The following is a 57,671-nucleotide window of genomic DNA, read 5'->3' as shown; positions in this document are numbered from 1 at the left end:
CATGAGAAGCAACTAAGTAATAATGCTAAAACCGATATTTTTAGTATTCTTTTCATATTATAGCGGTATTAATTTACATCTTTTAGATATGTGAAACCTATTGGGGAAGCACTTATTTTTTCATCTAATATGGTGCTAGTTTGTTTAGCTTATTTTAGTCTAAATATTTAAAATCTTTATTTCAAAAAATTGCCTGGGTTTCCCCAGGCAATTAAAAAAAACTAACACAACACAATGTAAATAAATTGGTATTAAACACTCTTATAGAGCATTTCTATTACCAAGGTTTTGCAACGCCTTGTACAATCCATGGTCTAGCATATGGACTATCATTAGGATCTGTTGTACTGTAAGCAGTTCCTTCTAATGAAGCTGCTCCGGCGCTGTTATTTGTACTATTATTGTTAATCTCATCATCTGGATAAATAAAACGTAATGGCATAACATCTTCTCTTGCAAAAGGACCTGCGTTAAGGTCAGGTAAACCAGTTCTTCTCCAATCTAAATAAGCCTCGTCACCATTAAACATATTTGCAATCCACTTTTGTTGCATAACTTTATCTAATGTGCCATCGAATGCAACATCTGGGTTTGCAACATAAGTAGCATAGTCATCTGAAACACCCCAAACATCGAAAGAAGCTTGTATACCTGCCAAATAGTTTCCTTCGGCATCTGTACCCCAACCTCTAACAGCGGCTTCAGCTTTTAAGAATGATAATTCAGCAAAAGAAAATAAACGTGCTTTTAATAGGTTACCCCCGTCATCTTTTTGGTTAAATACTTCATTAATACGAGATACATAAGCATTTGTACCACCTCTTGAACCTTCAGCATTTAAGTTATATTCATAGGGGTCCACTGCACTAACTGCTACAGGTAAACCAACATAAACACTACTTGTATCCACTAGCTTATTACCTGCTTCTAATTCAGCAGCATACGTATCTTGTGAATAGATGGCAAGATTATTTGCAGCCATAGTCTCTGCATTAATATAGCGAACACCATCTTCTTCAGCCATGTCTCCACCACCTGGAACTTCAGCAGCTGGAACAACTTTTGTAGGCACAACTACTGGTGCAAACCAAACAGCAATTCTAGGATCTTCTAACTCTTTTAATTTATCAGTCATGGTAGTACATGGCTTTACTCTATAAAAATCAGAAGCGGATCCAAACTGACCGCTACTTGGCCAAGATTGAGAGTCAATTCCACCTATATAACTTAATACAAGCTCGTCATCAATTTCACTAATTAGAGGTTTTGCTAATGTAGCTGTTACACCTGTTTGCGAATAAGAAGGTAATTTTTCAGACAAACGCATGTAATAACGTAAGGCTAAAGAATTGGCTAATTTTTGCCATTTTGAAGCATCTCCACCATAAAAAACATCTTGACTTGCAATAACACCTTCATAATTTGAACCTCCCAAAAGACTTGACGCCAATTCTAAATCTGCTATAATACCCTTGTAAACTGTTTCTTGAGTATCATAAGAAGGACGTTCTCCAGCTAAATCACCACTTCCATTTAAAGCTTGAGAATAAGGAATGTCTCCATAGTAGTCAGTTAAATTACCAAACAACATAGATTTTAATATTAAAGTAACTCCCTCATGAAATGTTAAACCCAGTTCTACTGCTCTTTCATAGGCAACTTTATTAGTTCGCAATAAACCATAATTTGAATTCCAAATAGAACCAGTTTCCCAATCGTAACGATTGTTAGACCATGAATCTTTCTGAATAAATTGTGACGCAGCTCCCGTGTCACCAGAGTAACCTCTAGAGGTTGTGCTTGTTGCTAAGCCAGTCATAACTGAGCTTATTAACAAATTTGGATCAGCCAAACTGGGTTCTATCCCATTTGGGTTCTCATTTATTTCTACTAGACCATCATCGCAAGAAACTATAATTAACAATGGAACAAAAAGAAATAGAATTGCTATGTTTTTAACTAATTTCATATTCTTATTTTTTTAATTTTATTTAGAAACTTGCGTTTAATTTAATCCCTACTGGTATTGCCCATGGTTGAATATTATATCGTTCAACACCTTGTGATAAATTACCATTTGAGTATTGAAAAGCAGATTCTGGATCAATATTTATGCCAGCCTTAGTCCATAATATAATATTACGACTGAATAGTGATAGTGATAAATTACGCATAGCTATTTTCTCGGCAATCTTATTAGAGAAAGTATACCCTATAGATATTTGTCTAAGTTTTACATAATCTGCATCAAAAGTAGAAGCTCTTGTAAAATCCCAAGCGTAGTTATCACCATAAGTGTGGTATTGTGTTCCAGGACCTCCTATATTTTCTTGAGTGGCTGTAAAGTTACCGGCATCATCATAAGTTCCTATTACACCTGGTAAAAACACACCATCGTTTAAATCATCAACTGGAAAACCACCATCTGCTGCAGTTGGCCCACCAACAAGAGGATAAAATTCGCCATCTGGAGATAAGAATGTATCAGCATTTTCCTTTATATAAGTTGGAATATCACCAACATCACTTAAGTTATATACTTTGTCTAACCATCTTGTAGTTTGTAAATCAGATTCTCCATAACGGTGTGTTTGAGAAACAAACTGACCACCTTTTCTCCAATCAAAATTCATGGATAAATTCCAATTTTTGTATTGTATAGAGGTCTGCATACCTACCTTAAAATCTGGATTGTAATTACCAATTACGGCAGCAGCTCTATTACCATCTTCGTCAGATAGTGTACTATCGCTGTTTTCCCATCCTTCATCATCTAATAATGGCCATCCAAAATAAGGAGAGTTTTCATCTTCAACACGAACAAAATTTCTATCTACAATTTGTCCAACTTCTTCACCAACCCAAGTATATGCTCCACCTTTTGCTTGACTCCAAAAACGAACATAATCCGTACCTTCTGCTAATTCAGTAATAATTGTTTTGTTAGTGGTATATGTAAAGTTCATATTCCAACGTAAATCTTCACTATCAATTAAAACACCACCTAAACTAGCTTCGAAACCTGTACTGTTTAGGTTACCTGCATTAAACAGTTTACTTGTAGCTCCTGATGATACAGGCAATGTTTTATTAAAAATCTGATTTTTATTATCTGATTCATAATATGTAAAATCCATTGATAAGCGATTTTGGAAAAGTGATAAATCCACACCGTATTCAGTAGAGGTATTTAATTCTGCTTCAATCTCGCTATTCTTCAAGGCGGATTGTACCGCTAATTGAGAAGCTGCGCCCCAGTCACCTGCGTTATTTAAAATAGCATACAAGTTATGAGGGCTTGTATCGTTACCAGCTTGAGCCCAACCAACACGTAATTTGAATAAAGACACGTTATTACCCATATCGAAAATGTTGTTTACCAAAATACTAGATGATACTGAAGGATATAAGAAACTATTGTTGTTTTCAGGTAAGGTGCTAGACCAGTCATTTCTAACCGTTGCATCAACATACACCATGTCTTTATAACTAATATTACCTAAGGCATATAAACTATTAACACGTTCGCTAGATAGTATTTCGTCATACTCAACATTATCAGCAGCAATATTTGATAATAGAAATAAGTTTGGAATAATAAGACCTGAACCACCATTTTTAGTTCTAGTATAATTACTGTAAGTATTTACATTTCTAACATTACCACCACCTGATAAACCGAAATCGAAATTCTCATTTATCTTATCTCTGTATGATAGTAGAAAATCAGCATTGGTTTCAAGGCCACCTACATTAGCAAGACCATAATAACCGTTGGGTTCTCTACTAAAGCCACTAGATATAGTGGTTTCTCTAACCTCTTGAGAATCATTATATGCATAACGGCCCATTAAAGAAACTTTGTCCGATAGTTTGTAATCAAACTGAATATTTCCCATTAGTCTTTTGCGTTCAAAACCGTTGTTTATTTCATAAGCCATGAAATAAGGGTTATTGTATTCAAATTCTGATGGGTCATCACCAAAGTTGTATGGTGTATTTTGACTCTGGCCTTCAACTAACCAATAATCTTCCATATCTCGAATATCAATATGTGGATTAATATCATATAATGCTTGTAAAGGATTTGCATTTCTTTCTGTTGTCGACGGACGGTTGTCAGCTCCTGAAATAGTATATTTTATACTTGAAGTTATTTTTAACTTGTCAGTAACATCAAAAGCACTATTGACACCAAAATTATGTCGGTGTAAATCTGAATTTGGAATAAAACCCTCGTGTTGCATATTCGTATAAGACATACGATAATTCATGCGTTCCGAATTATTTTCTACTGCGATAGTATTGGTTGAAGTAAATGCTGACTCGAAGAAATTCTTAGCATTGTCCGCACCTCTAGAAGTTAGCGGTGTAGCAACACCAACTCCACTTGCTATTTCTGCGTCTGTATAAGGCCATTGAATAGCACTTAAACCTTTATCTAATTCTGGACCTATCCACCCAGATGAAGTTTCGTCAATTTGAGTAGTAGTTGGGTCTGGTCGACTGCCATTTGCAAAACGCGTACTTTTTTCGATAAACTTATATGGAGTTTCATATACATTACTAGAACTAAAAGAAACACCTAAGCCTTTACCTTTTTTACCCGATTTTGTGGTAATCATTATAACACCGTTTGCACCTCTAGAACCATAGAGTGCAGCTGCACTTGGGCCTTTCAGTACAGATACATTGGCAATGTCATCTGGGTTAATATCGCCAATGCCTCCACCATAATCAACCGCAATACCGCTACCAGCACTACCTATGTTGGTAAGACCACTGGAAAGTGGCACTCCATCTATAACATATAATGGTTGGTTATCGGTAGTTAATGAAGAAGCACCACGAAGTATTACACTTACAGTAGAACCTGCACCACCAGTAGAATTAATTTGTACCCCTGAAACTCTACCATTTAGGGCGTTTAATGCATTTTCTTGTGTTACAGTGGTAATGTCATCGCCTTCAACTTCGGCAACTGAATAACCTAAAGATTTCTTTTCTCTAGAAATACCAAGTGCGGTAACTACGACCTCATCTAGTTTTTCAGAAGATTCTTCTAAGGTTACATCAATTGTAGATTGACTGCCTACTGTTATTTCTTGTGTTGACATACCTAAGTATGAAAAAACAAGTACAGATGTATTGTCTGGCACTGTTATATTGTAGTTACCATCAAAATCTGAAGTTACCCCCGTAACTGTTCCTTTTACAATGACTGAAACACCCGGCAATAATTCTCCGTATGCGTCAGTAACAACTCCTTTTACATCTTGTTGGGCATAAATGTTTGCCATGAACAGACTAAATAAAAAGAAGGTTAAAAAATTTAGATTTCTTTTTTTCATAGTGTGATTTAGTTTTATGAAATATTTGTTTGATAGGTTAGTTGCTGACAAATCTATTCTAAAGTTTTTGTTAAAACTTAATGTATATTGTTAGTTATCTATAATATTTTACCCCAAATTTTCTATTTGTTATTTAATAATCATTTTAAGGTTAAAATAATGTTAGTTTTTAGCAAAAAGCTTTAATCAGAAAGAAAGGATCATGTCTTAATTGACCATTTTTATTGGTCTTGAGATGGTGAAGTCAATATTTCATTAGATTTTTGATTTATGACGTAATAGGGTTTAAGCTTCACCAGTATAATTATAGGTTAGGGATATTAGATATGTCGGATACATAAAGTATAGGTTAATGTTCAATTTTATTAGACATAGTGAGATGTGATTCACCTACAAACCATAAATTTTAACCTATAAAGTATCAAAAAGGATATAAAAACTTATAGATGGGTTTATATATCACGTAAAGCCAATAAGATTTAATAAAACATTTAAGTGCTATTAAACTTAATTTGTAAATCAATTATAATCATAAGAGATGTTAGCAGGAATCGATTATTTTATTGTAATAGCCTATATCGTTGGTATGTTATTACTGGGCCTTTATTTTAAAAAGTTCGTTAGTAGTTCGGAAGATTACTTTCTTGGTGGTAGAAGCTTGCCATTCTGGGCAATTGGTATGTCAATTGTAGTTTCCGATATTGGTGCGTTAGACTTTGTAGGAGTATCAGGTCAAGCATATAGATATGGTATTTCAGTAGGTAATTTTGATTGGGTAGGTTCAGTACCTGCAATGTTATTGGCGGCATTTATATTTATACCTTATTTCTGGCGCGGGGGTATGTATACTATTCCAGAATATTTAGGAAGACGTTATAATAAGTCGGTTCGTACAATTGCATCTGCGACTTGGATTTTATTCTTCGCTTTAGATTTAGGAGTATTGTTTTGGGCAAGTGCTGTTCTTCTTAATGTATTAATGGGTTGGCCAATTTGGATTTCTATAATGTCTACTGCTGGCGTTGTAGGTTTATACACTTATTTTGGAGGTATCACGGCAGTGATAATGACAGATGTAGTACAAATGGTCATCATGTTTATTGGTGGTTTTGCTTTAGTGTTTCTTAGTCTTGATGCTGTTGGTGGTTGGGAAAACATGGTTGAAAAGATAAGTACTATGGGTCCTGAGTATAGAAGTCATTTTGATATTATTCAACCAGTTGATACCAAGTCGCCCTTCCCCTGGACAGGAATATTATTCGGACTTACGTTTGTAATGTCAAATGCATATATGATTGGCAACCAATCTATTGTTCAACGTTGTTTAACAGCAAAGAATGAATGGCATGCAAAAGCTAGTATGGTTTTTGGTTCTGCCTTAAAAATGTTTATTCCGATTTTGGTTTTGTTTCCAGGCTTAATGGCTGTTGTTGTTCATCCAGATTTAGCTGATGGTGATCAAGCATTGCCAATGATGATAAAAAGTATATTGCCACCAGGTTTGGTTGGCTTAATGTTTGCAGCCTTTTTTGCTGGATTAATGTCTAGTGTAGATTCACTCTTAAATTCAACAGCTACATTATTTACTAAAGATATATATGAACCTTTTATTAAAAAGGATGCTGATGACAAGCATTATTTAAAAGTGGGTCAAATAACAACTTTAGTTTTGTTGGTATTGGGAGTTGCAACTGCACCTATAAGCAGTGATTTCCCAGGTATTTATGTCGCAATACAAACGTTTATGTCTTATTTTCAAGGCCCAATATTTTCAATTTTATTATTGGGTATATTTTGGAAACGTACGACACAGTGGGGCGGGCTTTCAGCGCTGGTTATTGGTATTGGATTTGCCGTTTTTCTCAATGTTTTCAAAGCAGATTTCTTTACGATTGAGGATCCGTTTTTATACATTTCTTGGTGGTCATTCCTATTAGGTTTTATAATTAATGTTACAGTTAGTTTATTGACCAAGAAACACTCAGATGATGAATTGAAAGGTTTGGTTTTCAGTTCAAAAATTATAACTAAAAATAAAAGCTAAGACTATGTTGAATTTTGATTGGCTTTCCGGAGTTTCAGCAGAAACTGCAAAAATGATATTTTTTGGCCTCTATATACTAATCGGAATTTTGGTATTAATGCTACCAAACGATTATATATATGAAGGAATTAAAAAAGAAGACCGACACTGGTGGAACAATCTAAAAATTTGGTCCGTAGCAGTGCTAAGTATTTTGGCAACTGTATATTATCAATTTTAAGGATATTACTAGAATTACGATACAAAATAGTGAAGTAAAAGCATAGAAATTATGAATGAAATTGAACGTCTATCGATAGTGAAATCGGCACAAATAAACCAAGCGCTAGGTGTGTTTATATTCATTTTTGGAATAATTGTAACATTTGCTATGGTGTTTACTGAAACTTTTGTTCAGCAAATGACTGATTTGGTTGCAGGTTTAGTTTTAATGGGAATTGGTGGTGGAATGATGTGGAGAGCTAAAACTATTTTAAAGAAACACCAATCCAAAGAAGTTAATTAGTTGTATGAAGAAGCGATTTAATTTGTGTTTGTCCGAAAACTGGAGAATACAATCATCAAATAATATTATTGAAAAAGGTGCTGTTATTTCTACCGATAGCCACGATAAAATTACCTGGATTCCAACAAAGGTGCCCATTACTGTACTTGGTGCATTGGTCGAAAATGACATCATTGAAGATCCTTATTTTGGAGAGAATCTAAAATCGATTTCAAAAGAAACTTTTGAAGTTCCTTGGTGGTATGCCACTCAATTTACCTTGGATGAAAATGCAGCAGAAAATTTCGCAACTTTAGTTTTTGATGGAATAAATTACAAAGCAAATGTTTGGTTAAATGGAAACCAAATTGCAAATATTGAGGAGATTAATGGTGCTTATAGAAGAACATCTTTTGATGTTAGTGAAACTGTAGTTGCAGGAATTAATACTTTGGCTGTAGAAGTTATTCCGCCGGTAAATGGTGACTTCAGTGTGGGTTTTGTCGACTGGAATCCTTCTCCACCAGATGGTAATATGGGTATTTTTAGACCTGTAACTTTAGAATTGTATCAAGGAGTTTTAATTGAAAATCCTTTTGTACAAACTAAAGTAGATTTAAAAACATTGGCTTCTGCAGAACTTACAGTATCCGCAGAATTAAAGAACGATACAGCACATTCAATAAAGGGTATTCTTAAAGGTACTATTGAGAATTGCATTGTAGAAAAAGAAATAACCATTCCTTCAAAAAGCAAGATTCGTTTTGAGTTTTTGACAGCAGAATTTGAACAGCTAAAGTTTGAAAATCCGAGATTATGGTGGCCTATTCATATGGGTGATCCAGAATTGTATGAATTGGAATTAAAGTTTATTGTAGATGGTCAAATTTCCAGTTGTACCACAACAAGCTTCGGAATTCGTGAAGTAGAAGATTATTGGTTAAATGAAATTCATCGAGGGTTTAAAGTAAACGGGAAAAAAGTTTTGATTAAAGGAGCGGGTTGGACGGACGATCTTTTCTTAATGGATACTGACGAAAACATAGAAGCACAAGTGCACTATGTAAAACAAATGAACCTAAACTGCATTCGATTGGAAGGCTTTTGGGGGAAAGATCATAAAATTTATGACCTCTGCGATGCGCATGGAATATTGCTTATGGTGGGTTGGAGTTGCCATTGGGAACATGAAATTCATATGGGTGTTCCAGTTGATGAACGTTTTGGCGGGGTCTATAAGACAGAGCATATAGAACATGTTGCTCAAGCTTGGGAAGAACAAGTAATTTGGTTGCGTAATCACCCAAGTATTTTTGTTTGGACAGTAGCTAGTGATAAAGTTCCTATTACTGCCTTGGAGCAACGATATATAGAAACTTTTGCAGAATACGACCCAACACGTCCATATTTGAATTCTACTGGTGGTGTTGGTAGTGATCAACATGTTATCGGTAGTGAAGATGTTATTAGTGAAATTAGTGGATCATCGGGGGTTAAAATGTTAGGTCCTTATGCCTATACTGCTCCAGTGTATTGGTTTACAGACACCAATTTTGGCGGTGCGTATGGTTTTAATACCGAGACAGGCCCTGGTGCTCAAATACCACAATTAAGCAGCTTAAAAAAGTTCATTCCTGAAGATAAATTGTGGCCTATAAACGAGACATGGGATTATCACTGTGGACGTTATGAGTTTGCAGATTTAAGTCGGTTTACTGAAGCTATCAATCAACGTTATGGTACCCCAGCTTCAATTGAAGAATTTGATAAAAAGGCGCAAGCCATGAATTATGAATTAATGCGACCGATGTTTGAGGCATTTCAAGTTCATAAAGATAGATCAACAGGTCTTGTACAATGGATGCTAAATGCAGCCTGGCCTAAAATGTATTGGCAGTTGTATGATTATTATTTAAATCCTACTGGTGCTTTTTATGCAACTCAAAAAGCTTGTTTGCCATTACATTTAATTTATAATTATGGTGATCATCAGATATATGCGATTAATGATTATTTGCATCAAATAAATAATTTAACGGCACAACTTCGTATTTATAATATTAATTCTGAATTAGTTTTAATAGAACAAATAACTTTTGATGCTTTGCCTGATAGTGCTAATTCTATTTTCGACATACAGAAAATAGAAAATTTGTCAACAACATATTTTGTTGATCTGCGCTTATTGGATGATAATAATAATGAAGTGAGTTCTAATTTCTATTGGCTTTCTACACAAGAAGAAGTTTTGGATTACGAGGCTGACTTGGGTGAATTTGCTTATCATACACCGAGCAAAGAATATGCTGATCTTACATTGCTTAATTCGTTGCCTAAAGTTGAGCTTACTGTTGATTGCAACTACGAAAAAAAAGGTGTAAAAAACACCACTATAGTAACTTTAGAAAATACAGGAGATTCAATTGCATTTCTAATCAACCTTAATATAGTTGAAAAAGAAACAGAGGAAATTGTATTACCTGTTTTTTGGGAAGACAATTTTATAAGCTTATTGCCAGGTGAAATAAAAACGATTCAGGCAACTTATGAATGTGATGTTCAGACAGAATTAACAGTCGAAGGCTGGAATTTAAATAAAATATATTATGCAGAAATTAGCGATACAAGGCGGGAAGCCCTGTCGTGATACCGATATAAACCCATGGCCAAAATGGCCAGTTTGGGGCAAAGAAGAAGAGCACGCATTAATTGAAGTTTTAAATAGTGGTGTGTGGTCATATAATGGCCCGAAAGAAGTAGAATTTAATAAATTATTTGCAGAATTTACGGGCACCAAATATTCAATTTGTACAGTAAACGGTACTATTACGATGCAACTTGCCTTAGAAGCTTTGGGTATAGGAGTAGGAGATGAGGTAATTGTACCAGGTCTTACATGGCAGGCCACTGCAGCCACCGTAATTGATGTAAATGCAACTCCTGTTTTGGTCGATATTCTAGAAGATACCTGGTGTATTGATCCAGCTGCAATTGAAAAAGCGATTACGCCTAAAACCAAAGCTATTATTCCAGTTCATTTATATGGAGCATTTGCTGATATGGATGCCATAATGGACATTGCAAAAAAACATAATCTTTATGTAATTGAAGATTGCGCACATAAACATGGTGGCGAATGGAAAGGTAAAAAAGCCGGTAGTATTGGTGATGTGGGTAGCTTTAGTTATCAATTGTCAAAACATTTAACAGCTGGTGAAGGTGGATCTATGACAACGGATAATGCAGATTTAGCAGAAAAACTAGATGCCTTAAGAAATGTAGGTCGAAGACCAGAAGGTGATTCTTTGATTGGTGCTGATAAAGGAATTGGAGATTACGGCGATGATGGTAATTTCATTCAGTCTGGAAACTTCCGAATTACTGAATTTCAAGCAGCTATTTTGATTGAAGGTTTAAAAAGATTGCCAGCACAAAATGCAACAAGAGATGTAAATGGAGCATATCTAAATGAAATTTTAAAAGAAATTCCCGGTGTAACTCCGTTAAAAAGAGATGAAAGAGAAACGAAAAAAGCATATTTCAATTTTGCTTTTCGTTACGATAAAAGTGAATTTAAAGAATTACCTATTGAGAAATTCAGAACTGCTTTAGAAGCTGAGTTAGGTATTGTGGTCGATGCATGTTATGAACCTTTAAATAATTGTGATTTATATGTGCCACATACGAAACCTTCGCGTCATAAACTTAATGAGGAGTATTGGCATTCGATAGATCCTACACGATTTTCACTTCCAGTTTGTGAGCGTATTTTTAAAGAAGAGTCCGTTTGTTTACATCATAAAATTCTTATGGGTTCGCAAGAAGACATGGATTTGATAGCAACTGCTATTCGAAAAATATTCGACCAAGCAGAAGAATTAATGGCATAGAAAACATGACAAGTAAGATGCTATTTCTTAGGAGTTTTTCAATTTTAACTTCGCTTCTTTTTTTTAGCGTTTCTCTTTTGGCGCAATCAATTGATTTACCAACAAAAGGTATTTGTGCGCATAGAGGTGCCATGGAAAATCATCCAGAAAATACTATTGCAGCCTTTAAAGAAGCAATTCGTTTGGGCGCGCAAATGATTGAGTTTGATGTACGACTTACAAAAGATAAAAGGCTTGTAGTTATTCATGATGATACTTTAGGAAGAACGACTAATGGCATCGGAAAGGTTAAAAAGACAAACTTTAATCAAATTCGAAAATTAGATGCCGGTTCTTGGAAATCAGAAGAATTTTCTAGTGAAAAAGTTCCTACCTTAAAAGAAGTTCTTCGAATAATGCCATCAACTATTTGGCTCAATATACATTTAAAAGGTAATAAAGAACTAGGAATTAAAACTGCGAAAATGGTGGTTGCTGAAAATAGAATTCAACAAGCTATAATAGCTTGCTCAAAGAAACCTTTGAAAGGCGTGAAAGAGGTCAGTTCAGAGATTAAGATATGTAACATGCAACGATTGTCTTCTCGTTCAAGATATATTGATAGAACAATAGCAAAGGATTTTTCATTTCTTCAGATTAAAAGTAGTAGAGATGATGAACAATTAATATCAGATGTGCAGCGGCTTAAAGTAAATGGAGTTGGTATTAATTATTATCATGCAGAAGAAGAAAGTCAGGTTAAGGAATTGTTGGATGCAGGCGTTGATTTTATCCTTACAAATCATTTAGCATCTATGTTAGATGCTTTTGAAAATTATAATACTACCGAAAAATGAAAATAATAAAAATCGCATTAATTGGCGCCGGATATATTTCTGATTATCACGCACTTGGTTTACAATTAATTCCAGATGTCGAAATTACTGCTGTTGTAGCTCGTACTATAGAGAGTGCAGAAAAGTTTGCGAAGAAATACGCAATACCGAATGCTTACACAGACATACAAAAAGTAATCGATGATAAAGAGATAGACGGAGTTGTAATTTCTACACCAAACCAATTTCATGCACCCTATGCAATTGAATTTTTAAAAAGTGACAAGGCCGTTTTTTTAGAAAAACCGATGGCCATGGATGGCGCGGAAGGAAAACAAATTGATGTAGTTGCCAAAGAAAATAACCAACTGGTTATGGTTGGTCACATGTGGCGTTTTGATACAGATACTAATTATATTAAGGATACTATTGCCTCTGGTAAGTTGGGGAAAGTATTTAAAACAAAAGGCTATGGTGTTCATGAAAATTGGGGGCCTTCAGGATGGTTTACTAAAAAAGAATTGGCCGGAGGTGGTGCATTAGCAGATATGGGTGTTCATGCAATTGACTCTATTCGATACCTTTTAGGTGATCCAAAACCTGTAAAAGTGTATGCTAGAGTTGCTACTAATTTCGGGGATTACGATGTTGATGATTCTGCGATAATTGTTATTACTTGGGATAACGGTACAGAAAGTATTATTGAAAGTGGTTGGTGGCATCCGCACATGGATGGACCCGAAGCAGCAGCAGGAATTTTTGGAACTAAAGGTTATGCAAGCTTGTTTCCAACCTTTTTAAAAATGACTACGGGAGAAGAGACATTTGAAAAAATAATCCCTGAGCTTCCTGTTAGAGAAGACCATTGTGATCAAGTTATTTATTCACGACAGATGGAACATTTTGTTACGTCCATTAGAAATAATGAAACACCAGTACCTGGAATATTAGAAGGTCAAATTGTATTAGATATTGTTGACGCTGCTTATAAATCATCGGAAACTGGGGAGGTAGTTAATCTGTAAAAATGCGCTAATGATAACAACTATTATTTTTGATATGAATGGGGTTATCACAGATGACGAAGATTGTCATGAACTAGCTACAAAAAAAGCGTTTCAATTGGTAGGTGTGATCATTACGCCTGAAATCTATAGAAAGTTTTGTTTGGGTCGACCAGATACGATTGCTTTTAAAGAATTAATCGCGTCGTTTAATGTAAGGTCTAGTGATGCTGAAAATCTAATTGCTATTAAAACACAGTTTTATTTAGAGATTATAAAAGATGATTTAAAAATATATCCCGATGTTGTTGAGCTACTATTTGAACTTCATCAAAAATATACTTTAGCCCTAACCACGAGTTCAACTTTTGAAGAGATGCAAACTGTTGTAAATAAACTGGAAATTGCCGACCTCTTTGAAGTTATAGTTTGTTCGCGCGACGTTGAAAAAGGCAAACCAGACCCTGAACCCTATTTGTTAACAGCTGAAAGATTAGGTGTTCATTGCAATACATGTTTGGTTATTGAAGACTCAGAAAATGGTGTACGATCTGCAAAAGCTGCTGGTATGAAATGTGTGGCAATTACCAATACCGAAAAAGAAATTAATCTTCAATTGGCCGATGTTATTATCTCAGAATACTCGGAAATTACAAATCAGTTAATTCGGAGTATTTAAGTTATTCTAAATCTTCAATTATCTCAGTCAAAATATTTACATAAAATGGTCAAGTTTTGATTCATTTTTTCTTAAAACGATGATGCATTTATTTTGCTACGAACCTTTATTTTATTAAGTCCTTTATATCTTTTTCTATTTGTTTTGAAAACCCAAAGTACTCTTTTATTAGTATTCCATTTTTATCAACCAAAAAGTATCTTGGCCAACTATTGACATTAAAAGTTTTCTTTAATTCCTCATTTCCAATTAAGTTTTGGTAGGTAGTTTTCTTTAGTTTAACCAGTTCTTTTGCTTTTTCAATATCTTCTGTTACAATACCTTTTACTTTAAGTTGGCTTGGGTATTTATTCTTTAAGTTTTCAACTTCAGGAAACGCAATAATACAATAGCCACACCAAACCTCCCAAAAGTCGATTAGTGTTAGACCATCAAGCGGTAAGTTTATGGTTTCATTGGAATTAAATAAATCGGGTAAATTTATTTTCGGAAGCGCTTTATTTAAAAGAGGTGTTGCTTGCCTTTCTTCCTTTTCGGGTTGAACTAATTTAAAGTCCTTAAACTCGTTTTTATAATCTTCAATAGAAGTATTGGTCTCTTCATTTATTTTGATATTGCTCAATGTCCTCTGACTAAAAGCGCTATTTCCAATCATTTTATAAGTATGAGTAATATTAACTGGGAAAAAGTTGTCTTTAGTTAAAGCAACACTTAGTAATCGATTAGTGATATTAAAAGCCGAGTCATTTTTATATTTATATTTTAAAATATAATTTTCATCCGTTTCATCTAATGAAACAGATTCGTAATAAATTGTGTCAAGATGAAAAATTTTTTCTACAACCGTCTCACCACCTTTACGTCTTAAAGCAACATCGTTGGTTCTATTCTCTGCTTCATAGGTTTTATCAGCTTTTGATATTAAATATCTAATCCCCTTATCGAAAACATACGTTGTCGGGTTGTCGACTATTTTACTATAAAATGAATGCCCTAAAGTAGTGTCATTACTGTTTCTATCTATAAAGGAAAATCCAGTTTTAATAGTAACGTCATCGGAATTAGCAAAGGAATCTATTAACTGTATATTGTATGATACTTTTTCCCTTTTATAAGCGTATTCTTTGAACTTGTTGGTTACATATTCAACGTCGACTTTTTGTTCTTTTTTGCAATTAAGTAGCACTAAGACGGTAATTAATAATAGTACAGTTTTCTTCATTTTAATATGTTTCAAAAGCGCTATTGATTAATTCAAATCTTCTAGTACCTCAACCAAAGATTTATAAATAAAAGGCCCGGTTTCTGGCCCAAGAGAATTTCCTTCGCCATAAGTGTCACCATGATCATGGTATAGATAAGGTTTTTCTACATCCCATTCACTTTTAGGAATAATGTAGCCAATTTCATCGTTGGAAAGCCCTAAATAGAATTTATATTTATCTTTTATGAGTTCTTGTATTGGTGGAGTCTCAATAGGCTCTATTTCAAAATCTCGGCCCTTAGGCGCTTCTACACCGCCAAAAACAATCTCAGGATAAATCTCTCCGGGAATGCTTAAAAATAGCGCTGGACCTATTCGGATAGCTCCTACTTCGGTTCTTTTATTAAAGTATTCAGGCATTCCCATTTTTATTAAGCCTATACCACTTGCTATTTTAAAAGTAGTATTGTCCAAATCAGCATATATAGTTTTTGCACGAACCGAAATATTGGATGTGTCAATTGTATCTCCTTCTTTTTTAAGCGCTGCCAAGGACATTAATGCAATTTGATCTCCTAGTGCTTTTGTTTTTTCATAAGTAGGTTCGGCGTACTCAATTCCAGTAAATGGATCTGCAATGGAAATTGAAGGGTGTGGGGCCATTAAACCACCAATAACTCCTGTGAAATATATGGCAACTCCGCCCAAACCTTCTTCCATTTTTTCCGTACCATTAAAAACACCTTTTTCAATGGCCTCTCGAACATAATGGGGAAAATCGGAACTAATTAATAAATTCTGACTCCATAATGTTTCTGGATGATTGGACCAATTAATTAGAGACCCTAATGTCTTGTTATTTTCAGCATCTAAAACTTGCATTACATGAATACCGGTCGCTTTTACAATTGGTTTTCGAGTGTCTTTAATTAGTGTTGAATCATTACCAGATAGGTCTTCAGCAAAAACTAACTTCGCAGGTCGTATTTTTTTAGCAGCTTCAATTACTGCAGCTACCGTTTGTTGTTTTACATATTCCATCATTTCATCATTCACCCCTGAATTGAACATGTTCTCTCCCCAAATTCCTACTAAATCATTACTTTCATGAGTATGTGTCGATGAAAGTAAGGTGTAATCGATACCCAATTCTTCAGGTATGCGATTTCTAATATCGATAACATCACCATGTAAAAAACCAATGGCATCCATAGAAATCATAGCAATTCTACTTTTTCCATCATCTAGAACCATCACGCGAGACCATACATCGTCATGTACACCTTGTGCAGGTTTGGCATTGCTCATGCCAGCAATCCAATAGGCATCGAATTCACCATTATTGTTGTCGTCATTGTACGAGTCACCATCATCTTCATTGTATTTATTATCACCATTAGCATCGTTCCAAGTATCAACTATGGTTGGTGTAATAGGTTTTTTGGCAAATCCAGCTTTTAAACTGCTTTCATTTTTGTTCTCAATCTTTAAATCTATTGCATAATCGGGGTGACGATCACGCCAGTTATATATAACAATACTACCCACAACAAGGACTACGAGTAGCATAAATAATAATAGTCCTTTTAAAATTCGTTTTACTGTTTTCATTTGCTACAATCTTTTATCGGTCAATTCATTGGCCAATTTAAAATTCAATTCCATTAAATAATCTCCCATACTTGGCCCATACCATCCCATTAATCGAGCTTCATAGGTTTCGAAATAGTAATATTTTTGAGGCACTATATAGCCAAGGTACTGCCCATTAAAACTTGTTAAACTAGAATTATAACCAGCCACTTCTAATGCATTTTTTAAATCAATACCGTATTCGCCACTAAGTTCGTATGGCATGGCAATCCACACTAAATCGTTTAATTTTACACCTTGCAAATAAATGGTTTGCATGTCTGCCATTAGTTTACCTGCTGCCCACGGTGCCACACGACGACGGTCAGAAATGTAAAAGGCTTGTAATTCTGGTATTTCAATTTCAGTGGTTATTGCAGTCATTTGAACAACCGAATCATATTTCATTTTATTGATAACAACCGCAGCAGAATCTGCTAAGGTTTCACCGATATATTTCGTTTTCTCAAATTTTTCTCCCTTTCCTTTATTTGAATGACTACCTACAGTACCAGCAAAAAACAAAGCTAAATCAACACCTTTTGTTTCTAAACTGCGCTGAAAGTATCCAGGATAATCACCACTAAATTTATCATTCCAAGTGGCTATGGTTGTTGCGTGTGCTCCGAAGATTCCGATTACAGCTTTTTTACCCTCGTTTTGCACAAAGCTTACCAAGTTCAATTTGTCATTAAGGCGTCCTGTTTCTCCAATAATTCTATTGCGAATTAAATTTGGTACGTGAATATAACCAGATGAATATTTGGCTTCTTTTTTATCGTTTTGAGCTGCTAAAATTAGATTCGTGAATTTTTCACTTAACCATGTGACTACTTCCGGTTGATATTCGCCTCCAAAACTTTCCCCAACAAATTTGGGAATACAGTTACCAATACTTGCATGCGTATGTGTGGCGCCAAATAATATTTGTTTTCTTGAAATAGTGCTTTGCAAATTCTCAGTAACTTGTTGGACGACCAATTCTGGAATAACCACCATATCCGCACTTAAAAAAACCAATTCCTTGCCATCAACTTCTACAGCAATTGCCTTAGCAAATAATGAGTCGTGAACACCTGTAGCGAATTGGCCATCGCCATAGCCAGCCATTTTTATGGAACTAAATTCACCTTTGGTTGCGTCTGGTGAATCAGTAACATATTTAGGGCTGATATTAATTCGAGCAAAACCAGCTTGAAGCTTGCCTTTACCTACTACTTTTTTAAGAAAAGCAGTGTCCATTTTTGCAACAGTATTCTTATAGTAACTGGATTCGAAATATGGGTCAGTAGTAATGGGATCGGTTAAGACATAGAAAAGTAACAGTAGGATAAAAGCGCATATTCCAAATACACGCAACAATCTTCGCTGCCACTTTTTTGTTTTCATACCTCAACGTATTACTTAGATTTTTGTAGGATCTATAACTAGATATTTTACCGTTTTTCGATTCCAAGTATACACTAGATGAATTTTACCATCTTCTGCCTGTATTACTGTAGGATATGAATATTCTTCACCTTCTTTATCTGTAGTTTCTCGTAAAGGTTCTAAGTCGATAGCACGGTCCCAATTTATTCCATCTTTTGAGACGCCTAAACTTAAAGGAACGCGGTCTCCCCAGTTTTTACCAGTTGGATTATAAATAAGTATATGACGCCCATCTTTTAAAGTAACTCCGTCTACCCCTGAATTCGGATTAGGAAGCGAAGTGGCAGTCATTTCACTCCAAGTTTGTCCGTTATCTTCCGACCAGTTTTGCGAAACCACATCGTTTTTGGTTCTACTAAGTAATTGCAGTTTTCCATTACCATGATTTAAAACTACAGGCTGTATAGCTCCAAAAGTTTCAGGGCTGTTTAGCGGTTCGGTTTTAGTCCAAGTTTTAGCACTATCAATACTTTGTTCTATATGTACTGTCCAATCGCCAGATTTGGTTTCATTACTAGACGGGGATAAAATTGTACCATTTGCCAGTTGTATAGGCTGATTTTTTATTGGACCTAAAATCCCATCGGGAAGTTTTACTGGCTCAGACCATGTTTTGCCATCATCATTGGATGTCATATAAAGTCCCCACCATTCTTGCGGACTAGGACCAACCTTATAGTATAAATATAACGGCTCTCCTTTTGGTTTAAATAAAACAGGATTCCAACATGGGTAACGTGTGTTTTCGTCTTGTATGCCATTGACTACTTCTATGGGTGTAGACCATGAACCATTTGTATTTCTAGAAACCCAAATTCCAACATCTTTGTTTTTTTCTTCAGTACCGCCAAACCATGAAGCAATAACAGTACCGTTACTAACTTCAACGGTAGAAGCATGACATTCTGGAGTTATAGCATCTGCAATTTCATAAATAAATTCTTGGGTTAAAACAGCTGGATGATCTGTTGAAATTAATGGAGGTAATTCAACAGTCTTTTCTTTACACGATAGAAAAAATACTGAAAAGGCGATTAAATAAGCTACTCTCATTGGGTATTGTTTTAAATTCAATTAGTAAATAATTATTAATAGTTGGGTTTAATTTTCTACTCCTAAAGATTTTCTGGCAAATATTATTATAGCGGCTGACATATACATCAACAAACCATACACTGCAGGTACTATTGAAAACTCTGCATTGTTTAATGCTATAGTAGCTAAGGTTATTGCTAATGTTGCATTTTGTATTCCTGTTTCTATAGAGATGCTTATGGCTTGTTTACGGCTTAATTTAAACAATACGGCTAATAAAAATCCAACAGTCATTGTGCAAATGTTTAGTAAAATGGCGGGTAAACCTGCTTCACTTAAATAGGTCATAAGAACATCTCGAATACTAATTGTAATGCCCACAACGACTAAAATGAATATGATTGCCGATATTATTTTCACTGGCTTCTCCATTCGCGAAGCAAATTGATTGAATCTATGTTTTACCCACATACCAATACTTACAGGAATTAAAACAATTACTAGTAATTGTTTAATCATTGTAGGAGCATCCACAGTGACAAATTGACTTTCATTTGAAAATTCTTGAACTGCAAACTCAACAATTAGCGGTATTGTGAAAATTGTAAGGATACTGGCTACGGCTGTTAATGACACAGATAATGCTAAATCGCCTTTGGCTAAAAAAGTTAACATGTTCGATGTTGGCCCTCCAGGACAAGCGGATAATAACATAACGCCGATGGCAATAGTTGGCGATAGATTTAATGCTGTAGCAATCGAATAACCGATTAGCGGAAGTATGATAATCTGACAACACAGTCCTATGATAATTGCTTTAGGAAATGTAAATACACGTTTAAAATCAGTCAACGTCAAAGACAAGCCCATGCCAAACATGATGATGATTAGCGATATAGCAAGAATGATTCCTGTAGTAGAATCCATCAGTTGAGTGTTAAAAATTAAGCGGTTACGTACAAAGAAACCTAATAAAACAATAGACTGTTAATGCTATCTTATTTGTTATGCATTAAATTTTATCATTTAGTTTTATTGAAGCGTTCCATGATTTCTTGCCAATTTGTAAAGATAATTCCTTCGTCTTTAAAAAATTGAATTAGATCTGGGTCTGAGAACATTTGCGATTCCCAAGAACGCTGTTGCCAAGAGCCTGTAATGCTTTTTAGATTTTCGGTCAGTACCGAAGGATGAAAAATAATTTCAGTTAATCCGGAATCTAAACCTTGAATTAAAGCTTTAAATTTCGCAACTTTTTCTTCATAAGTTTTTGCATTTGGTGCACTTGTAAAAAAGTCAAGTTTAGGAAGTTTATAAGTTTCCCCCAACTTCACAAAATTCTCATCCATGGGGTATCCCTTAGATTTGAACTCTTCATATACCTTCGGATTAGAGACATCAATAATGTTTGCTGGAATACCATATTCTTGAGCCACTTTCATATAGGCTTTTACATAATCGATATGACCGAATAATGTGCCCATGTGAGTATCGATATGATCTGGTCTATGACCCCAAGCTATTGATTGTTCTATTTGTGCACGAATTTCTTTTTCTACTTCTTCGGCAGAGGCATGTTGCACGACTTGTGGAACTTCATGCCACATTTTTTTATCCTCATCCAATAATCCTGGCACTTCTGCTTCGGGTGTTACTGTGCCCCAACGGTAGGTTTTCCATTCACTTGTTAATGTTAGGTGCAGACCAATATCCATTTTAGGATTACTTTTTGCCCACGATATAAATTCTTCTGCATTGGGGCAAGGAATCATTACTGCTGCCGATTGAATTACACCATCGTTTAGCATTTTTTCAGCAGCTTCGTTGGCTTCAGGGCACATACCAATATCATCTGCATGAAGCATAATTACCTTTTTATCAGCAGGCCAACCTAATTTTTCAGCCCATGTACTTCGTTCCCCTTCTTTTGTTTTTACGGTTTCTGTAGTATCAGTATCAACTGAATTCTCTTTTTTCTTTTCGCCACAGCTTCCTAAAAAGAGTGAGCAACACAAAATAATTACAGTTGTATTTATTGAAGTTTTTTTCATTCGTCTACTGTTTTTAAATTTAACTTTACTGATTACTTTTATTGAATTCCATTTCAAGTTTAGCCTCCAAGTCGTCAACTACAAGGTGTCTTCCAATTACTATACCCTTATCATTTATAAGAATATTGTCAGGGATTCCTTTAATATTATAAATTGTTGCAACATCACCCCAAGCCCCTTTTTCATTCAAAACATGATCCCAAGGTAAATTATCCTCTTTAATCGCTTTCAACCATTTTTCCAGAGAATGATCCATTGAGACCCCAACAATGTTAAACCCCTTTTCATGAAACTTCTCATAAACTTTTTTAAGGGCTGGGTTTGACTCTCTACAAGGGCCACACCAAGATGCCCAAAATTCAATCAAAGTATATTTTTCTCTTAGATCAGAAATTTTTGTTTTTTGTCCATTTACATTATTTAGTTCAAAGTCAACGTATTTGTCCCCTACTTGTGGGTTTACGTTCAGTTTCAGATAGCGACCTATTTCTTTTCCATACATGGATGCTTGGGTCTTTTTGTTCATCAATGCAAAAAGCTCAGTGAACAATTCCTTGTCCAATCTAAATCGTGATTCATTTAAGGTTCTGGCACTTTCTAAGGAGTTAGGGAAATGCCTTATAAATTCGATGGTATTCTCATAAAGTTCTCCATTTAATGCCTGTCTTCTTGAGTAAAGAGTATCATTTTCCTGATCTGTTAAATCTCCTGTTTTACTCCCTGCCATTATAATATTTTCCAGGCTATCTATTTTATCTATTATTGGCCGTTTTTTTAATTTGTGCAAATTCAACATTTTCTGAGCTTCGCCCCCTTCGACTATTGCTTTCTTCAAACCGTTATCGTTGATGGTAATGGATGTTTGGGTGTTCTCCAACCAGAAAAATGAAGTACCCGGCATGCCTTTTATTTTAAGTGCTGTTCTTCTTGGCTTATCAATAATTCCCATGAACTTGAACGTTCCATCTTTGATAACGACAGAATCCTTGAAATAGATAGAATCATAGTCATATTGCAAAATTTGGCAGATACTATCATTGAAACCTTCAACGGTCCCATGTATTTCATATCCAATATTTTTATTCTCGTTTTTGCAAGAGGCCATTATCAAGAAGAGCAAAACGAACATTGCTTTTTTTATCATATTTCATGTTTTACCTAGAAAACTACCTATTGGTGTAACCAAAACAACTGCCATTAGTACTAATTATAGGTGTTCTTTAAACCAATTTAATCCATCATTATATATAATATCTATTGGAGCATCTCTATGCTTTGCATCATACCAAATAATATTTTTTGGTTCCTCGGCTTTATTGTAAAGCAACTTGCTCATAGTTGGCGGTACAATTTCATCGTTCTTTGCATTTAACATTAAAAATGGCCGAGGAGCAATTTGTTTTACAAAGTTTAAAGGTTCAATTATGCTCACAAAATCTTTGGCCGCATTGGTCATAGCTTGATTTTTGAATAGCAAATTCATTTGTCCTCCTGCAAGCGCTACAACCGGGACCTTAATTCGATCTTCGACACCGCAAAAAATGGTGCCCGTTATTCCGCCTAAACTAATACCGTAATACCCAATTCGAGAGGCGTCTAGTTCTTTCTGGGTTTCGATAAAATCTACGGCTCGCCTGAGGTCAAAAACTGTTTGACTAATGATGTTCCGGGACCAATATTTATAGTCACCGGTAAAATCGAACTCGTAAGAATCTCCTTTACGATCACCATGCTCCTTGAAATCTATTCGTAAAACAGCATAACCATTCTTGAGTAGCTTAGCATTGCCATACTCTACGTAATCGACAGTCTTTCGGTCGCCCAAGCCGTGCATTAAAATTATTACAGGTAGTGGAGTTGCAACATTTTTTGGAATGCTTAACAATGCCGTTACCCGCTCATCATAAACGCTATTGTAAGATAAATTGTAAAGGGTGTAATCGGTGGTGTCTGTGGCAACACTTAGAGAATCTTTTAACGGAATTGCTTTGTCGTATTCATAATATTTTGAAACTGGTAAGGCCTCAGTTGTTACGCTAACCATTTTAAAAGCGAGGACGCATAGAAGTAAGGTACTTCCAAGCGCCCAAAACCAATATTTTCGTTTTTTATAAAACTTCATCATCATCGGCTAGATACATTCTAGTACTTTTTGTAAACGTCCCACCATTGTCATCTGCATATTCAAAATCGATATAAAATGCTTTGTAACCTGTTTTTGGAAAGGAGATTTTTTGTTCGGTTTCCTTACTATTTGCTGGAGTTATTTTTACAGATGTCCATTCTTCATCCCTAAAATCACGATCATCTGAATCAGCAGACCATAAATAGGCATTTTTAAAATCTTCTGAATCGGTAGTAACAGACAGTGTTGCCGAACTTGTATCTGATTTAAGATTGTAGTTAAGATGTTCATATGGTTTTTTGGCTAAGGCATGTCCCCAAAAACTACTTAATGAATTTAAGGCGCTTTCCCCACCATCTAGATTATGACCAGCATTAGGTGTGTAGTGTATATAGTTTTCTCCTGGGATATCATCAATATAATTTTTAACTGCATCTACAGGCCAATATTCGTCATTAGTGCCAATAAAAATTAATTTAGGCATAGTAAGCTTTTCTCTATAAGAATATGGATCAATCATTTGAGTTAGCGCATTGCCATCTTCAGTCTCTACAGTCTGTGGAATTTCAAGCTTGATGTAATCGTTAATTTGAACGCTGTATTCATTCCATGCGGTAAGATGGTAATCTAAACTAACAGGCATATTCAAAACATCTATTACCATTGGACCAATAGCTTCTACTCTGGGGTCGCTCGCACCAGTAAGCCAAGTGGTCCACCCTCTTTTTGAAGCTCCTGCTACAGTAAAACGCGTAATATCTTTCTTAAGATTTTGCTTTGAAAACTCTTGTACAGCATCCATACCACGAACAGCACTCTTAACCATCGGAAAAAGTAAAGGCCATGTTAAATCTTTATCTTGTTTGTAATTGTGTAATGTGAAAGATATTAGTTGGTCTTCAACAAGATCACCGTCATATAATGGTTGCATTGGAACTTGACGAATGATAGCAAGAACAGCTTTATTTTTTTCTGCCACAAGAGACATAGGACCAGTTTCATCAAGGTCATCTTCAGGAGTCCATTTTGGTAAACCATCTTTTAGATGACCTCCTGTAATAAATAATAGTGCTCCATCATATTTTACTTCTTTTGGAACTAATAAGGTTAATTGATGTTTCCATACATGTTCTCTCCAAGTTTGAGAAGTTAATAATAGATTATATGCTTTTACATCACCTATTTCAAAAGAATCTTTTAGCTGCCATTCGTAAGAATTATCAGTTGTTTTTAAATAACTTTCGAGTGCATTCTCTGGAGTGATTTCAATTTTAGCTACAGCTTCAGCTATTTCTTTTTTTGAATTTTCACGACATGATGCCAAAAAAACAACAGCCAAGGCAAGAATAATTTTAAATGTTATTTTCATTTTGTATTAATTTAATTTATGTGGTTTCGGATTGTTTTTAATCATTTCTATAAGCGCTGTAACCAAAATTTCGCCAGTCATTTCGCCTAAACTTGTGCGACTTACATAATCATACCTTTTAAAACTATTAAAGTCCTCTTTGGTTAATATATAACCGAATGCATCATTGGTTAAACCAAAGAGAAAAGGACTTTTTGTTGGCATTTTTCGTTTTAAATAGAAGCCAATATTCGGTAGGGCTTCTCCTGGAATAGTTAAGATTTGTGCAGAGCCAATGTTTACTAGATTTAGTGTGGTTTCTATAGACCCATTACTAGATGTGCCCATACTTAGTGGTGAGTTTTCTAATATAAAACGCATCATTGCAGATTCAATGGGAAAGTTTACTTTTTTGTTAGCACAATAGATGTCTGGGTTTTCTTGTATTGGTGCATTCGCAATTATTCGAATAGCTTCATCGGCTAATAAATTGCCTATTCGTTTGCATTCTTCCCAATCATTTGCTTCGTTATCATTTCCTACGCGATTATCAGCAGTAACCATTCCACCTTGAGCTCCATTCATAAAAAGTGCCATTCCTCCAGTTTTTTCTTCTATGCGGTCATAAAGTGGTCCCACTAAATCTGGACTTAAAATTCCCCTATCACTTCCTATTACTTCAGGGTGAATTGCATAATTTACTAAAGTGACGATTGGTTTGTCTTTTTGTTTTCCTTTAATACCTATAGCCTGTATTACGCCACATCTAGAGTCGTATAAATCGGGAGCGTAGTAATTGTAAGCTATTTTTCCTTTTGCTTCGCCTACAGCAATTTTAAGCTTAACAGGTATTTTGTTTTTAAATGCTTCATTTACAGCATGGGCTATTTGAAAAGTGCACCACTCGAGGTATTCGAGATCTGCTGCATGATTTCCATTTGCATCTGGAAAAGCATATGCGTCTGGAGCACTGTGTGTATGCGTAGCGCCAATAAGTATATTTTCAAAAGGAATGTCTTTTATAAGTTTTCTTGACTTGTCGCCCAAGGCAGCAGGCCATCCTAAATTGTCAATATTAACGATTGCTATTTTCTCATCACCCTTCACTAAAACCATGGCTCTGACTGAAAGTTCTCCATTTTTTGTGGTGACAGGTTTAGGTGAACTAACACCTCCTGAAACAGCTATTAATGGATTTGGTGTTAGTATTCTTTTGGCAGAACCCACCATTAGTTCTTGGGAACGAAGAGAAAAAGTGAAAATTAAGAAGAAGCTATTCAATAGAAATAGCAAATAAAACTTCTTTTTGGTGATAAAATTCGTTTTCATTTTGCTTCAAACAATTATTAGAATATTGTCTATATGGTAAAATTAATTGTAAATTTTTATAGTAAAGGTTAAAATTTCACGCATAATTAACAAAATAGCTGAAATATTATGAGAAATTTCACAATATTTTTGGTTGTAGTCAAATCTTAGATTTAATAATTACATAACTAAAAGTTAAAATCTAAGTCTGAAAATAGTTTCAGTTTTACACCGCTTTAAAATAGAACCTGTTATGAATATATCAAATGCAAAAGTACTTTTAGGATCGTTAGTTTGCTTCTTGCTCATTCTATCTTCCTGCAGTTCTGACGACGATTCCAATCCGGGAATCATACCTTTTACAGCAGACATTTTTCATAGTGTTAATGGAAAAGCGGTTGCTTTTCAAGGAATAACAAATAACGCTTCAAGTTGGAGTTGGGATTTTGGTGATGGTAGTACAAGTAATCAGAAAAACCCTATTCATACTTATACAGAAGGTGGTTATTACACTGCTGTATTGACGGCTGCCGATGAAACAGGTGCTACATTAGTAAAGCAAGTAGAATTGGCAATTGATATTACACCTTACGTATTACTAACAGGTGGAGCAACTGCAGAATCGGGTAAAACATGGAAATTATCAAGCGCTCATTCTGAGGGAGATTATTTTGCGAATGCCGATGCAGATCTATCTGCATTTGATGGAGCACCTAATCCTTTACCAGCAGGAATTTTTGGAGCCGGTTTGGGTATGGGTGAAGTATATGAAGATGAATTTACCTTTTATTTTGATGGAAATTATACGCAAGATGTGAAAGCTGATGGTGCTGTTTTCAGTGGTCTGCTTTATCAATTTGTAACCACTGGAGGAGCGGGAATTGTAAATGATGGAGGTGCCGATTTTGGATTGTGTACTGGTATGTTTACTCCAGAAGCTGCTACGTTTACTTATAAAGAAAGTGAAAATATGACCGTCTCTTCGGTGTATGGTCCCGGTGGAATGTTAACCTATAACGGCGTTAGTACAATAGATTTCACTGGTGAAGCATTTATTGGTCTAAAAGATTTTCAGCAAAAAGTAATCATACAAGAATTAACAGATAACACAATGCGATTGGTAATGTTTTTAGCTGCATCGCAAGATTTTATTGGCATAAATACCAATGCAGTTATTTTGACCTTTGAAGTGGTCAAATAATTTTTAAACTACCGAATCAATCAAAAAATGATAACAAATACAAAATTAAATATGGACACGCATAATCACTTCCAAAATAATGTCGCTCGATATTCGGCTTGTTTATCTTTTGTTCTGTTTCTTTTATTTAGTTCCTATGTAAGTGCTCAAACAGTTACAGGATCTGTTACTTCCGCTGCAGATGGTATGCCATTACCGGGGGTTACCATTTTAATAAAAGGAACAACTAATGGTACCTCTGCTGATTTTGATGGTAATTATAAAATTGATATTCCTGATGTGAACAGTACCCTAGTATTTTCATATATAGGTTTTGAAGCACAAGAAATTAATGTGGCTGGAAGAACTACTATTGATGTAGTTATGAATGAAGATGCGCAAGCCTTAGATGAAGTTGTAGTTACTGCCCTTGGTATTAAAAGAGAAGAAAAATCTTTAGGTTATTCTGTTGAAAATGTTGCAGCTGAAGAATTAACGCGTGTAGCTCAGGAAAATGTGTTGAATTCACTTTCTGGGAAGGTTGCAGGGGTTACTCTTAATAACACTGGTGGAGCGGGGTCTTCTGTAAGTATGGTGATAAGAGGTGCTATTTCGCTGAGTTCGGATAACCAACCTTTATTTGTTGTAGATGGTGTGCCTATAGCGAATACCTTAAATAATATAGGAGGTTTTGGAGATCGTAATCCTGTTGATTATGGTAATGCAATTTCTGATTTAGACCCTCAAAGTATTGAGAATGTAAGTATCTTAAAAGGACCTAGTGCTGCAGCACTTTATGGGTCTAGAGCTGGTAATGGAGTTGTTTTAATTACCACTAAAAAAGCAAAGGATAAAGAAAAAATGAAGGTGAATTTTACCTCCAATACTGTTTTTGATGTTCCTTATCGCTACTTAGATACACAATCACAATTTGCAAATGGATATTTTTCTTTTTCACCGAAATCTGAAGGAGGTAGCTATATTCTTCCTGATGTTATTCCTGCTGGTGGTAACGGCGGACCTGAATTAGATAAGGGGTATTATGCCGTACAATGGAACTCGCCTTTAGATGCCAATGGAACTCCAATCCCAATAGAATTAAAATCATATCCTGATAATGTGAAGGAATTTGTACAAAGGGGTATTACTACTACAAACAGTATATCAATAACCAATAGTACAGAAGCTCTTAATTATCGTGTTGGAGTTACTGCGTTGGATAATACGGGTATTATTCCTAATTCCGATTTCAAAAGAAATAGTTTTTCTGTTTCTGCGTCATCTAGGTTTAGTGATAAACTTGAAGCTAGTACAAACGTAAATGTTGTGCATGGTTATGCCGATAATAGACCAGCATCCAATAGAGGTACTAATCCGCTACAAGCAGCATATAGTGTACCTGCGAATGTTAATATCTTAGATGTAAAGGATTATAAATTACCGGGGACTGATATATATAATTTTTCAAGTGATTATTCGAACCCATGGTTTTTAGCTAATGAGGTTAACAATAGCTTTTCTAGATTTAGAGTCTACGGTAATTTTGCTTTAGATTGGAAGGTTTCTCCATCATTTAATATTCGAACTAGTTATAATTTAAATAGTTTCAATCAAACACAAGAAACCAAAATGGCTCCTGGCTATAATCGTGAATCTAATAATGGTACATACGGTATAGCAAAAACCGATGGAATGGAAACTAATATTGATTTATTAGCTAGTTATAATAAGGATTTAGGTGATTTTGATATGACGATATCTGCAGGTGGAAATTTAATGTATCAAAAGAATACTGGCTTAATTAATTCTGCAGCTTCTAGAGCAGGACTCATTGTGCCAAATTTATTTACTGTAGATAATATTGCACCAGCAGCTTTAAACTATTCTAGTTATGCAACAGAAAGAGGTATTAATAGTGTTTATGGTTTAGCAAATTTTGGGTTTAAAGACTTATTATATTTAGATGTAACCGCTAGGAATGATTGGTCGAGCACATTGCCAGTAGATAATCGTTCTTATTTCTACCCATCGGCTTCATTAAGTTTATTGGTAAGTGAATTAGTTAATATTCCAAAAGTAGATTTACTAAAGGTAAGAGCAGGATGGGCAAAAGTTGGTAATGACACTAGTCCATATCAATTAAGTTCGTATTTTAATAATAATGGTCAATGGGATAATGCTGTGTTATATAGCGGTCAAAGTGGTTTAAATACACCAAGTCTTGAGCCAGAAGAAGCAACTTCTCAAGAGATAGGTATTGATTTAAATATGTTTTCGAACCGACTTCGTTTCGAGGGTACTTATTACACTGTTGAAAATAGAAATCAAATTGTTCCAAATATTCCTATTCCTGGATCATCAGGTTACAATAGTGTTAGTATTAATGCTGGTGTGTTGGAAAGTAAAGGTCTTGAACTTTCGCTTGGTTTTACTCCTGTTAGAACAGAAAATTTTAATTGGGATGTAAATTTAAATTATACAACCAATGAATCTACTATTTTAGAATTATCAGATGGAGTGGATTATATAGAATTCTGGAGTGAAAACAAGAGTGTTTCTAGGGGTTATGTTGCAAATGCAGCAACTGGAGAAGATGGTTTAGTAGGAAATATTTATTCACCTTTAATAAAAAGAGTTACTGATGTAAATTCACCATACTATAATTATCCATTATTAGGATCTGGAGAAGATGCAGAGTGGTTAGCACAAGATGAGCGTGTAAAAGTTGGTAATTACAATCCTGACTTTGTAATGGGTTTACAAACAACTTTATCATACAAAAACCTTTCGTTGAACTTAACCTTTGATTGGCGTTCTGGTGGACAGTATATGTCACAGACTAGTAGATATATGGTTGAAGATGGCTATGGCCAACAGATATTGAACAACCTTGTAAACCCTGGTATTTCTGAGACAGGACCAGAACTTAAGCAATGGGTTTTAGATAATGCAGATTTATTAATTTATGGGGAAAATTTCTTATCAATTGGTGGTCCGCCAAGTAACGGTGGATTCGCTCAAGACTTAGGTGGTAGTGTTGTTTATGACGGAATATTTAACGCAGGGGTAGTTGGCACACATGATGAAAATGGCAACTTTATATTAGAATCTGAAAATTTAGGTGAAGCAGGTACTGCCTTTATTCCATTTTCAGTTGCTAACCCGTGGGATTTTGGAACTCCACATATGTTCGATGCCGATTATGTGAAATTACGTGAGATATCATTGTCTTATGATTTACCAACCAAGTTTATAGAAAAAACTGCTATAGATAATTTGAGTGTTTCCGTTTATAGTAGAAACATTATGTTATGGACTAAAGATTCAGAATTCGGAATTGACCCAGAACGTGCTTTTCAAGCAGAAACAAGTTCTGGTAATAGAGGAACTCAATTTAAACAAGGTATAGAAAGATATAATGTTGACCCATGGTTAGTTCCTATTGGAATTAAAATTGGAGTTACATTTTAATAATATTTAAACTGACATCGCTATGAACAATGCTAATATCAACAAAATAGCCCTTTTGGTTATAGGTTTTATTCTTTTGGTCTCTTGTCACGGGCTAGAAGATTTGAACGAAAACCCAAATAAAATTGGCTCAGAAAATGTAGATCCCAATTTGCTTTTGCCAACTGTAATTAACGGCGCAGGAAAGGCAGTGGTAGGTTTAGGCTTTGGCGACATCGCAGGAGTAATGCAACATACTCAAAAAGATGGTTGGTCTAGTGGTCACAATGCTTATGATTGGAGTAATGATTCTCATAGTTGGAATAGTTATTATACGCTCTTAACTAACAATAAGAACATGATTGAAAAAGCAGAAGCTGATCAACTTGAATTTCACCAAGGGGCTGGATTAGTAATGAAATCTTTTCTATTTGGATTAATTACCGATTTATGGGGAGATGCACCTTACTTTGAGGCGCTACGCGGTAATGAAGGTGTTGAGTTTTTTGATGCAGTATTTGATGATCAAAGATCAATTTACGAAGGTATTTTGTTAGACCTTGAAACTGCTAATTCATTACTTTCTAAAGACCAAGGTTCATATTTTAGTATACAAGCTGATCAGGATATTTTGTATGGCGGTGATGTTGCAAAATGGAGAAAATTTGCTAATTCATTAGCTTTAAGATATTACATGCGTTTATCTGTTAAAGAACCAGCATGGGCAGAACAGGGTATAAAAAAACTGTTGTCAAATTCACAATTATACCCGTTGATTACAGATGCAGCTGATGATGCAAATATGGCTTATATAGGTAATACTAGTACTGACTCTTGGCCTACAAGCACAAAGTTTGATTCAGATTCACAGGGTTCATATTTTAGAATAAAAATGGGAGCTACATTGGTAAATGAATTGCAAACATTAAATGATCCTCGTTTAGGTGTATGGGCAAATAAAATTGATATTCCATTAGTATTAGATGCAGGAGCTCCAGATGGAACCGATTATGTAGAAGATGGTGAACGACATGTTTCACAAGATATAGTGGATGCATACGAAGACGTGGTAGGCTTCCCTGTTGATTATGATAAAGAGTATATAGGTTTGCCTACAGGTATGACCTTCGGTATTGCCTATAATTTAAGTGAAAATCTTAACCAAGGGGCGCTTAATCTACATGTCTCTCAATTAAACGATATATACAAAGAAGCTAGTGGCGATTTACTTCAAGCGCGTTTAATGTCTGCTGCAGAAGTTAATTTTATAAAAGCAGAAGCAGCAACAAAAGGTTGGGCAACTGGTGGAGTAGCAGGTTATTATAACGAAGCGATTAAACAGTCTTTAACTGCATGGGGTGTAGGTGATGCGTATGACGCTTATATAACTGGACCTGCGGCTTATTCTGCACCTGAAGATATATTAAAGCAAAAATGGATTGCAAGTTGGTCTGCTGCTGCTGAATCTTGGTTCGATTATAGGAGAACGGGTATACCTAATTTGCAAGCAGGTGCTGCCGCTAAGAGACCTGCCCTACCATTACGTTTTTACTACCATATAGATGAAATAGATAATAATGCAGTTAATGCTGATGCAGCAATTGGCAAATTAGAAACCACAGCTTTTAAAGGGGATGATGCAACAAACAATAGTGCATGGTCTAAAATGTGGCTTTTACAAGGCACAAATAAGCCTTATTAATAAATTATAACCAAGCGAACTTGATTAAAGCTAGTTCAATTTAAGGAGGTTTCACATATGTAAAACCTCCTTTTTATTTGTAAACTATTTAAAGTTTTAATCATTGATTTTCGAATTAGAAAATTGGATTTTTATAAGAATGGGTAATATTCTATAGGATTACTTCAACATAGTAGTGGCATAAGTTTTTATTGTGCACTTAATTTGTTTAAACACTAATAGTTAATTATGAAATTGCCATTAAAAGGGATCATACCACCTATGATTACCCCTCTATTAGAAAATAGAGAGCTAGACAGTATTGGTCTAAAAAGTTTAATCGAACATCTTATTGAGGGTGGTGTTCATGGAATTTTTTTATTAGGTACAAATGGTGAAGGCCCGAGTTTAAGTTATAGAATAAGAAAACAATTAATTTCAGAAGCTTGTGAGATTATTAATGGTAGAGTTCCTGTTTTAATTGGTATTACAGATACCTCTTTGGAAGCTACTTTAGATATAGCAAATTATTCCAAAGAAGCTGGAGCAGATGTACTTGTAGTGGCGCCACCCTATTATTTTCCAATTACGGAGGAAGAAATGATGGAGTATTTATCTGTTTTAGTTCCGCAATTATCATTGCCTTTTCTTTTATATAATATTCCTAGTTGTACAAAGCTTCATTTAGGTGTAGATATAGTTAAAAAAGCAAGGGAGTTAGGGGCCATAGGAGTGAAAGATAGCTCAGGTGATATGGAATCTTTTTACGAAATTATTGAAGCGTTTAAAAATGACCCAGAATTCTCAATAATCGTTGGTAATGAACTTTTTATTTCTGAAGCCATGGCAAGAGGAGCACATGGAGCAGTTGCTGGTGGAGCAAATTTCAGTCCTAGAACGTTTGTTGATTTATATGAGGCATGTGTGGATAAGAATGAATTTTCTATTATTGAATTTAGAAAAAGAGTGCTAGCTATAGATGAAAATATTTATCATGTAAATAGTACGCCGACTAGTAGTATAAAGGCTATAAAAGGCTCATTGGGAATAATGGGTATTTGTAATGATTATATGGCCGTGCCCTTGCAAAATCTCACTAATGAACAGCACGATATTATAAAAGCAAAACTATTAAAGCTTAAAGAGAGCCTTATCAAATAATTACGAAATAAATTGGAGCAATGACTAAAATCAGAATGCAAAAGTTTTTTGTTGTACTCGTGATTTTGTTTATCATTTTATTAGCTACAGTTTTTCATTATCCTATTCATTTTGAGAATGCATTAACTTTACAGTTAGAGGCGGATTTTGAAGTTAAAAGAGCGTTTTGGCGTATATTTTTTGAGCCAATTTTAGGTCCATTACTTTATATTAATAGATCTCTTTATGTTTTAGAAGAATTGCCTTTTGCTTTAATGTGGTTGGTTATTGCGTATATAATATTTAGTCTAAAGGCACTTATATCCAACGAAGGTAATCGCAGAAAAACAATTATAAAGAAGATTGTAAACTTACCAATTATATTAGGCATTTGCTTCGCAATTTTTGTATTAGTTCTTTTTATTCCATTGCCAAATAATACAATCGTAAACAATTCGAAAGATTCAATTTTGGTTACAACACATGCACATACCGAGTATAGTCATGATGGATTAATTTCTCAAAAAAGCATGTTGAAATGGCATAAACGAAATGGGTTCGATGCTTTTTTTATTACCGATCATGCAAACCATAAAAAGAGTTTAGAGTTTGTTTCAAATCAGAATAAAGAAAAAGATTTAGATCAACCTTTGGTCATGGTAGGGCAAGAATTTTCAGGCACTAACCATATGAGTTTACTAGGGTTAAATGGTAAGTTTGAAACCAAAGGGATGACCGATAAGGCTGTTATAGATTCAGTTCATAAATACGGAGGAGCGGTAATTATTAATCATTGGTTTGATGGGAAAGGAAAAGGAAAAGAATTTTACTTAGACCTTGGTGCAGATGGCTTTGAAATTGAAAATTCAGGAACTGATCTATATTATGAAAGAGAAACCTTTGAGGAGATAAAAAAGTTTTGTGTAAACAATAAACTTACTATGGTGGGAGGGTTAGATTTTCATGGCTATGGCAGGGCATGTTCATTGTATAATGCATTTGAAATTAAGAATTGGAGTAATCTAGATGTAAGTACAAAAGAACAAGCAATACTGTCTATTCTAAAAAGTGGATCACAAGAGAAGTTAAAAGTTTTGCTATATAAGGACCGTCCATTTTATTCAAAAACTAATTTAGTCTTAAGACCTTTTAAAACAGTAGTGAACTATTTTAGAACTTTAAATATATGGCAGGTAATTTCATGGATTGTTTGGTTGTATATCTTTCAATTTTTTCGAATAAAATATCAGGCTCTTTATAAGAACAAAAGCCTGTTAATAGTAGCTTTCATAAGTGCTGGTTTTATGATTGCCTTAGCGATAAATTATTTTTTTAGAGGTGAGGCGGTTATTGGGTATAGCAAAGTATTTAAAGAATATAGTTTCTTACTGGGACCAATAGGTTTTATACTACTGTCTTATACTTTTTTAGTTGGGTATTTGCGACTTTTCAGACAAAAAAAAATTAAATAAGTCTGATGAAGAAGAAAATTCTCAAGGGAACACTTTGGTCAATAGTTGTGTTATTTATAGTGGCGTATTTTTATTGGCTTCTTCCAATTTGGGGAATACCTTTTAATTCTCAAAGACATGGAAACCCACCATTAACACCTGCTTGGGCATTAGAATGTTGGCTTTGGGAAGATGATGTGAATAATTCTGAATTTGTAGATGAATTATTGGCGGGATATCGAGAACATGACATTCCTGTTAGAACGATATTATTAGACAGCCCTTGGTCACTTCGATATAACGATTTTCAAGTGGACACCCTACTTTACAAGAAGCCGGTAACTTGGTTTAAGAATTTAGAAAATGATGGGTATCGAGTTGTACTTTGGATGACCTCTATGGTTGATAGTTTTAGTAAAGATGCTAGAATTAAAAACGATTCATCATGGTATAATAAAGCCATGGAAAAAGGCTTTTTAGCTAAATCTAAAACTGCGAATACTTGGTGGAAGGGAAAAGGAGGGTTTATAGATTATAGCAATCCGGAAGCGATGCAATGGTGGAGGGATATGCAACAAAACATATTTGATTTAGGTGTCGACGGTTGGAAGCTTGATGGTACTGCGACTCTTTTCTGGAGTGATATTGGAGGGATTCCTTTTTTTTACAAAAATACGGCGGAAGGCTTAATGTCAGCGCGTACATATATGGACCATTATTACCGAGACGAATACCATCACGGGTTAACTCAGAATCCTGAGTTTATAACCTTGTCTAGGTCTATTGATAGAGGGTATCACCCAGAAGGTTTCGCACCAATAGACGCATCGCCCGTAAATTGGGTGGGGGATCAAGAGCATAAATGGATTACTGATGAAATGATTTCTGAAGGCGAAGAAAAAGTAGACATAGCTCTTGACGGTATCCAAGGATTTGAATCTGCCATTGAGAATATCCTTGAAAGTGCTGATTTAGGATATAATATTATTGGTTCGGATGTCGCTGGATTTTCAGGGAATACTATTCCACCAAAATTATATATACGTTGGGCGCAATTTTCAACCTTTTGTGGATTGTTTTTAAATGGTGGTCATGGAGAACGTAGACTATGGAAACGAAGTGAACTAGAATTGGAAGTTATTCGAAAATTCTCTTGGCTGCATACAGAACTGGTGCCCTATATGTACCATTATGTAGTTACAGCTCATGAAGGAGGAAGGCGATTACAAACTCCTTTAAAAAAAGGAAAATATCATTATATGTTTGGCGATGATTTTCTAATTGCCCCTATTTATAAAGATGATAAGAAAAGAGAAGTTTCATTGCCAGTAGGCAGTTGGAGGTATTTTTTTGATGATAAAGATTTAATTGATGGGCCAATTTTTTTAGAAAAGGAATTTCCTTTGGACGAGTTTCCGGTATTTGTAAAAGAGGGCGCTATAATTCCATTAGATATAAAACGTGAGTATACGGGTTTTGGAAATCGAACTTCTGAAGGTTTTCTAACCATCTTAATTTTCCCTAAGACTGATAATTCATTTATATATTATCACCCACAGACTAAAGGGCAAACTAGTATTTCATATCAAGAAAAGAAAATGGAATTAAAAATAAAAGTTAGTGGAGATAAAGTAGCTCATATTTTAAAGATTCATTCTTCGTACTCTCCTAAAAAAATAGTTTTAGATGGGCAAGAGTTGGACCACGAATCTTGGAGTTTTGATCAAAAACAGAAGAAATTAAGTATAGTTACAAAAGTCAATTATGACAATGGAAATTATACTATTACATTTTAAAAATCACAACAAATGAATATTAAAAAACAAGGGATAAGTTTATTAATAGTCGGTATGGCTTTAGCAACTGCTTGGGCAATTAGAGGTCAATTTGGGCATGAACAAGGTGCTGCTTGGGCTGGGGCCATTGGTGCATTAGCTTTGGTTTTGGTGTCCAATAGAAAAGATTGGTATGCTAAAATGCCAATTGTAGCGCTAGCGTCGGCTATTGGATGGGGCGCAGGAGGAATGATAAGTTACGGTATAGTAGTTGGCTATGGAAGAGCGGATAATTTTATTAATGTCTACTATGGTTTAAGTATGCTTTTTGTAATTGGATCTTTGTTTGGACTGCTTGGTGGAGGTTTGGTTGGCCTTGTTCTTGATTCAACTAAAAAGAATAAAGTTAATTGGGGGGCATTAGTTTCCGAAATGGTAGCCGGTGGATTGCTAACCTATTTTTTCTTAATAGAACAAATTGGTTTTAAAATGACACCCCCAAGATCAGAAGCATGGGCGTTTGTCTTTGGAGCAGGTTTGGCTATGCTTTTACACATGGCACGAACAAATCGTAATTCTGCTATTAGAGTGGCAGTGTTTTCTGCACTAGGGGGAGGTCTTGGTTTTGGTTTTGGAAACTTTTTGCATGTTACTGGAAATGTATTTGAAATACCATTTAACATGTGGAATGTTATGGAATACAGTATTGGATTTTTTGGTGGACTGGGTATGGCATATGGTGTGTTCTCTTCTAAATGGCCTATTGATGAAGAAGTAAAACCTAAGAATTGGGTTAATAGAGTAGCCCTATTTGTTTTACTTATTTTTATACCACTTATTGTTTATCGAGAATCTCTAGCATATGAACATTTATTGAAACGTTTAGGAGATATTCAAAACCTTGAGCAAGTTGCCTATACAAGTACCGTTTTTGCCGCCATAGTATTATTAATTGTTGCTATTATATTATTCAGAAAATTCAATGATAATAATTATAAGAAGAAAGATGTTGCACTATTTTTCTTTACTTATTTGGGTAGTTACGCATTAATGAGCTACGTGGTAACTGGTCTTTTTGCTGGAAAATTAGGATTGAACCATCATTTGTATGTCCTGAATATTATTTTGATTTATTTTTTAGCAAAAAACAACGAAATAAAGGATGTCACAAAAACAACAGCTCAATTAGCTACAAAAAAATGGCTAGTTTATTTGATTGCAATATTAGTGCTGTTAGCAATACTATCAGTAGTTGCAGTTAGTTTTAATGCAGAATTGCAGGGTAGTCATAACCGTTTTGAAATAGGATAGTTAAATCGTTAAAGTAAACAAGGTTATTTAAGATTAGATTACCTAAAGTTTTTGCGATAATCGGAAGGTGTTTTGCCCATATTCGCCTTAAAATAATGATTGAAATTTGCTAGGTTATTATATCCACTTTCAAAACAAATCTGCGTAATCTGTTTGTCGGTTTCAGCAAGTAATTTAGCGGCAATTCCTACACGCACATTTTTTACGTACTCCATAAATGTATGCCCAGTTTTCTTTTTAAAGAATCTACAGAAAGAACTTGGTGCCATATTTAAAACTGCAGAAGCTTCTTCAAGTTTAATTCCTTCTTGAATATTTTGAAAAACATATTCATATACTTTATTCACTTTGTCGATGTTTTTAGAAAAAACAGATGAACGATCAATTGGATTTGACAATCGATCTCTTTCTTCAACTTTTATTAAATTGTTGAAAATTTTAAGTAAACCGATATAATATTCAAGACCATTACTCTTCGACATAGTTTCTAGGATTTCCTTTATCTCAGAATCATCTTCAACTTTAAAACGTATACCTCTATTAGATAATTTAAGAAGTTCTACCACTTTTTCGAGTTCTGGCATTTGAAAGAAGTCAGAATCAATGATGTTTTCCGAAAAGTGAGTAACAATGCATGTTGATTCCTCATCGTTCTCATTATCAAGAAGTTCCCAGCAATGTGGTAAATTTGGCCCTAAAAGAACGAGGTCTCCTTTTTCAAATCCAGATATATTATCACCAACAATTCTTCTGCCCACCCCTGAGCTTATATAATTAAGCTCAAAGTTTTTATGCGAGTGTATTCTTGCATTAGAAGAAAGGGGTAATTTACGTGATATAAAAGAATGATTATTAGGTACAAATATTTTTTCACAAACAAATTCCATATCTAAGTATATTAACTCTTATTATCAATAATACTAAATTTTTTGGACTTTTTAGGTTAAAATAACATAAGATTTATGTAAAATAATAGTGGCGTATTGGAACTAATTAAATTTACTTTGCTTGAATTAAGTAAGCGATATGACTTTAAACTTGAGAGGTATTATCCCTCCAATGGTAACGCCTCTGACAGAGGATTACAAATTAGACTACAAAGGTTTAGAAAATTTAATTGAACATTTAATATCTGGTGGAGTACATGGTATTTTTATTCTTGGCACTAATGGAGAGGGTCCAAGTTTAAGCATGACTATTCGCAAAGAACTAATAACAAAGTCTTGTGAATATATAAACAAAAGAGTGCCGGTTTTAGTTGGTATTACTGATACCTCTTTTGATGGTTCCGTGGAGATTGCAGCACATTCAAAAGCGTCAGGTGCTGATGCTGTGGTTATTGCGCCACCATATTATTTTCCAATTTCTGATGGTGAAATGGATGAATATTTGAATACCTTAATACCTGAATTAGCTTTACCTTTTTTGCTTTATAATATGCCTAGTTGTACCAAAATGAACCTTTCTTTAGAAACGGTTAAAAAAGGCAAAGAATTAGGAGCATTGGGTGTTAAAGATAGTTCTGGAGATTTGGAATATTTATATAGTTTAATTGAAGCTTTTAAAGAGTCACCCGAGTTTTCTGTTATCGCAGGATCTGAAGGTTATTTGCCAGCAACAATAAAACGAGGCGGTGACGGTGCCGTTGCCGGAGGAGCAAATGTATTTCCTAAATTGTTTGTAGAATTGTATAATGCCTCGGTTGCTAAAGACGAAGCTAAAATTGAGGAGTTACATAAACAAATAACTCAGCTTGATAAAACAGTTTACAACGTAGGTACAACACCTTCGAGAGTAACTAAAGGAATTAAATGTGCATTGGCTGTAAAAGGTATTTGTGGAGATTACATGGCGATGCCTTTACATAGATTTAATAATCCGGAAAGAGAAAAAGTAAAATGTCATATAGAAAACTTTGAAAAAGAATTTATGGCAGAATCATAAAATAAAATGAACTACCAATTAGAAGTACTAGATATTGCCATTTTGATTATTTACGGTTTGTTGATGATCGGAATGGGTATTTATTTTTTAAGAAAAACCAAAACTTCTGAAGAGTTCATGGTCGCGGGAAGGGGTATCCCTGCTTGGGCTGCTGGAATTGCAGTTATGAGCGCCTATACAAGTAGTATTTCATATATAGCAGTTCCAGGCAAAGCTTTTGACCAGAATTGGCATCCCTTGATTTTCGCGCTTACTGCATTACCAGTTGCATGGTTTGTTACCAAATATGTAATTCCGCATTATAGAAAGCACAAAATAATATCGGTCTATAAGTATTTAGAAGATAAAATTGGTGATTGGGGTAGGGTATACGCTTCATTATCCTTTGTGCTTTTTATGATTGGTAGAACTGCTGTCATACTTTATCTTTCTTCGCTTTTACTTACTTCTTTTGTTAATGTTGATATTAGTACTTTAATATTAATAATTGGCGTCATGACCATTGCCTATACCTTAATGGGTGGTATGGAGGCAGTTATTTGGACAGATGTAATGCAGTCAATTATAATGATAGGTGGACTCCTTTTTAGCGCCTATATTTTGACTACAGAAGTATTTGCAGATCCAGAATATTTGATTCAAAAAGCTTTTGATGAAAATAAATTTAGTTTAGGTGACACATCATTTTCATTAAGTAGTAGAACTATTTGGGTGATGATTATTTATGGGGTTACTGAGAATATTAGAAACCTCATGGCTGATCAAAATTACACGCAAAAGTATAGTGCTGTGGCTACTGAGAAGAAAGCAAAAAAATCGGTATGGATAGCTATGCTTATTTATTTACCGCTAACAGCTATTTTTCTTTATATCGGTACGGCAATGTTTGCATTCTATTCTGGTTCGGGACACGTACTTGATCCATCAATAGTAAAGGGAGATGAGGTTTTTCCGTTTTTCATTGCAACTGAACTTCCTACAGGTCTTAAAGGATTGATTATTGCAGCAATACTTGCAGCTTCTATGAGTACTGTAGATTCTGCGTTGAATTCATCTGCTACAGTTTTGTACCTAGATTATTTTAAAAAGTATTTTAGACCTAATGCTTCTGAAAAAAGTAGTATCGGTTTTCTGCGATTGATTACTATTATTTGGGGTGTTCTTGGCATTGCCTTTGCACTTTTATTAATTAATGCTGAAAGCGCCCTTGACATTTGGTGGCAGATTTCAGGTATTTTCGGAGGAGGTATTTTGGGTCTATTCTTACTAGCCCTTTTCAACGTAAAAATATCGCGAACACAAGGTATTACTTCTGTAATTTTTAGCATTATAATAATTATTTGGGGTACTTTTTTAAGAGAAATGTCGCCCGAATATGCTTGGCTAGAATGTACTCTTGACCCTATAATAGTGGGTGCAGTGGCAACTGTAGGGTTATTATTTCTTGCCTTTGTTTTTGTTATTTTGAATAAGCAAAAAAAGAGTATCTAAAATAGTATTTGTTCGATGGAAAGAAAAATTCAATGGGGAGTTTTAAGTACTGCTGCAATTGCCAGAGAACAGGTGATACCGGCTATGCTAAAGGGAAGATATTGTAATGTCTTAGCTGTAGCTTCCAGAAATTTAAAAAAGGCCGAAACAACCGCTGAAGAATTTGGCATTGCAAAGTTTTATGATGATTATCAAGAACTACTAAATGATTCTGAAATTGAGGCAGTTTATATTCCACTACCAAATCATTTGCATGTAGAATGGGCTAAAAAGGCAATATTGGCGGGTAAACATGTACTTGTAGAAAAGCCAATTGCATTAAGTAGTGTATCGGCAAAGGGTTTATTAGATGAAGCCAAAAAACATCCGAAACTTAATATTGGCGAAGCTTTTATGTATAAGTTTCACCCACAATGGATTAAAGCCAAAGAATTAATTGACTCCGGAGAAATAGGTGTTTTAAAAACAATACAATCTTCTTTTTCTTTTTTTGATGATGATGCTCAAAGTATTACTAATAATAAATCTTTTGGTGGTGGTAGTTTAATGGATATTGGCTGTTATTCCATTTCAATTTCAAGATTATTGTTTAAAGCAGAGCCTAAAAGTGTTTTGGCATCCATTGAATATCATCCAGAATATGAAGTAGATATTTTGGCAAATGGTATTCTTGAGTTTGAAAAAGGGACTTCTACATTTTTCTGTGCTACGCAGTTAGATTATACACAACAAGCTCAATTATTTGGCACCAAAGGAAGTATCAAATTTGAGCTTCCATTTAACCCGTCTAATGATATTAAATCAAAAATTTGGGTAACTAAGGATGAAGTAACAACGGAAATTGAATTTGAAATATGCGACCAATATACATTACAAGCAGATGCTTTTTCACTTGCAATTCTTGAAAAAAGAGAATCGCCAGCTAAATTGAGTGATGCAATAAATAATATGATTGTAATCGAAAAATTACATGAAAGTAATGCGAAAAGCTCTCGTGTTAGAATATAAATATTGATATGAACATTTATCGATATGTTGAAATGTGAATATTGGTTTTCGCCAGGATGTAAAATAGTTTTGAATAGTTAATAATTTGATGATGAGGATAACAAAAGGTACTATAGTTTTTTCAATAATGTTTTTGTGTTGTTTAACAATGCAAGCCCAACATAATCATTCAAATGGTGTAACGCATAGTCATTCACATTATACAACGCATGACTCTATACCAGCACATAAATTAATATTTCCATCGAGTACTCCAGATCGCATAATATCGAATCTTACTGAAGACCCTTCTCATACTTTTGCTGTGAATTGGCGCACAGATCAACAAATTAAAATAGGAATTGTAGAGGTGGCTTTGGCTACAGACGGTCCTGAATTTTTATTGCGCGATGTTCGAAAAATTACTGCTGATTCACAAATATTTGAAAATCAAAATAGAAATGAACCCCTTGTAAAAGCTACGTATCATTCTGCTTTGGTGAAAGATTTACAGCCAAATACTACGTATATATACCGCGTAGGTAACGGTGAGAAAGATAATGGGTATTGGAGTGAATGGTTTCAAATTACAACTGCTCGAACTGGTGGTGAAGAGCCATTTAGTTTTATTTATTTTGGAGATGCTCAAAACAATGTAAAATCACTCTGGTCTCGTGTAATTAGAAATTCATATCGACAATTTCCTCAGGTAGATTTTATGCTACATGCAGGTGATTTAATTAACGATAGAGATGCCAACTTAGAATGGGGAGAGTGGTTTCATGCAGGTAGTTTTATTCATGCTACGGTGCCAAGTGTAATGACGCCAGGGAACCATGAATACAGAGATGGAGTATTAACTTCTTTATGGAGACCATCTTTTACTTTGCCAGAAAATGGACCAAGTGAAGCGTTGAAAGAAACGTGTTTTGTTATCGATTATCAAGATATGAAATTGATATCTATAGATAGTGAAGGTTTTGATGAAAGTATGGATGCGCGAACTGCTCAGGTAAAATGGCTTGATTCAGTTTTACAATCAAATACTAAAAAATGGACGACCATTACCACGCATTATCCAGTTTATTCTACTAAAGAAGGTAGAGATAATTGGGAGTTGAGAGAAGCCATAAAACCTTTGATAGATAAGTATAAAGTGGATTTGGTTCTACAGGGCCACGATCATACATATGCAAGGGGCTTCCCGGAAAACGAGGGTAAAGGTTTAACAGTGGTGAAAAATGCAGGCACAGTATATGCCGTTTCAGTAAGTGGCCCAAAAATGTACGAATCGCAAGATCAGGAGTGGATGGTAAGAAGAGGTGAGTACACACAACTGTTTCAAATAATAACGGTATCAGAAGACACTATAACCTATGGAGCGTATACACCCATCGGTACGCTATACGACGCCTTTGAAATCATTAAGAAAAATGGAAAAAAGACTTTAATTAATAAAGTACCTGATAGCCCATTACGATTGAAAAAGGACTTTGTGAAACCTGAATAGGATTTAGATAATAAAATAGTGGCTTTGAGATATACCTTTTTGAGGTGTTTTTGCCACCTTTTTTAAATAGAAAATAAACCTCTGCACTACATTTATGCAGGTTTGGTTTTACTATTTTTCTTATTTACTCAAGGTTGTATCAGTAGCTTTTTTGAAGGTATAAATATCACCTAAAGCATGAAAAATTCAATCATACTAATATTACTTGTTGTTTTATCATGTAAGCAAGCGGAAAATAAACTCGTTGAAAGCGACATTGAAGACAAATTAGTTTATGTAGATGTACCTTTTGAACAAGAATATCATGAAGGTTTTTTGATAGATGCAGGTAGTCGGGATGCAAATGATATTAGGGCAGTGGCTCCAGATTTAAATGGAAATATTTGGGTCGCTACTAAAGATGGAGTTTATCACAAAAATGGAACATCAAAAGATTGGCAACCCTTAATTGTGAATGAAAATCAAGGTCCGGCATATGATGTTGCTATAGATTCTTTTGGAACCGTTTGGATGGCTACATGGAATTCGGTTTACACTTATAATCTTGGTGAATTAAAAAAAATGGAAGGGCCTAAAGCACCAATTGCTAAAATTGTTTGTGCTAAAGAAGGGGTGTATGCCTTGGGGCCACATGGCACATGGTTTTATGACAAAGAAGTTTGGCATAAAAAAGATTATGATATTGCTAGAAGTATACGTGTGGCTTTATCTGATAATAATGGAGGTTTGTGGATAGGAACGGATGTTGGACTGTATCATTGTAATAATCAAGAAACAACGGTTTATCAGAAGAATGATGATTTAGTAAGCACTTATGTAAAGGGGGCTGATTTTGATGATGAAGGCAAGTTATGGGTTGGTGGTTTAGGAGGCGTTGCCATTCGGAATACCTCTAAAAAAGTCGGTGAAAAGTTGCCAAAAGATGGTCTGCCGAATGCTAATGTTAATGTGGTAACTAAAGCCCCAGATGGTATTATGTGGGTTGGTACGGATTATGGTATTTCAAGATTTAAACCAGGAAAAAAGGAGTATTCCGTACGGTTAAGTAGGCGTTGGTTAATGAACGATGAGGTACGTGATATAGCTTTTGATGTTGATGGAAATGCATGGATAGCAACCGCAAATGGAGTGAGTGCTATTAAGAAAAAACATATGACGCTTAAGACAAAAGCGGATTTTTTCTATAATAAATTGATACCTCGTCACGTACGAGAACCTTGGATTGTTGCAAGGTCTAAGCTTACAATTCCTGGGGATACGACTTCCATTTTGCCCGAAGATGATGATAACGATGGTGAATATACTGCTATGTATTTAGCTATGGAATCATTCCGATATGCAGCTACGAAAAATCCACAAGCGAAAGAAAGAGCAAAAAAGGCATTCGATTTTCTACACTATTTACGTGAAGTGACTGAAATTGATGGGTTCTTTGCACGAACGATTATACCAGTTTCTTGGGAGAAATCTCACGACATGGACCGAACATATACAAATCGGGAATTGGCTGAAGAAATTATAAAAGATCCGCGGCAAAAACCTGTAGAAAAACGGTGGCACATTTCTAAAGATGGAAAGTGGAAATGGAAAGGAGATACAAGTAGTGATGAACTATGTGGACATCTCTTTGGCTACTACAGTTACTATAACTTAGTGGCAGATAATAAAGAAAAAGAACGTGTAGCTGATCACTTTAGCAAAATTATGGATCATTTGATTGCCAATGATTTTAACTTGGTAGGAGTAGATGGTAAACATACAAAATGGGGCGTATGGTCACCTCAAATTTTAAACCATAATCCAGATTGGGCACCCGAAAAAGCATTGAATTCACTTGAATTACTTTCCTTCTTAAAATTTACATATCACATAACAAAGGATGAAAAATATCAAAATGAATATTTAAAATTGATTAATGAGGATGGGTATCTTGAAAATGCAAAAATGTTGAATACTACTAACCCTGCATGGGAAACCTATTTCGATATTTATATGGCATTATATGTATATCCTCCGTTAATACAGTATGAGGATAATCCAGAGTTTAAAAAAGAGTATGAAAACCTTTTCAATCAATGGTTTGAAAAGAATAGGAAAACAAAAAGCCCGCTAGTTAATTTCACCTATAATTACCTTGCAGGTGGTAGTGATGAGCTTGAAGCTTCCATTGAATTTTTAAAAGATGCGCCATTGGATTTAGTTGATTGGGATATTGATAATGGTAAACGTGAAGATTTAAGAATAGTAAGGGAACCTATTTTAGAAGAAATACAGGTGGCATTACGCCCTCCAAGTGAATCGCGAGCCATTCGTTGGGATAATAATATTTACGAAGCTGTAGTAGGAAACCCTAGTCAAGAGAAAGAACCTGTATATTGGCTTTTGCCTTATTGGATGGGGCGTTACCAAGGATTGATACAATCGAAGTAGTACTTTTTTAAGGCCTTAGTCATTTTTATAGTAGTAAAAATAACCGTCTTCAGCACCTAAAAGAAGGTCTGGTTTTCCTTTGTTATCCCAATTAACAAAAGTAGGACTAGTAGTATGGCCAGCTAATTTCACATTAGAAATATCACCGTTGAATTTAAATTCAACGCTGCCTTGTGTTTGTTTAGTGTTTTCTAAAAATGCTGCATTTATTCCATTTATAACAATGTCTGTGTCGCCATCAGCATCCCAATCGCCAAAGGCTAGTTTTCTTCGACCACTACTACCAAATTTTTTCTCACTAAGCCTTAATGGACCATTCGATTTATTGATGAATTTATTTTTACGATCATAAGTACCATTTGTAGTGTTGAAAATTCGCTTGCCCGGTTTCAGCATTAAATCAGAACCATCTTTAAAACGTTCATAATAGCTTAGGTAGCCGTCTTGGTCTAGCATAACTAAATCCATTAGTCCGTCTTTATTCCAATCAATAGCATTTGGTGTTGTTCGCCATTGTGTCGCTAGTGTATTTGGTTCAGGGTCCCACCAATACCATTCAGGCTTTGGTGTTTCTTCATTCCACTTTACCTTTATAGGTTTTTCTTTACTCAATTTTGGGTTTCCTTTTGTGCCAATGTTTTCATACCAAACAACTTTTCCCCAAACAGAATTTACAAGAATGTCTTTTAACCCATCGTTGTTCCAATCTTCAACAGACAAAGTAGTATATCCCCATTTAGCTTCACAAGGCCCTTGAATAGAACCGCTTTTACCTGCTTGTATTCTTATGACTTCACCATCGTTTTCTAAATATTTTGGAGCATCCCATTTAGGAGTGTCGGCGCCGTCTAAATTTTCAATAAATGAAAGATAACCGGCGGAGTTTCCACAGATTAAATCTTCATCGCCATCATCATCCCAGTCAGTGCTAAACGGAGTTACAAGTGCTCCAAATTTAACATGTTTTGCTTTTTGTTTAAAGTATTTTGGGTTTTCAAAAACAGGCATACCTTTGTTTTTTTTGCCAGTATTTTCTACAAATGCCACACGCCCATCTTCATCACCTACTACCAAATCAATGTCACCATCTTTATCCCAATCTAATGAAACAGGAAGTATCATTTCCAAATCCATTGTTAGTACTCCAGTTTTGTTTTCTAGAAATTTTCCTTTTGCATATTTTGGTTTTTCGCGTGTGCCAATATTTTCAAAATATGTAAACTTGTCTAGAAACTCACCGCAGATAATGTCTAGATCACCATCATTGTCATAATCATCAAAATTTGGGGAAGGAGCGCCATAAACATCAATGGGTTCATTGCCAGCAAGTATTTTATCTTTCAATTTATATTCACCATTATCATATTCAATAAGATATACGTAACCATGCAGTGGTCCATTTGTCCACACTCCATTTTCATCAAAAGCATTGTCCCACCCGTAATCTTCTCCATCTTGTATGCCGACAATAATATCTAAATCACCATCATTTTCGTAATCGACGTATTTCCATTGATTAAACCGAATGTTGTTATGTAGTTCTGAAAAAGTATCACCTGGAAAGAGAGATGCTCCTTTAGTATTAAATGAAGATTTAAAATCTAAAAGCTCTTTGCCTGGTTTTAAAAATCGGGGTTCACCATCAACATAAGAAACTTGTATGTGTTTAATTGGTTTACTCACTTTAACCGGTGGTTCAAAAACAGGAAATGCTTCACCACTTTTATTTTCAAAAAAGAAGATGCCATTAAAAGGAACGTCGTTACAAGAAACTAACAGGTCTAAATCCCCATCATCATCATAATCAATAGGAAGCGGTGATGCCCACAAACCTACACCTAAATCTACTGTAAGGCCTGGGTTATTGTAGGCGAGTCGTTCAAATTTAGGTGATATAGTTGAAGTATAGTTGTTTGAAACATCTTGCACATCATAGGCTAGAATAAGAAATAAAGTAATTAAAAAAAGTGGTTTGTTCCAATTCATAGTTCTATAATCAAATCTGGTTTCGGATTATAATAAATGTACTAATGATAATGGTATTTTACCACATGATATTTGATTTATTTATATGGAAAATTAACCTAATTCAATGTAATTATACTAAAAGTTCAAAAACATAAATTTTCAATTTTTTCTTTAGTATTGACCGTATTTTCGAGTGGTAGTCAATGTTTTTACAGAATATATATTAATATTTTAGTGTTTGTATTAATTTTGGCAGCATTATTTAAGTCAATATTTAATGTATTTTAATCAATAATGATGAAGTAAGCCCTTTAGTATATAGGTAATTTTATCCACTGATATAATCCTATCTATTATGAGAAAATTAATTGTTATTGCGTGTTTAATATTGTCTATAAATACAAATGCACAGGAGTACGTTGATGTGCCATTTCTTCAAGATTATGCTGAAAAATTTGAATTGAACGATGCGAATAAGAACGCAAACTTGTTACAAGTGCGAAGTGATCGTAATTTGGCAATAAAGGTGCTTTCTGCAGATGGATTGTTAAATGCGTTTGAAAATGAGTTATCCACAGATTTACAATACAGACCACTAACAGATATGAATATTATAGCTTTTGATAGCTATAAAAATCAGTTTGTTTACTTAACAGATACTTTAATTTTAAGTAATGCTTGGGGTGGTACTTTTGAAGTGGAGCATGGTTTAACAGCACCAACGCATTTTGCGATGGGCCCTGATTTTACAACATTGGTATCATCAGCGAATACATTAAAATTAATTAATAAAGAAGGAAAAACCATTTGGGAAACCGAACAAAATGGATTGAATCTTATATCAATAGCATACGACGAAAATGAAAACAGGTTTTTAATTTTAGATAAGGGAGCTATTTATGTTGTTTCTCTTGTAAAACCCGAATTGAAAAAGATATATACTGGGTCAAATCTTACTGCGGTTGCGCTTTTTAAAAATGATTTTATAGTAGGTACAGAAAATGGGGTTATTACGTTGACGGGTGATACCGCAATAGCTGGTGATATTAATGAAAAATTACCATGGACAGAGATTACAGCAGTTAAAAGTATAAATGACGCACTTTGGTTTGGTTCTACAAAAGGCGCTTTTAAATTACGTGAAGATGGTAAGTATGATTATTATGCATCTAAGCGTTGGTTGGTTGATGATGAAGTTATTGATATTGCTGAAGGTCCAGAGAATAGCGTTTTGATAGCTACAAAAACTGGTATGTCACAAATTAAATTTGTGCCGATGACTCTTGCCGATAAAGCCGCGTATTATCAGAAAATACAAAGACTAAGACATGTTCGTTACGGTTTTACGGCGAATCTTGAATTGAAAGTTCCTGGTGATTTAACTAGTGGTTATTATCATGATACAGATAATGATGGCTTATGGACATCAATGTATTTAGCTGGGGAGTTGTATCGCTATGCTGTAACAAAAGATGAAGATGCAAAACAAAATGCGTATGAAGCTTTTGAAGCAATGGAAAGATTAACTGCACTTCCGCCTATGAGTGGTTTCCCTGCAAGATCATTTGAACGTGATGGTTATGAAGTAGGTTTGCATGCCAACGGATTTTCCGAAGAATGGTATGAAAAACATGTAGCTGAAAATGGAAGAATTTGGCAATTAGCTGCAGATAAAAAATGGCGTTGGAAATCTACAACTAGTAGTGATGAAACTTGTGGACATTTCTATGTTCATGCGCTTTTCGCTGAGTTAGCGCCGGATCAAGAATGGAAAGATCGCGCCATACATCAAATTAAAATTCAGATGGATCATATTATGGATAATAATTGGTATTTGGTTGATTGGAATGGGAAGCCAACCGCTTGGGGAAAATGGAATCCAAAATACGTAAATAGCTTTCCTATAAATGTGGGTGATAGAAGATTGAATTCCACGCTTATTCTTTCTTTTTTACAAACTACCTATCATTTTACAAAAGACGAAAAATATAAAAAGGCGGCTTTAAAATTAATTAAAAGATATGGTTATGATGAAAATGCAAATAGACCAGCAACTACAATCGGTTTTGAAGAGGGTGAGTATTTAAGTGATAAATGGAATCACTCTGATGATGAAATGTACTTTTTAACTATCCCAGGTTTTGTTAATTATTCATTTTCAGAAGAACAACGAGCAAAGCATTTCGAAACTGTAAAAAGCCACTGGGAAATTGAGCGTTCGGAAAAAAACCCGTTATGGAACTACTTGTTTGCATTAACAGGCGCAACGGAAGTTGATGTTGAAGAATCTGCGTGGAACCTTCGTGAATATCCGTTGGATATGATAGATTGGAAAATAGATAATAGTCATCGTAAAGATTTAGTTGAAATTGAACCCAACTTTAGAAGTCAAACCTATTCAGAAGTATTGCCTCAGGATGAGCGTGTTTTGCATAAACATAATGGAGCTTATCGAAATAACGGGGGAAATGCGAAACAAGAATACGCACCTTATATTTATTTGTTGCCTTATTGGGCGGGCCGCTATGCTGATTTAATTAGTGAGCCTAAACAATAAAGAATTTAGATTTTTTTTAAGTGAAAATTATATAAATAATGAGAAATTTTAAGTACTTAATTCTTTTTGTTGGGATCATTTTTATGTCCTGTGCAAGCGTAAAAAATAAAACGGATTTACCTGAAGTTTTACGTTTGTTTCATGCTCCTAGTTCAAATACTGTTCTTGTGGCTGCCCATAGAGGAGCGCACAATGGTAATTTTGAAAACTCTATTGCCTCAACAAAACATGCTATAAATATTGGTGTTGATGTTATTGAGGCTGATGTAAAAACAACTAAAGATGGCTTTCTTATTTTAATGCATGATTCTAGTATCGATAGAACTACTACTGGGAAGGGCAAGGTTGAAGAGTTAACTTTTGCAGAGATTAGAACATATAAGCTTAAAACACCTGATGGAAAAAAAATAAGCAAAGAAACTATACCAACTTTTGAAGAGTTTTTAAAGGTTGCCAAAGGGAAAATAATGGTGGATATTGATATGAAAACGGATAATGTTGAAGGTATTTTGGCTGCACTAAGAAAAACAGGAACAAGTAGTGAAGCGTTTTACTTTGATAACGATTATGAACAATTGGACAGAATACTAGAACTTGATAAATCAGCTAAATTAATGCCAAGAGCCTATAATTACCATATGGCAGATTCGGCAATTACGAGATATGCACCACCGGTAGTTCATATAGATTCAAAATTCTATACACAAGAGTTAACCGATATGCTTAAAAAAAACAATGCTAGAATCTGGATAAATACGTTGGGTGATTCAGATTCACTAATTCGCATTGGTAAGGGGGAGAAAGTGCTTGATGAGGTTCTAAAATACGGTGCAAATATGATACAAACCGATGAGCCAGAATTGTTGCTACAAATGTTGCGTTCTAGAAATTTACATCATTAAATAATAAGATTTCTACTAATCTCCGAAACTGTAAATAGTAGAAATCTTATTTATATCTATAACTAGTATATTTAAAAAGTAATTTTAAATATACTACCACCAAAATCATCAGCTACATAAAGTGCTCCATCTGGTCCTTGTGCTAATCCACAAGGTCTGTGCTTTAAAACATCATCAGGTTTCGAAGCATCAATACCTGCAAAGTTATCTAAGAAAATTTCCCATTCTCCAGAAGGTTTCCCATTTTTAAAAGGAACGAAGGCTACAAAAAATCCTTTATCAATTTCTTTAGATTGGTTGTGAAATGCAATGAATGCTCCATTTTTATATTTTTCAGGAAACATATTTCCTGTGTAAAATAATACATCATTTGGTCCTAAATGCGCTGGAAAACCTACAAGAGGTTCAATGAATTTTTCGTCGCTTATTTTTTCGCCATCACCGCCATATTCTGGAGCAAGTACTCTTTTGTTTTTTTGATGATCATAATAAGTCGAAGGCCAGCCTGCATCATCATTTTCCTTTAACTCGTAAAATGTTTCAGATGGCAATTCATCATTTTGTTTTGCAGTAAATAAATCAGGGTAATAATTACTTAAACCTCCTCTTCCATGATCTGTAGCGAATAACGAATTGGTTTTAAAATTCCATGCTAGTCCAACTGCGTTTTTAAGACCTGTTGCATATCTTGTGCCATCGGAAAATGTCTGATTAAGCTTGTTGACATTAAATTTCCATATGCCGCCAGCAGAATCTAAAATTACACAAGGTATCATCCCTTTCTCTGTTTCTTGATCTCTACAGGCATCGTTCCAAGAACCAATAGTTACATAAAGATTGTCATCGTTGTCTATTGCAAAAGGTTTTGCATTGTCTCGACCCATATCAATAAGGCCGTCAACTATTTTTTCAGGATTTTCAGTGTCAATAATCTCATTGCTTTCATTTAACTCATATCTGTACACACCTGAATTAGATGAGGCATATAAGTAACTGCCCTTAGCTAGTATTCCGGTTCCTGGTAGTTCAGAAAAAGCTTTTTGTTCATCAATAACACCATCTTGGTTACTGTCTTTTAATAGAAGAATACTCTTGCCATCTTCTAGTCCAGATCTGTTAGCATAAATGTCTCCGTTTTCAGTAACCGTTAAATGTCTAACTTTTCCTAAATTTTTTCCAATCTCTTGAACTGAAAATCCTTCAGGGGCTTTTAAAAAAGTGTCGTTAACTGGTTTTTTTACTACTTCTTTAGACTCGCTTTTACACTGAATTAATACCGCTGTAAAAAGAAGTATGGAGGCGTGTTTCAATAATTTTTTGATGATGTTTGTTGTTTTCATTATGAATTCTTAGTTGGTTGGAATGATTGATAAAGTTACTATTTTCAAAGTCATTATTGGAAAAAAGACTACGTGATTTTTATTGCTAACTTAGAATGCTTTTAAATGATAAAATTGTAAAGAATAGATAATGAAAAATTATATATTAATTATATGTTTTTTGGTTCTTCTCGGTTGTAATGAAACTAAAAAATCAAGTGAAACAGAAAACAAAGAAAAAAAAACTAAAACGGCAGAATGGAGTGTCGTAAAACCTGAAATGGATACTAAACCAGTTGAACGACATGAAGCAGCATTTGTTAAAGTGAAGGATAAATTTTATTTGCTTGGAGGAAGGGGAATTCGACCAGTTAGTATATTTAACCCAGAAACTATGTTGTGGTCACAAGGTTCAAAACCGCCGATAGAACTGCATCATTTTCAGCCGGTGGTATTCGATGATAAGATTTATATAATTGCAGCCTTAACTGGTGGATATCCAAAAGAAAAGCCTACAGATTTTATATACATCTATGATTCTGAAACCGACTCATGGTCGAAAGATAATCCTATTCCTGAAGATAGAAAAAGAGGTTCCACAGGAAACGTATTGCATGAAGGAAAAATTTATATATCCTGTGGAATAAAGAATGGTCATATAGGAGACCATAAGAATTGGATGGATAGCTATGACCCAAAAACAGGAGAATGGGAAATGTTATCAGATGCTCCAAGATCAAGAGATCATTTTCAAGCTGTACAAGTAGATGATAAAATATACTTAGCTGCAGGAAGAAATACTGGTAAATTTCCTGAAGATGGATTTGCAGGTACTATAGCTGAGGTTGATGTTTATGATATTGCATCCAATACTTGGGTAACTTTACCAAACAATATTCCTACGGAAAGAGCAGGTACTGCAGCAATCATTTATAAGGGTAAAGTTGTAATTGCTGGTGGTGAATCTAGCGCGCAAGAAAAGGCACATTCGCAAGTTGAAGCTCTTGATGTAACTACAGAGAGCTGGGAAGATATTGCTTTTCTAAATGAAGGTAGGCATGGTACTGGTTTGTTAGAATATAAGGGTGCTTTGTACATTGCTTCTGGTTGTGGAAATCGAGGTGGAGAGCCAGAACTTTTTACAATGGAAAATTATAAGGAAGAAGACTAGTTGACTTTAAAAACCATTATAAATGTCGACTACTCATGTATTAAAAACTGCCGCAACTTCTTAATTCTAATATGTTTGATGTTTTAATGTTGATTAATAAAGCTTTTAAAAAAATAGCAGTAGTAATGATTGCAATTTTGGTTACAACTATAATCATCTATTGTAAAAATGATAAAAGTGAATTTTATTCTCCTGTTGTACTTGCTACTCATTCAAATGGCGAACAATTTGTGGGCTCGGAAACTTGTATTCAATGTCATGAGGATATTTACAATTCACATATAGAAACAGCTCATTTTAACACCTCTGCAAAGGCGAGTATTGAGAATATTAAAGGCAACTTTTTAGATCATTCAAATACCTTAGATGTAGAACAAGTTTTGTTCACAATGGAGGCTAAGGATAGCTTGCTTTACCAAAGCATTAAGATTAAAAATAGGCTTACTGAGATTGCTCCTAAAAAATTTGATGTAGTTATTGGTTCTGGAGTAAGAGGTCAATCTTATGGTACTTGGCAAGATAGTGCGCTTTTTCAATTACAGACTTCATACTACACTCCTGCAGATAGTTGGGTGCTTAGTCCAGGATTTCCAAATTATTATGATGACCCGAGACCTTTGCGCGATGCTTGTTTAAAATGCCACACGACATTTGTGAAAAATATTGAGTTGGATGGAAATAGAAATCATTATTATAGAAATCAAATGATCTATGGAGTTGATTGTGAAAGATGCCACAGGCCAGCAGCAAAACATGTTAAATTTCATGTGAATAACCCTGAGCAGAAAGAAGCAATGTTCATGATAAAGATTGACTCACTTTCGAGACAACAACGATTAGATGTTTGTGCCCAATGTCATTCAGGTAAGCGTGAATTGACCCTCAAAGGAAATTCGTTTTCTTTTGTTACAGGAGAAAATTTGGCCGATTATTCTCGAAATGCCAATCAAGTTTCTAAAGATGAAATTTTAGATGTACATGGTAATCAATATGGATTATTAATTGAAAGTGAATGTTTTAAAAAGACTGACCATCTAGATTGTAATACCTGTCATAATTCACATAAAAATGAGCGCGGTAAATCAGATAATTTTAATCTCAAGTGTGTTTCTTGTCATAACACAACTATTGTTAATTGTAGTGCAAAGGAAACTGAGATAAGTAAAATGAATAATAATTGTATCGCTTGTCATATGCCTTTAAGTGCATCAAGTTCTATGACGGTTCAATTATCTGAAAAAGATAGTCTTGAAACATCATTTTATATCAGAACACATTTAATTGGAGTTTATCCGGAAGAAAGAATCAGTAGTGTAAAGTAAAATTAGAAGAATTTTATTCGTTGCTATCTTCTACATCACCTTGAATAGTATTATCGCGAATAAGCGGAACAAATAAAGGCCTAGCATCATCTGTATCGCCCACTACATCTTCAATTTCACGTTTTAGATATTGTAAATGTGCAATAGTTAAGCGGTCAGTCATTACCGGAAGTGTTCTTTTAATATTGCTTTGAAGTGATAATAGATTATTTAGCGCCAGTGATCGTACGTCGGTATTCGAAGTATAGCCTTCAGATAGTTTTGCTAAAATTCCTTCAACCATACCATCTGCTTCTTCAGGTTTGTAAAGGTTAATCATATTAGCAACATAGGCTTTTTGTAATTTTCTTTTATATGAATTAGTTTGGTAGAAAACATTCATTTCACCCCAAACAAGTTTTGTTAAATCATCTATATATTCTTCAGGGCGATACGGATTTTCATTCTCATAACGCTCAGCAATAAATGTCATTCTACTTAATCTGCTACCACCAAGAAGGTTCATCATAACACTTTCCATAGTCTTAGTTACAGACTCTTTTGATTGTGGTGACTGTATTGCATTTAAAATGTCATTTCTTAGCAGCCATTTTGGTTCTTTGAAAATGTGGTTGTTTAAAAAGGCTAATGCTTGTTTTTGTGTTTGCTTTGGTACCAAACGATAGATCTCACCTTCTTCACTCATTGTTTTTGGTGTTACATAAATACCGCCAATATTTTTGGTTACATGAAAGATATAATCACTGTATTGGTTAACTAAGGCTTTGTAGATGTCATCTAGATTTGAATAATCGTCACTATTGCGTTCTTTAACCCATTCCCGAACACAGGGAGCAATTCGCTGAAGATTTAAAATTCCGTAATTACTAGCAATCATAGCATCGTCACCTAAATCTTCTGTTTGTGAGCGAGGATCAAAATCTCTGCCTTCGCCACCAAACCACAATCTTTTGTTTGCTGCAATACTATCTGTTACCATTTGGCTCATTAGTTCTTTCTCATCCGAAAGCGCTAAATCTTCAGGTAATCTAGAATACCCCCATTGAATAGCCCATTTGTCGTAGTCACCTATTCTTGGCATTAAATCTTTAACAGGAATATTATCTTCGGGTTGTGCTACATAATTAAAACGGGCATAATCCATAATTGAGCTGGTGTGCCCATTTTTTTCTAACCATTCCGCATCACGTAGCTTTTCAACTGGTGTTGCAAAACTTGCGCCCATATTATGTCGTAACCCTAAAGTATGTCCAACTTCATGTGCACAAACGAAGCGAATAAGATCGCCCATTAATTCGGGATCAAATTCCATATGCTGTGCACGTTCATCTACGGCGCCAGCTTGAATCATATACCAACTGTGTAAAAGGCTCATTAAATTATGATACCAACCAATGTGACTTTCTAAAATTTCACCACTTCTTGGGTCAACAATATTTGGGCCATAGGCATTTTTAGAAGGTGAAGCGAAATAACGTAAAACCGAGAATCGGGCATCTTCTAGACTCATGTCTGGGTCGTTCTCTGGCCATTCTTTACCAACAATTGCATTTTTGAAACCTGCTTGTTCAAAGGCAACCTGCCAATCGTTTATCCCTTTTATTAAGTATGGTCTCCATTTTTTAGGAGTTGCGGGGTCAATATAATAGACAATTGGTTTTTTTGGTTCAACAAGCTCACC

General features: G+C 34.8%; 41 protein-coding genes (2 of these 41 cut by a window edge). 24 read left to right on the top strand and 17 right to left on the bottom strand.

Going from position 1 to position 57,671, the window contains the following annotated elements; translation table 11 throughout:
• The 3 genes from UH7x_RS07130 to UH7x_RS07120 form a co-directional block, all read right to left on the bottom strand.
• Positions 1–56 carry the 5' portion of a hypothetical protein gene (locus tag UH7x_RS07130; protein ID WP_482363032.1) on the bottom strand. 2,278 nt of this gene lie to the left of the window's left edge, so only the first 56 of its 2,334 coding nucleotides appear in the window; its start codon is at positions 54–56; the stop codon falls past the left edge of the window.
• Positions 57–277: 221 nt separating this feature from the next.
• On the bottom strand, positions 278–1,969 hold the full coding sequence (locus UH7x_RS07125) for a SusD/RagB family nutrient-binding outer membrane lipoprotein (RefSeq protein ID WP_482363031.1): 1,692 nt from the start codon (positions 1,967–1,969) through the stop codon (positions 278–280).
• A 22-nt stretch (positions 1,970–1,991) separates the two neighbouring features.
• Positions 1,992–5,351 carry a SusC/RagA family TonB-linked outer membrane protein gene (locus tag UH7x_RS07120; protein WP_482363030.1) on the bottom strand — a complete coding sequence of 1,120 codons (3,360 nt, stop codon included), beginning with the start codon at positions 5,349–5,351 and terminating at the stop codon, positions 1,992–1,994.
• A gap of 538 nt (positions 5,352–5,889) precedes the next feature.
• Here UH7x_RS07120 and UH7x_RS07115 point away from each other — a divergent pair.
• The 8 genes from UH7x_RS07115 to UH7x_RS07080 all read left to right on the top strand — a co-directional run bounded on the left by UH7x_RS07115 (position 5,890) and on the right by UH7x_RS07080 (position 14,267).
• Positions 5,890–7,395: a sodium:solute symporter family protein gene (locus UH7x_RS07115; RefSeq protein ID WP_482363029.1), complete on the top strand. Its 1,506-nt coding sequence runs from the start codon at positions 5,890–5,892 to the stop codon at positions 7,393–7,395.
• Between the two features lie 4 nt (positions 7,396–7,399).
• The gene (locus tag UH7x_RS07110) at positions 7,400–7,615 is read left to right on the top strand and encodes a hypothetical protein (protein WP_482363028.1); all 216 of its coding nucleotides are present in this window, start codon (positions 7,400–7,402) and stop codon (positions 7,613–7,615) included.
• A gap of 51 nt (positions 7,616–7,666) precedes the next feature.
• A complete protein-coding gene (locus UH7x_RS07105; protein WP_482363027.1) occupies positions 7,667–7,900 on the top strand; it encodes a hypothetical protein in 234 nt (77 codons plus the stop codon).
• Positions 7,901–7,904: 4 nt separating this feature from the next.
• Positions 7,905–10,526: a glycoside hydrolase family 2 protein gene (locus UH7x_RS07100; RefSeq protein WP_482363026.1), complete on the top strand. Its 2,622-nt coding sequence runs from the start codon at positions 7,905–7,907 to the stop codon at positions 10,524–10,526.
• Entirely contained in the window at positions 10,486–11,769 is a 1,284-nt protein-coding gene (locus UH7x_RS07095; protein ID WP_482363025.1) for a DegT/DnrJ/EryC1/StrS family aminotransferase, read from the top strand. The genes UH7x_RS07100 and UH7x_RS07095 overlap by 41 nt, the downstream gene beginning before the upstream one ends.
• A gap of 77 nt (positions 11,770–11,846) precedes the next feature.
• Positions 11,847–12,605, top strand: coding sequence for a glycerophosphodiester phosphodiesterase (locus UH7x_RS07090; RefSeq protein ID WP_482363024.1), 759 nt, complete (start codon positions 11,847–11,849; stop codon positions 12,603–12,605).
• Positions 12,602–13,609, top strand: a complete 1,008-nt coding sequence (locus UH7x_RS07085) for a Gfo/Idh/MocA family protein (RefSeq protein ID WP_482363023.1) — start codon at positions 12,602–12,604, stop codon at positions 13,607–13,609. The genes UH7x_RS07090 and UH7x_RS07085 overlap by 4 nt, the downstream gene beginning before the upstream one ends.
• A gap of 10 nt (positions 13,610–13,619) precedes the next feature.
• A complete protein-coding gene (locus UH7x_RS07080; protein WP_482363022.1) occupies positions 13,620–14,267 on the top strand; it encodes an HAD family hydrolase in 648 nt (215 codons plus the stop codon).
• Between the two features lie 106 nt (positions 14,268–14,373).
• Here the strand turns inward: UH7x_RS07080 and UH7x_RS07075 are convergent, their stop codons facing one another.
• The 10 genes from UH7x_RS07075 to UH7x_RS07030 all read right to left on the bottom strand — a co-directional run bounded on the left by UH7x_RS07075 (position 14,374) and on the right by UH7x_RS07030 (position 26,422).
• Positions 14,374–15,489, bottom strand: a complete 1,116-nt coding sequence (locus UH7x_RS07075; protein WP_482363021.1) for a TlpA family protein disulfide reductase — start codon at positions 15,487–15,489, stop codon at positions 14,374–14,376.
• Between the two features lie 27 nt (positions 15,490–15,516).
• Positions 15,517–17,082 (bottom strand): hypothetical protein, encoded by a 1,566-nt coding sequence (locus UH7x_RS07070; RefSeq protein WP_482363020.1) that lies wholly within the window; start codon positions 17,080–17,082, stop codon positions 15,517–15,519.
• 3 nt (positions 17,083–17,085) lie between these two features.
• Complete coding sequence (locus UH7x_RS07065) at positions 17,086–18,492, bottom strand: neutral/alkaline non-lysosomal ceramidase N-terminal domain-containing protein (protein ID WP_482363019.1); 1,407 nt, start codon at positions 18,490–18,492, stop codon at positions 17,086–17,088.
• 15 nt (positions 18,493–18,507) lie between these two features.
• A complete protein-coding gene (locus UH7x_RS07060; protein WP_482363018.1) occupies positions 18,508–19,587 on the bottom strand; it encodes a sialidase family protein in 1,080 nt (359 codons plus the stop codon).
• A gap of 48 nt (positions 19,588–19,635) precedes the next feature.
• Complete coding sequence (locus UH7x_RS07055) at positions 19,636–20,496, bottom strand: bile acid:sodium symporter family protein (protein WP_482363017.1); 861 nt, start codon at positions 20,494–20,496, stop codon at positions 19,636–19,638.
• Between the two features lie 95 nt (positions 20,497–20,591).
• Positions 20,592–21,620 (bottom strand): polysaccharide deacetylase family protein, encoded by a 1,029-nt coding sequence (locus tag UH7x_RS07050; RefSeq protein ID WP_482363016.1) that lies wholly within the window; start codon positions 21,618–21,620, stop codon positions 20,592–20,594.
• A gap of 25 nt (positions 21,621–21,645) precedes the next feature.
• Positions 21,646–22,764 carry a redoxin domain-containing protein gene (locus tag UH7x_RS07045; RefSeq protein ID WP_482363015.1) on the bottom strand — a complete coding sequence of 373 codons (1,119 nt, stop codon included), beginning with the start codon at positions 22,762–22,764 and terminating at the stop codon, positions 21,646–21,648.
• Positions 22,765–22,827: 63 nt separating this feature from the next.
• Positions 22,828–23,664, bottom strand: a complete 837-nt coding sequence (locus UH7x_RS07040) for an alpha/beta hydrolase (RefSeq protein WP_482363014.1) — start codon at positions 23,662–23,664, stop codon at positions 22,828–22,830.
• Between the two features lie 64 nt (positions 23,665–23,728).
• On the bottom strand, positions 23,729–25,114 hold the full coding sequence (locus tag UH7x_RS07035) for a PhoPQ-activated pathogenicity-related family protein (RefSeq protein ID WP_482363013.1): 1,386 nt from the start codon (positions 25,112–25,114) through the stop codon (positions 23,729–23,731).
• A gap of 6 nt (positions 25,115–25,120) precedes the next feature.
• The gene (locus tag UH7x_RS07030) at positions 25,121–26,422 is read right to left on the bottom strand and encodes a hypothetical protein (protein WP_482363012.1); all 1,302 of its coding nucleotides are present in this window, start codon (positions 26,420–26,422) and stop codon (positions 25,121–25,123) included.
• A 232-nt stretch (positions 26,423–26,654) separates the two neighbouring features.
• Here UH7x_RS07030 and UH7x_RS07025 point away from each other — a divergent pair, with 232 nt between their 5' ends.
• From UH7x_RS07025 to UH7x_RS06995, 7 genes are all read left to right on the top strand, one after another.
• Entirely contained in the window at positions 26,655–27,602 is a 948-nt protein-coding gene (locus tag UH7x_RS07025; RefSeq protein ID WP_482363011.1) for a PKD domain-containing protein, read from the top strand.
• Positions 27,603–27,629: 27 nt separating this feature from the next.
• Positions 27,630–31,052, top strand: coding sequence for a SusC/RagA family TonB-linked outer membrane protein (locus tag UH7x_RS07020; protein WP_482363010.1), 3,423 nt, complete (start codon positions 27,630–27,632; stop codon positions 31,050–31,052).
• A gap of 22 nt (positions 31,053–31,074) precedes the next feature.
• Positions 31,075–32,733 carry a SusD/RagB family nutrient-binding outer membrane lipoprotein gene (locus UH7x_RS07015; RefSeq protein ID WP_482363009.1) on the top strand — a complete coding sequence of 553 codons (1,659 nt, stop codon included), beginning with the start codon at positions 31,075–31,077 and terminating at the stop codon, positions 32,731–32,733.
• Positions 32,734–32,961: 228 nt separating this feature from the next.
• Complete coding sequence (locus UH7x_RS07010; protein ID WP_482363008.1) at positions 32,962–33,873, top strand: dihydrodipicolinate synthase family protein; 912 nt, start codon at positions 32,962–32,964, stop codon at positions 33,871–33,873.
• A gap of 20 nt (positions 33,874–33,893) precedes the next feature.
• Positions 33,894–35,324, top strand: coding sequence for a PHP domain-containing protein (locus UH7x_RS07005; protein ID WP_482363007.1), 1,431 nt, complete (start codon positions 33,894–33,896; stop codon positions 35,322–35,324).
• 5 nt (positions 35,325–35,329) lie between these two features.
• Positions 35,330–37,099: a TIM-barrel domain-containing protein gene (locus UH7x_RS07000; protein WP_482363006.1), complete on the top strand. Its 1,770-nt coding sequence runs from the start codon at positions 35,330–35,332 to the stop codon at positions 37,097–37,099.
• A gap of 12 nt (positions 37,100–37,111) precedes the next feature.
• On the top strand, positions 37,112–38,389 hold the full coding sequence (locus tag UH7x_RS06995) for a hypothetical protein (RefSeq protein WP_482363005.1): 1,278 nt from the start codon (positions 37,112–37,114) through the stop codon (positions 38,387–38,389).
• 38 nt (positions 38,390–38,427) lie between these two features.
• Here the strand turns inward: UH7x_RS06995 and UH7x_RS06990 are convergent, their stop codons facing one another.
• Positions 38,428–39,276 (bottom strand): AraC family transcriptional regulator, encoded by an 849-nt coding sequence (locus UH7x_RS06990; protein WP_482363004.1) that lies wholly within the window; start codon positions 39,274–39,276, stop codon positions 38,428–38,430.
• Between the two features lie 139 nt (positions 39,277–39,415).
• Here UH7x_RS06990 and UH7x_RS06985 point away from each other — a divergent pair, with 139 nt between their 5' ends.
• The 5 genes from UH7x_RS06985 (at position 39,416) to UH7x_RS06965 (ending at position 46,751) form a co-directional block, all read left to right on the top strand.
• The gene (locus UH7x_RS06985) at positions 39,416–40,333 is read left to right on the top strand and encodes a dihydrodipicolinate synthase family protein (RefSeq protein WP_482363003.1); all 918 of its coding nucleotides are present in this window, start codon (positions 39,416–39,418) and stop codon (positions 40,331–40,333) included.
• A 6-nt stretch (positions 40,334–40,339) separates the two neighbouring features.
• Complete coding sequence (locus UH7x_RS06980) at positions 40,340–41,824, top strand: sodium:solute symporter family transporter (RefSeq protein WP_482363002.1); 1,485 nt, start codon at positions 40,340–40,342, stop codon at positions 41,822–41,824.
• 15 nt (positions 41,825–41,839) lie between these two features.
• The gene (locus tag UH7x_RS06975) at positions 41,840–42,832 is read left to right on the top strand and encodes a Gfo/Idh/MocA family protein (protein WP_482363001.1); all 993 of its coding nucleotides are present in this window, start codon (positions 41,840–41,842) and stop codon (positions 42,830–42,832) included.
• Between the two features lie 148 nt (positions 42,833–42,980).
• Positions 42,981–44,321: a purple acid phosphatase family protein gene (locus tag UH7x_RS06970; RefSeq protein WP_482363000.1), complete on the top strand. Its 1,341-nt coding sequence runs from the start codon at positions 42,981–42,983 to the stop codon at positions 44,319–44,321.
• Between the two features lie 177 nt (positions 44,322–44,498).
• Positions 44,499–46,751, top strand: coding sequence for a ligand-binding sensor domain-containing protein (locus UH7x_RS06965; protein ID WP_482362999.1), 2,253 nt, complete (start codon positions 44,499–44,501; stop codon positions 46,749–46,751).
• Between the two features lie 15 nt (positions 46,752–46,766).
• On the opposite strand, the gene UH7x_RS06960 is transcribed toward UH7x_RS06965, so the two are convergent.
• On the bottom strand, positions 46,767–48,737 hold the full coding sequence (locus UH7x_RS06960) for a hypothetical protein (RefSeq protein ID WP_482362998.1): 1,971 nt from the start codon (positions 48,735–48,737) through the stop codon (positions 46,767–46,769).
• A gap of 337 nt (positions 48,738–49,074) precedes the next feature.
• On the opposite strand from UH7x_RS06960, the gene UH7x_RS06955 reads away from it, so the two are divergent.
• Both UH7x_RS06955 and UH7x_RS06950 read left to right on the top strand, forming a co-directional pair.
• Entirely contained in the window at positions 49,075–51,276 is a 2,202-nt protein-coding gene (locus tag UH7x_RS06955; protein ID WP_482362997.1) for a hypothetical protein, read from the top strand.
• Between the two features lie 38 nt (positions 51,277–51,314).
• A complete protein-coding gene (locus UH7x_RS06950; RefSeq protein ID WP_482362996.1) occupies positions 51,315–52,178 on the top strand; it encodes a glycerophosphodiester phosphodiesterase family protein in 864 nt (287 codons plus the stop codon).
• Positions 52,179–52,249: 71 nt separating this feature from the next.
• On the opposite strand, the gene UH7x_RS06945 is transcribed toward UH7x_RS06950, so the two are convergent.
• Positions 52,250–53,518 (bottom strand): PQQ-dependent sugar dehydrogenase, encoded by a 1,269-nt coding sequence (locus tag UH7x_RS06945; RefSeq protein ID WP_482362995.1) that lies wholly within the window; start codon positions 53,516–53,518, stop codon positions 52,250–52,252.
• A 130-nt stretch (positions 53,519–53,648) separates the two neighbouring features.
• On the opposite strand from UH7x_RS06945, the gene UH7x_RS06940 reads away from it, so the two are divergent.
• Both UH7x_RS06940 and UH7x_RS06935 read left to right on the top strand, forming a co-directional pair.
• The gene (locus tag UH7x_RS06940) at positions 53,649–54,668 is read left to right on the top strand and encodes a Kelch repeat-containing protein (protein ID WP_482362994.1); all 1,020 of its coding nucleotides are present in this window, start codon (positions 53,649–53,651) and stop codon (positions 54,666–54,668) included.
• A gap of 125 nt (positions 54,669–54,793) precedes the next feature.
• On the top strand, positions 54,794–55,990 hold the full coding sequence (locus UH7x_RS06935; RefSeq protein ID WP_482362993.1) for a multiheme c-type cytochrome: 1,197 nt from the start codon (positions 54,794–54,796) through the stop codon (positions 55,988–55,990).
• A gap of 13 nt (positions 55,991–56,003) precedes the next feature.
• Here the strand turns inward: UH7x_RS06935 and UH7x_RS06930 are convergent, their stop codons facing one another.
• On the bottom strand, positions 56,004–57,671 hold the 3' portion of the coding sequence (locus tag UH7x_RS06930) for a zinc-dependent metalloprotease (protein ID WP_482362992.1). The gene runs 909 nt beyond the window's last position; the window shows 1,668 of its 2,577 coding nt (coding positions 910–2,577); the start codon falls outside the window, past its right edge — the gene reads right to left on this strand; it ends in the stop codon at positions 56,004–56,006.

It is taken from the genome of Aurantibacter sp. UH7, from assembly GCF_056839165.1.
The sequence above is the reverse complement of the archived record's forward strand: the minus strand, read 5'-3'. Positions and strand labels throughout refer to the sequence as shown.

Bases quoted from the DNA above. Each gene is read 5' to 3' on its own strand.
- UH7x_RS07125 (WP_482363031.1), bottom strand. From the start codon at position 1,969: ATGAAATTAGTTAAAAACATAGCAATTCTATTTCTTTTTGTTCCATTG.
- UH7x_RS07120 (WP_482363030.1), bottom strand. From the start codon at position 5,351: ATGAAAAAAAGAAATCTAAATTTTTTAACCTTCTTTTTATTTAGTCTG.
- UH7x_RS07115 (WP_482363029.1), top strand. From the start codon at position 5,890: ATGTTAGCAGGAATCGATTATTTTATTGTAATAGCCTATATCGTTGGT.
- UH7x_RS07110 (WP_482363028.1), top strand. From the start codon at position 7,400: ATGTTGAATTTTGATTGGCTTTCCGGAGTTTCAGCAGAAACTGCAAAA.
- UH7x_RS07105 (WP_482363027.1), top strand. From the start codon at position 7,667: ATGAATGAAATTGAACGTCTATCGATAGTGAAATCGGCACAAATAAAC.
- UH7x_RS07100 (WP_482363026.1), top strand. From the start codon at position 7,905: ATGAAGAAGCGATTTAATTTGTGTTTGTCCGAAAACTGGAGAATACAA.
- UH7x_RS07095 (WP_482363025.1), top strand. From the start codon at position 10,486: ATGCAGAAATTAGCGATACAAGGCGGGAAGCCCTGTCGTGATACCGAT.
- UH7x_RS07085 (WP_482363023.1), top strand. From the start codon at position 12,602: ATGAAAATAATAAAAATCGCATTAATTGGCGCCGGATATATTTCTGAT.
- UH7x_RS07080 (WP_482363022.1), top strand. From the start codon at position 13,620: ATGATAACAACTATTATTTTTGATATGAATGGGGTTATCACAGATGAC.
- UH7x_RS07075 (WP_482363021.1), bottom strand. From the start codon at position 15,489: ATGAAGAAAACTGTACTATTATTAATTACCGTCTTAGTGCTACTTAAT.
- UH7x_RS07070 (WP_482363020.1), bottom strand. From the start codon at position 17,082: ATGAAAACAGTAAAACGAATTTTAAAAGGACTATTATTATTTATGCTA.
- UH7x_RS07065 (WP_482363019.1), bottom strand. From the start codon at position 18,492: ATGAAAACAAAAAAGTGGCAGCGAAGATTGTTGCGTGTATTTGGAATA.
- UH7x_RS07060 (WP_482363018.1), bottom strand. From the start codon at position 19,587: ATGAGAGTAGCTTATTTAATCGCCTTTTCAGTATTTTTTCTATCGTGT.
- UH7x_RS07055 (WP_482363017.1), bottom strand. From the start codon at position 20,496: ATGGATTCTACTACAGGAATCATTCTTGCTATATCGCTAATCATCATC.
- UH7x_RS07050 (WP_482363016.1), bottom strand. From the start codon at position 21,620: ATGAAAAAAACTTCAATAAATACAACTGTAATTATTTTGTGTTGCTCA.
- UH7x_RS07045 (WP_482363015.1), bottom strand. From the start codon at position 22,764: ATGATAAAAAAAGCAATGTTCGTTTTGCTCTTCTTGATAATGGCCTCT.
- UH7x_RS07040 (WP_482363014.1), bottom strand. From the start codon at position 23,664: ATGGTTAGCGTAACAACTGAGGCCTTACCAGTTTCAAAATATTATGAA.
- UH7x_RS07035 (WP_482363013.1), bottom strand. From the start codon at position 25,114: ATGAAAATAACATTTAAAATTATTCTTGCCTTGGCTGTTGTTTTTTTG.
- UH7x_RS07030 (WP_482363012.1), bottom strand. From the start codon at position 26,422: ATGAAAACGAATTTTATCACCAAAAAGAAGTTTTATTTGCTATTTCTA.
- UH7x_RS07025 (WP_482363011.1), top strand. From the start codon at position 26,655: ATGAATATATCAAATGCAAAAGTACTTTTAGGATCGTTAGTTTGCTTC.
- UH7x_RS07020 (WP_482363010.1), top strand. From the start codon at position 27,630: ATGATAACAAATACAAAATTAAATATGGACACGCATAATCACTTCCAA.
- UH7x_RS07015 (WP_482363009.1), top strand. From the start codon at position 31,075: ATGAACAATGCTAATATCAACAAAATAGCCCTTTTGGTTATAGGTTTT.
- UH7x_RS07010 (WP_482363008.1), top strand. From the start codon at position 32,962: ATGAAATTGCCATTAAAAGGGATCATACCACCTATGATTACCCCTCTA.
- UH7x_RS07005 (WP_482363007.1), top strand. From the start codon at position 33,894: ATGACTAAAATCAGAATGCAAAAGTTTTTTGTTGTACTCGTGATTTTG.
- UH7x_RS07000 (WP_482363006.1), top strand. From the start codon at position 35,330: ATGAAGAAGAAAATTCTCAAGGGAACACTTTGGTCAATAGTTGTGTTA.
- UH7x_RS06995 (WP_482363005.1), top strand. From the start codon at position 37,112: ATGAATATTAAAAAACAAGGGATAAGTTTATTAATAGTCGGTATGGCT.
- UH7x_RS06990 (WP_482363004.1), bottom strand. From the start codon at position 39,276: ATGGAATTTGTTTGTGAAAAAATATTTGTACCTAATAATCATTCTTTT.
- UH7x_RS06985 (WP_482363003.1), top strand. From the start codon at position 39,416: ATGACTTTAAACTTGAGAGGTATTATCCCTCCAATGGTAACGCCTCTG.
- UH7x_RS06980 (WP_482363002.1), top strand. From the start codon at position 40,340: ATGAACTACCAATTAGAAGTACTAGATATTGCCATTTTGATTATTTAC.
- UH7x_RS06975 (WP_482363001.1), top strand. From the start codon at position 41,840: ATGGAAAGAAAAATTCAATGGGGAGTTTTAAGTACTGCTGCAATTGCC.
- UH7x_RS06970 (WP_482363000.1), top strand. From the start codon at position 42,981: ATGCAAGCCCAACATAATCATTCAAATGGTGTAACGCATAGTCATTCA.
- UH7x_RS06965 (WP_482362999.1), top strand. From the start codon at position 44,499: ATGAAAAATTCAATCATACTAATATTACTTGTTGTTTTATCATGTAAG.
- UH7x_RS06960 (WP_482362998.1), bottom strand. From the start codon at position 48,737: ATGAATTGGAACAAACCACTTTTTTTAATTACTTTATTTCTTATTCTA.
- UH7x_RS06955 (WP_482362997.1), top strand. From the start codon at position 49,075: ATGAGAAAATTAATTGTTATTGCGTGTTTAATATTGTCTATAAATACA.
- UH7x_RS06950 (WP_482362996.1), top strand. From the start codon at position 51,315: ATGAGAAATTTTAAGTACTTAATTCTTTTTGTTGGGATCATTTTTATG.
- UH7x_RS06945 (WP_482362995.1), bottom strand. From the start codon at position 53,518: ATGAAAACAACAAACATCATCAAAAAATTATTGAAACACGCCTCCATA.
- UH7x_RS06940 (WP_482362994.1), top strand. From the start codon at position 53,649: ATGAAAAATTATATATTAATTATATGTTTTTTGGTTCTTCTCGGTTGT.
- UH7x_RS06935 (WP_482362993.1), top strand. From the start codon at position 54,794: ATGATTGCAATTTTGGTTACAACTATAATCATCTATTGTAAAAATGAT.